General features: G+C 32.9%; 40 protein-coding genes and 1 pseudogene (1 of these 41 running past the window's edge). 22 read left to right on the top strand and 19 right to left on the bottom strand.

The annotated features are described in order from the left end of the window. The 6 genes from BUB80_RS10385 to BUB80_RS10360 all read left to right on the top strand — a co-directional run. A protein-coding gene (locus tag BUB80_RS10385; RefSeq protein WP_073292861.1) for a Ppx/GppA phosphatase family protein crosses the window boundary here: on the top strand, positions 1-485 show its 3' portion. It extends 403 nt beyond the left edge of the window; only the last 485 of its 888 coding nucleotides appear in the window; its start codon lies off the left edge, out of view; its stop codon occupies positions 483-485. 449 nt (positions 486-934) lie between these two features. Continuing rightward, positions 935-1594: an NAD-dependent epimerase/dehydratase family protein gene (locus tag BUB80_RS10380; RefSeq protein WP_073292860.1), complete on the top strand. Its 660-nt coding sequence runs from the start codon at positions 935-937 to the stop codon at positions 1592-1594. Between the two features lie 5 nt (positions 1595-1599). After that, on the top strand, positions 1600-2706 hold the full coding sequence (locus BUB80_RS10375) for an MBL fold metallo-hydrolase (protein WP_139262648.1): 1107 nt from the start codon (positions 1600-1602) through the stop codon (positions 2704-2706). A 162-nt stretch (positions 2707-2868) separates the two neighbouring features. Then, entirely contained in the window at positions 2869-3282 is a 414-nt protein-coding gene (locus tag BUB80_RS10370; protein ID WP_073292858.1) for an ester cyclase, read from the top strand. A 308-nt stretch (positions 3283-3590) separates the two neighbouring features. Continuing rightward, positions 3591-6629 (top strand): choice-of-anchor I family protein, encoded by a 3039-nt coding sequence (locus tag BUB80_RS10365; protein ID WP_073292857.1) that lies wholly within the window; start codon positions 3591-3593, stop codon positions 6627-6629. A 458-nt stretch (positions 6630-7087) separates the two neighbouring features. Beyond that, positions 7088-11533, top strand: coding sequence for a S8 family peptidase (locus BUB80_RS10360; protein WP_083547137.1), 4446 nt, complete (start codon positions 7088-7090; stop codon positions 11531-11533). Between the two features lie 418 nt (positions 11534-11951). Here the strand turns inward: BUB80_RS10360 and BUB80_RS10355 are convergent, their stop codons facing one another. Together BUB80_RS10355 and BUB80_RS10350 are read right to left on the bottom strand one after the other, a co-directional pair. Continuing rightward, entirely contained in the window at positions 11952-12716 is a 765-nt protein-coding gene (locus BUB80_RS10355; RefSeq protein ID WP_073292855.1) for a hypothetical protein, read from the bottom strand. Positions 12717-12925: 209 nt separating this feature from the next. Further along, positions 12926-13660, bottom strand: coding sequence for an HNH endonuclease (locus BUB80_RS10350; protein WP_175549597.1), 735 nt, complete (start codon positions 13658-13660; stop codon positions 12926-12928). A gap of 639 nt (positions 13661-14299) precedes the next feature. Here BUB80_RS10350 and BUB80_RS10345 point away from each other — a divergent pair. The 6 genes and pseudogenes from BUB80_RS10345 to BUB80_RS10325 all read left to right on the top strand — a co-directional run bounded on the left by BUB80_RS10345 (position 14300) and on the right by BUB80_RS10325 (position 20087). Beyond that, entirely contained in the window at positions 14300-15727 is a 1428-nt protein-coding gene (locus BUB80_RS10345; RefSeq protein WP_073292853.1) for a membrane dipeptidase, read from the top strand. Between the two features lie 49 nt (positions 15728-15776). Beyond that, the gene (locus BUB80_RS10340; RefSeq protein ID WP_073292852.1) at positions 15777-17093 is read left to right on the top strand and encodes an SGNH/GDSL hydrolase family protein; all 1317 of its coding nucleotides are present in this window, start codon (positions 15777-15779) and stop codon (positions 17091-17093) included. 274 nt (positions 17094-17367) lie between these two features. Beyond that, positions 17368-17712, top strand: a pseudogene (locus tag BUB80_RS23820) (thrombospondin type 3 repeat-containing protein); the annotation flags it as partial. 602 nt (positions 17713-18314) lie between these two features. After that, complete coding sequence (locus tag BUB80_RS10330; RefSeq protein ID WP_073292851.1) at positions 18315-18734, top strand: hypothetical protein; 420 nt, start codon at positions 18315-18317, stop codon at positions 18732-18734. A 513-nt stretch (positions 18735-19247) separates the two neighbouring features. Next, positions 19248-19406 (top strand): hypothetical protein, encoded by a 159-nt coding sequence (locus tag BUB80_RS23620; RefSeq protein WP_175549596.1) that lies wholly within the window; start codon positions 19248-19250, stop codon positions 19404-19406. Positions 19407-19469: 63 nt separating this feature from the next. Then, positions 19470-20087, top strand: a complete 618-nt coding sequence (locus tag BUB80_RS10325; RefSeq protein ID WP_073292850.1) for a hypothetical protein — start codon at positions 19470-19472, stop codon at positions 20085-20087. A 382-nt stretch (positions 20088-20469) separates the two neighbouring features. Here BUB80_RS10325 and BUB80_RS10320 read toward each other — a convergent pair whose 3' ends face one another. The 5 genes from BUB80_RS10320 to BUB80_RS10300 all read right to left on the bottom strand — a co-directional run bounded on the left by BUB80_RS10320 (position 20470) and on the right by BUB80_RS10300 (position 27292). Next, entirely contained in the window at positions 20470-21081 is a 612-nt protein-coding gene (locus BUB80_RS10320) for a recombinase family protein (protein WP_073292849.1), read from the bottom strand. Positions 21082-21335: 254 nt separating this feature from the next. Next, positions 21336-21950 (bottom strand): response regulator transcription factor, encoded by a 615-nt coding sequence (locus tag BUB80_RS10315; RefSeq protein WP_073292848.1) that lies wholly within the window; start codon positions 21948-21950, stop codon positions 21336-21338. A 10-nt stretch (positions 21951-21960) separates the two neighbouring features. Beyond that, entirely contained in the window at positions 21961-24933 is a 2973-nt protein-coding gene (locus BUB80_RS10310; protein ID WP_073292847.1) for a sensor histidine kinase, read from the bottom strand. A gap of 180 nt (positions 24934-25113) precedes the next feature. Next, positions 25114-26697, bottom strand: a complete 1584-nt coding sequence (locus BUB80_RS10305; protein WP_073292846.1) for a flotillin family protein — start codon at positions 26695-26697, stop codon at positions 25114-25116. 28 nt (positions 26698-26725) lie between these two features. Then, a complete protein-coding gene (locus BUB80_RS10300; protein WP_073292845.1) occupies positions 26726-27292 on the bottom strand; it encodes an NfeD family protein in 567 nt (188 codons plus the stop codon). Positions 27293-27908: 616 nt separating this feature from the next. Here BUB80_RS10300 and BUB80_RS10295 point away from each other — a divergent pair. Both BUB80_RS10295 and BUB80_RS10290 read left to right on the top strand, forming a co-directional pair. Further along, positions 27909-29528 carry a helix-turn-helix domain-containing protein gene (locus BUB80_RS10295; RefSeq protein WP_073292844.1) on the top strand — a complete coding sequence of 540 codons (1620 nt, stop codon included), beginning with the start codon at positions 27909-27911 and terminating at the stop codon, positions 29526-29528. 131 nt (positions 29529-29659) lie between these two features. After that, complete coding sequence (locus tag BUB80_RS10290) at positions 29660-30385, top strand: hypothetical protein (RefSeq protein ID WP_139262644.1); 726 nt, start codon at positions 29660-29662, stop codon at positions 30383-30385. Positions 30386-30533: 148 nt separating this feature from the next. Here BUB80_RS10290 and BUB80_RS10285 read toward each other — a convergent pair whose 3' ends face one another. From BUB80_RS10285 to BUB80_RS10275, 3 genes are all read right to left on the bottom strand, one after another. After that, positions 30534-30782, bottom strand: coding sequence for a NifU family protein (locus BUB80_RS10285; RefSeq protein ID WP_073292842.1), 249 nt, complete (start codon positions 30780-30782; stop codon positions 30534-30536). Positions 30783-30835: 53 nt separating this feature from the next. Then, positions 30836-31942 carry an Mrp/NBP35 family ATP-binding protein gene (locus tag BUB80_RS10280; RefSeq protein ID WP_073292841.1) on the bottom strand — a complete coding sequence of 369 codons (1107 nt, stop codon included), beginning with the start codon at positions 31940-31942 and terminating at the stop codon, positions 30836-30838. Between the two features lie 254 nt (positions 31943-32196). Next, positions 32197-34539 carry a TonB-dependent receptor domain-containing protein gene (locus BUB80_RS10275; RefSeq protein ID WP_073292840.1) on the bottom strand — a complete coding sequence of 781 codons (2343 nt, stop codon included), beginning with the start codon at positions 34537-34539 and terminating at the stop codon, positions 32197-32199. 92 nt (positions 34540-34631) lie between these two features. On the opposite strand from BUB80_RS10275, the gene BUB80_RS10270 reads away from it, so the two are divergent. Next, the gene (locus BUB80_RS10270) at positions 34632-37433 is read left to right on the top strand and encodes a GH92 family glycosyl hydrolase (RefSeq protein WP_073292839.1); all 2802 of its coding nucleotides are present in this window, start codon (positions 34632-34634) and stop codon (positions 37431-37433) included. A gap of 189 nt (positions 37434-37622) precedes the next feature. Here the strand turns inward: BUB80_RS10270 and BUB80_RS10265 are convergent, their stop codons facing one another. Together BUB80_RS10265 and BUB80_RS10260 are read right to left on the bottom strand one after the other, a co-directional pair. Next, a complete protein-coding gene (locus tag BUB80_RS10265; protein ID WP_073292838.1) occupies positions 37623-38336 on the bottom strand; it encodes a phytanoyl-CoA dioxygenase family protein in 714 nt (237 codons plus the stop codon). Positions 38337-38660: 324 nt separating this feature from the next. Further along, entirely contained in the window at positions 38661-39911 is a 1251-nt protein-coding gene (locus BUB80_RS10260) for a dicarboxylate/amino acid:cation symporter (RefSeq protein WP_073292837.1), read from the bottom strand. 218 nt (positions 39912-40129) lie between these two features. Here BUB80_RS10260 and BUB80_RS10255 point away from each other — a divergent pair, with 218 nt between their 5' ends. From BUB80_RS10255 to BUB80_RS10235, 5 genes are all read left to right on the top strand, one after another. Further along, positions 40130-40621: a BON domain-containing protein gene (locus BUB80_RS10255; protein ID WP_073292836.1), complete on the top strand. Its 492-nt coding sequence runs from the start codon at positions 40130-40132 to the stop codon at positions 40619-40621. A 6-nt stretch (positions 40622-40627) separates the two neighbouring features. Next, a complete protein-coding gene (locus tag BUB80_RS10250) occupies positions 40628-41047 on the top strand; it encodes an SH3 domain-containing protein (RefSeq protein ID WP_073292835.1) in 420 nt (139 codons plus the stop codon). Positions 41048-41128: 81 nt separating this feature from the next. Next, complete coding sequence (locus BUB80_RS10245) at positions 41129-43831, top strand: outer membrane beta-barrel protein (RefSeq protein ID WP_073292834.1); 2703 nt, start codon at positions 41129-41131, stop codon at positions 43829-43831. Positions 43832-44073: 242 nt separating this feature from the next. Next, positions 44074-46845, top strand: a complete 2772-nt coding sequence (locus BUB80_RS10240) for a TonB-dependent receptor (protein ID WP_073292833.1) — start codon at positions 44074-44076, stop codon at positions 46843-46845. A gap of 93 nt (positions 46846-46938) precedes the next feature. Further along, complete coding sequence (locus BUB80_RS10235) at positions 46939-48798, top strand: CocE/NonD family hydrolase (RefSeq protein ID WP_073292832.1); 1860 nt, start codon at positions 46939-46941, stop codon at positions 48796-48798. A 210-nt stretch (positions 48799-49008) separates the two neighbouring features. Here the strand turns inward: BUB80_RS10235 and BUB80_RS10230 are convergent, their stop codons facing one another. The 3 genes from BUB80_RS10230 to speB all read right to left on the bottom strand — a co-directional run bounded on the left by BUB80_RS10230 (position 49009) and on the right by speB (position 51588). Then, complete coding sequence (locus BUB80_RS10230; RefSeq protein ID WP_073292831.1) at positions 49009-49617, bottom strand: alpha-ketoglutarate-dependent dioxygenase AlkB family protein; 609 nt, start codon at positions 49615-49617, stop codon at positions 49009-49011. Between the two features lie 187 nt (positions 49618-49804). Next, positions 49805-50665, bottom strand: coding sequence for a bifunctional helix-turn-helix domain-containing protein/methylated-DNA--[protein]-cysteine S-methyltransferase (locus BUB80_RS10225; protein ID WP_073292830.1), 861 nt, complete (start codon positions 50663-50665; stop codon positions 49805-49807). 68 nt (positions 50666-50733) lie between these two features. Beyond that, positions 50734-51588: an agmatinase gene (gene speB / locus BUB80_RS10220; protein ID WP_073292829.1), complete on the bottom strand. Its 855-nt coding sequence runs from the start codon at positions 51586-51588 to the stop codon at positions 50734-50736. Between the two features lie 175 nt (positions 51589-51763). On the opposite strand from speB, the gene BUB80_RS10215 reads away from it, so the two are divergent. Next, positions 51764-52423: an HAD family hydrolase gene (locus BUB80_RS10215; RefSeq protein ID WP_073292907.1), complete on the top strand. Its 660-nt coding sequence runs from the start codon at positions 51764-51766 to the stop codon at positions 52421-52423. Between the two features lie 146 nt (positions 52424-52569). Here BUB80_RS10215 and BUB80_RS10210 read toward each other — a convergent pair whose 3' ends face one another. The 4 genes from BUB80_RS10210 to BUB80_RS10195 form a co-directional block, all read right to left on the bottom strand. Beyond that, positions 52570-53961, bottom strand: a complete 1392-nt coding sequence (locus tag BUB80_RS10210) for a type III PLP-dependent enzyme domain-containing protein (RefSeq protein WP_054510269.1) — start codon at positions 53959-53961, stop codon at positions 52570-52572. Positions 53962-54070: 109 nt separating this feature from the next. Next, entirely contained in the window at positions 54071-54946 is an 876-nt protein-coding gene (locus tag BUB80_RS10205; RefSeq protein ID WP_073292828.1) for a tyrosine-protein phosphatase, read from the bottom strand. After that, positions 54943-55590 carry a thiamine diphosphokinase gene (locus BUB80_RS10200; protein ID WP_073292906.1) on the bottom strand — a complete coding sequence of 216 codons (648 nt, stop codon included), beginning with the start codon at positions 55588-55590 and terminating at the stop codon, positions 54943-54945. Before BUB80_RS10200 ends, BUB80_RS10205 begins: the two co-directional genes overlap by 4 nt. Further along, positions 55580-56149 carry a cob(I)yrinic acid a,c-diamide adenosyltransferase gene (locus BUB80_RS10195; RefSeq protein WP_054510271.1) on the bottom strand — a complete coding sequence of 190 codons (570 nt, stop codon included), beginning with the start codon at positions 56147-56149 and terminating at the stop codon, positions 55580-55582. The genes BUB80_RS10200 and BUB80_RS10195 overlap by 11 nt, the downstream gene beginning before the upstream one ends. Before the next feature lie 728 nt (positions 56150-56877). On the opposite strand from BUB80_RS10195, the gene BUB80_RS10190 reads away from it, so the two are divergent. Further along, complete coding sequence (locus BUB80_RS10190; RefSeq protein ID WP_073292827.1) at positions 56878-57369, top strand: DinB family protein; 492 nt, start codon at positions 56878-56880, stop codon at positions 57367-57369. Positions 57370-57671 lie beyond the last annotated feature (302 nt).

The following is a 57671-nucleotide window of genomic DNA, read 5'->3' as shown; positions in this document are numbered from 1 at the left end:
TATACATTGACGTTGGCGGTGGTTCTACCGAGCTTACATTCTATGAGAATGGAAAAATGATTTATGAAAAATCATTCAATATCGGGACCATCCGTTTATTGAATAATTTGGTTACTGTTGACAACTGGAAAGAAATGAAAGAAGAAATCAGTAACAATATTTCCAGTAAAAAGCCTATTGTCGCCATTGGTTCCGGAGGAAACATCAACAAGGTATTCTCTATGAGCAAAACGAAAGACGGAAAAGCCATGACTCTTTCTCATTTGAAAAAAATGCATAAAGAATTCCATGATCTTACAGTAGATGAAAGAATGACAAAACATAATTTAAGAGAAGACAGAGCAGATGTTTTAGTGCATGCTTTAAAAATCTTTAATCATGTGATGACTTGGGCAGATATCAATAGAATATTTGTTCCTAAAATATCTGTCGCAGACGGACTCATTCACAATATATACAGTCAGTTACACGACAAAAAAGACTAATACATCTGAACTTCTCAGCAAAACATACGTACTGATTTTATACTGAAATTTGCAGTATAAAATCAGTAAAATGTAACATCAAAATACAACAATACTCGTAAAAGTCGGAACCTAATTTTTTGGTTCGCACTATATTCTTCAACTTTTACAACCATTCTATAAAGTAAAAACCATCATCAGAACGTCTAGTAAAAAAGATAAAGTTCTGGATATGCATAAAAACGGTGGAATTCAACATATTGTAAATCTTTCTTTTGTAGAAATTAATCTTACCCAGGACAGAAAACTGGTGAACAGCAGTAGAAAACTTCAACTATGTGCAGCATAAGCTGTAAAAAGTAGATCGCATTTTCAGAATATTTAACACCCTATTATTTAAATTCATATCACATAAAATCTTAACTTTAAGAAAGATCATTGACCCTCAATCTATATAATCCCTTTCAATAATGAATTCACAACCTATTAAAATAATACTTACAGGCGCTACAGGAATGGTAGGCGAAGGTGTTTTACTGGAATGCCTCGAAAATCCAAATATTTCCGAAGTATTAAGTGTAAGCAGAAAACCATCAGGAAAAAAACACGCCAAGCTAAAAGAATATCTTGTTTCAGACTTTTTAACAATCGATTTAAATGACGAAAATTTAAAAGGGTATGATGCCTGTTTTTTCTGCGCCGGAATCAGCAGTGTGGGAATGAGTGAAGAAGACTATACAAAAATCACTTATGACACAACTTTACATTTTGCAAAAGTGCTTTTAAACTTAAATCCAGAGATGGTTTTCAATTATGTTTCCGGAGCCAGTACCGATAAAACAGAAAGCGGAAAGGTTATGTGGGCAAGAGTAAAAGGAAAAACAGAAAATGATTTGAAAAAGCTCGGCTTTAAAGATGCATACAACTTCCGTCCCGGATTTATGAAACCTGTGGATGGACAAGTACATGTAAAATGGTTCTTTAAACCTTTAATATGGCTCTTCCCCATTGTATTGCCTTCAAAATCTCTAACGTTACATGAAGTAGGAAAAGCAATGATTAATGCGGTACAAAAAGGATATTCAACATCAGTTTTAGAAATTCAGGATATTAAAAATTTAGCAAAATGAAGCAGATGCTGAAAAGAATCTTTATTGTGATTTTTGTCTTGTTTATTTTGACATCAATTTCAGGATTCATGTATATACAGCCACAATTTGGTAAACTACCGACTGGAGAACGTTTAGAAAGAATAAAAAAGTCACCGCATTTCAAAAACGGAGAATTTCATAATTTTTCTGATACTCCAACCATTACAGATGGCCATAGTTTCTGGGGCGAAATATACGAGGCTTTATTCAATAAAAATCCAAATGCAGTACCTCATCATCTTATTCCAACCGTAAAAACAGATTTGAAGAATTTACCTAATGATCAGGATTATATCGTTTGGTTTGGACATTCTTCTACCCTGCTTCATCTTAATGGAAAAAATATTTTAACAGATCCTATTTTCAGTGATAATGCTTCACCAATTCCGTCGTCTGTTCCAGCTTTTAAAGGAACAACACTATACTCTGTGAATGATCTTCCTGAGATAGATTATATCATCATCTCCCATGATCATTATGATCATCTGGACTATAAAACAATTAAAGCTTTACAACCTAAAGTTAAAAAAGTAATCTGCGGATTGGGCGTTGGTGAAGATTTTGAATATTGGGGCTATCCGAAAGATAAAATTATTGAGTTGGATTGGTTTGAAAAATATCAGGATCCTAATGGTGAACTGATTTTCAATGCAGAACCTTCAAGACATCAATCAGGAAGAGGCTTAACCCAAAACCAAACGTTGTGGGCATCTTATGTCATTCAATCTAAAGATAAAAACTATTTTGTAAGCGGCGACGGAGGTTTTGACAAACATTTTGAACAAATCGGAAATAAATATAAAAAGATTGATTTAGCCATTATGGAAGACGGTCAATACGACAAAGCTTGGCATTTTGTACATAATTTACCTAACGAAATTATTCAGGCTTCTAAAGATCTACACGCCAAAAGAATCTTGCCATATCATAATTCAAAATTCAATCTGGCAAAACACGATTGGAATACGCCTTTAAATGAATTAACAACGCTTGCAAAAAAAGAAGGAATTCCCGTTTTAACTCCAAAAATTGGCGAAGTGGTATATCCAAATGATACCCTTCAACACTTTACAGAATGGTGGAAAAAGTAAATAATAAGTATTATAATGTAAGCTCTGTTCAATTTAAAAGTTTCATAAAATAGAGCAAAACTTATTTTTCTAATGAATAAAAATGAATTTTGAAACCTTTCTTCATCATTTGTCTAATTTAGCATGAATTCAAATATTTTATAACACAAAAAACATATCATAATGGATACTTTAGAAAACAACAAAGAAATTGTAAAATTATTCAACAAAAAAGTAATTCAGGAATGTGATTTAGACACGTTTAATTCCCTAATGGACAAAGATTTCATTAATCGAACGGCACCTGCTCACGCTAATGGTCCCGACGGAATGTGGAATACTTTTAATAACATTCTAAAGCCAGCTTTCGCAGATTTAACAGTGGAAATTTACGATCAAATTGCAGAAAACGATAAAGTAACAACAAGAAAAGCAATTATTGGAACCCATACCGGCGTATTGATGGGAATACAGCCCACCAACAAAAAAATTAAAATTGATGTCATTGATATTGTAAGACTTCAAAATGGCAAATATATTGAACATTGGGGCATCAATACCCTACAGACTGTTATGGCAGAGCTTCAACAAGCTTAGTTATTATGGCTAATCATTATTAAAAATAAAAGATAAAAATATTGTTTTTCATTCCGGAGAAATCTAAACTTAGCTTTAAAATATAATTGTTGAGATTTCTTCGGAATAGCAAAAGCAACGTATTATTTTCTCAAAACTTTGCATCTTTTGAATTTTTCCTCTCTTGGATTTATGATTTACAAAACAAATAAAACAGTTGCACTTTATTTTATATTGTTTCATTACGCAATGTTAATCATTTCTTAAGATTCTATTAAAACCTTTACAGACTATAAAGTTCATTTTTGTATAAATCTAATTAAGCAAAAATGGTCAACAACTACCTATTAAAAGGGTCTGTAATTGCCGCATTCTTTCTTCAGGGCGGGCTTTTTGGGCAGACACTTATTCATTACTGGAATTTCAACAACAATGCTTCAGCAGCTACAATCACTACTCCGACTTCTACATTACTAAACGGTTCTCTTACCGCAGTAACAAGTGGAACAACAGAAGTAGATTTCGCTGGAGGAACCGGGCAAAACTTCAATACGGATAATCTGAATGCCAGAAATGGCGATGTTTCAGGAACTCATTTAAGATACAATTTCCCAATTAACGGTAACTTACAATTCAATCTCCCAACTACAGGATACAATAATGTGGTGGTGAAATTCACAACCAGAAGATCCGGTTCGGGAGCAGGAACGCAAACATGGTCTTATTCAACCAACGGAACAACCTTTCAACCTTATCAGACCGTTTCTCCACAGGATGCCAATCCACAATTAATTACTTTCGATTTTTCTGCAATTTCAGGCGTTGCAAACAATCCGAATTTTAAATTAAAAGTAGAATTTTCAGCAGGTACAGGAGGAAGCGTTGGAAACAACCGTTTTGATAACTTCACCTTAGATGCAGCTGCAACAGGCGGCGCAGACACTACTCCTCCCACAGTAGCTTATCTTCCAACAAACAACACAAATAATGCTTCCACGACTGTAAATCCTACCATTTCGTTTAATGAAAATGTAAGATTAATAGACAATTCCGCGATCAACGATTCTAATGCACAAACTCTTGTAGATTTCCGTCTTGGAAATGCTACAGGCACACAAGTTCCCTTTACAACAACATTCAGCAACAACATAATCACAGTAATCCCAACTGCTGGTTTAGTTCCCAACCAAGTTTACTATTTGGCTTTAAAACCCAATATGGTAGAAGATACCAGCGATAATGCAGTTACCACTGTTACAGCTACGACTTTTACCACGGCATCAACTTCAATTTCTTTAGATAAAAACTTTATTAAAGTCAATGAAAATGCAGGAAGCTTAGCATTTAAAATTAATGTAAGCAATCCGTCTAATTCAACGGTTAACTTGGTTGTAAAGCCTGCGCCTTTCAGTACGGCAGACAGCAATGATTTTACGTTAACCAATCAAACCATCAATATTACTCCATCCACAACGAGCTATACCGTCAACATTCCTATTATTGATGATACGTTGGAAGAGCAAAGCGCTGAGTATTTTGTCGTAAGTCTTGAAAATCCGGTGGGTGCCACCATTTCAGGTGACAATTCTTCAACTGTTTACATCATTGATAATGATAAACCTGCTCCTGTTCCTTCTCATCAGATTCAATTAAACTATATCGGAAGTTTTGATCCTTCGGGAAACAGTACAAGTTCTACAGAAATTGTAGTTCATGATCCTACAACACAAAAATTATTCACGATCAGCTCATTAACCGATGTTTTTGATATTATTGATTTCAGTAATCCAACAACTCCAGTTGTTACTAAAACAGTGAACATGGCTTCTTATGGAGGAATTACAAGTATTGCCGTGAAAAACGGAATCATTGCTGTTTCTTCCCCTAACGCTAATCCTCAACTTAACGGCTCCGTAGTTTTCTTTGATATTAATGGAAACTTTATGAAGCAGGTTACCGTTGGTGCATTACCGGATATGATTACTTTCACTCCGGACGGAACTAAAGTTATTACTGCTAACGAAGGTGAACCTAATGATGCTTACACCATAGATCCGGAAGGAACCATTAGTATTATTGATATTTCTGGCGGAATAGGAAACCTTACCCAAAGTAATGTTACAACCCTAAATTTCAATGCCTTTGATTCTCAAGTAGCGGCTTTAGCGGCAACAGGATTAAGAAAAGTAAGAACGAATAATACGCTTTCTCAAGATCTGGAACCAGAATACGTTACGGTAAGTGCTGACAGTCAAAAAGCTTGGGTTACACTTCAGGAAAACAATGGAATTGCGGAGGTTAATTTAGCTACAAAAACCATAACAAGCATTTGGGGATTAGGCAAAAAAGATATGAGCCTACCCGGAAATGGTTTTGATGCTTCTGATAATAATGGTGAAATTTTAATTGCTAACTGGCCCGTAAAAACCTATTATACGCCTGATGCTGTACAAAACTTTAAAATCGGAAATACCAATTATATCGTAACGGCTAATGAGGGAGATGAAAAGGACTTATCTGGGTTCAGTGAAAGAACAACCGTTGGCGCCAATACCTATACACTAGATCCTGCTATTTTTCCGAACGCTTCCATTTTAAAAGCTTCTCATAATTTAGGAAGATTCAGAGTAACCAATGCAACAGGAAATACAGACGGAGATGCAGACTTTGAAGAGATTTCAGCATTGGGAGCACGTTCTTTCTCTATTTTCAATGCAGATACAAAGCAGATTGTTTATGACAGTGGCGATAAATTTGAAAGATATATTGCTGCCAATCATCCTTTGATCTTTAATGCTGATAACGAATCAAACGTAGTTAAGAGCAGAAGCCGCGCCAAAGGTCCTGAGCCAGAAGGTGTAGCGTTAGGAACGATCAACGGACAAACCTATGCTTTCATAACGTTGGAGAGAACAGGAGGTGTTATGGTTTACAATATTACAGATCCTAATAACCCAACGTTTACAGATTATAAACATTCACGATCTACCTCTGCTTACGGAGGTGATAACGGACCGGAAGGAATCGCTTACATCGCTCCTCAGAACACAACCACAGGAAAAGGCTACGTGATTATTGCCAATGAGATCAGTGGAACTTTATCAATGTATGAAGTGGCTAATTCTCCAACGTTGGGAACAGATGAAATAAAATCTGAAAATTCTACCTTCAATATATTCCCGAATCCTGTTGCAAAAGGAAATACACTGTACTTCAACAGAGCGCAAGGATATGAACTGTATGATATGTCCGGAAAATTACTCGGAAAAGAAAAAAATGCTTTAACAATAGATACTTCCAAACTTTCTACAGGAGTTTACTTGGTAAAAACTTCGGAAGGTCAAGTGAAAAGACTTATTGTAAAGTAGATTATATTATTTAGTTGATTGCAAAAAGGCTTCGGAATTATTTTCCGGAGCTTTTTTGTTGTTGGGAAATTGAAAAGCCGGATCTGGATATGCAAAGAGTATTATTGTAAGAAACCTAAAATTACTCATGTAATTTTAAGTTCAAACTAACCATCCATTTTCGGTTTGCATTGATCAAAATTAGTCGATTTCTATAAAATCCCTATATCATGTGGCAGCTTGATATGGACTTTAAAGCACGTTAAGGATAAAATTTCACTGTTTTTCACAAAGGTAATTGAAGAATAAAATAAAACAGTTGTATATATTTTTTTTAGTATTTTTATTCAGAAGGCTTAGAAAATGGTATCTCTTTTATAAAAAATTTTCAAGAAAGATAATTTTCAAAAAAGACTATTTTGATCAATCTAAACAACTGAATGTAAAGTACTTTATCACAAAAAACAAAAATAAAACATATGATGAGACCTCGAAATTTTAAAAACCTATTTTGCTTATTTCTTTTATTTTTTTTCTTGACTTTAGATGCTCAGGTAAAAAATACTAACTATCAAATAGGTATTACTACAGGAGCGTTTACGCCAGAGATTTCCTCCAAAAAAGAATTGGAAATAGTAAATGCAGATACTTTTGACAATAGATATTATAAAATACTACAATTTTATAGTATTCCTACCGAAACAATTAGAAAACAGTGGGAAAAACAAGGATTGAAGCTTATGGATTACTTACCAGGTAATGCCTATTTTGCTGCAATTGATACTACTTTTGATTTAAAGCAAATTGAATCAAGTATTAGATCAGTGATTAATGTAGATAATAGGTTTAAATTGGAAGAATCTGTTTTTTCTAAAGGAATTCCAACACATGCTATTAAAGAAGCCAGCGCCGAACTTATTATCAGCTATTATCAAGGGATTGATGGTAAAGATATTTCTTTGAAATTAAAAGAAAAAGGAATAAAGGTTATCTCTTTAAATGAATCTGTAAATCAAATCAATATAAGTATTAAACCCAATCGATTGAATGAACTTGTAGCTCTACCATTTGTACAATTTATCAATGCTGTAACCACTGATCCGGTTTTGGAGGGAGAAGATTACCGAAATACCACGGCTAGATCCAATTATTTAAATACAGGATATAATGGGCTCAATTATAATGGATCTGGGGTAACCTTAGCTGTAGGAGAAGGAGGTACTTTAATTGATGAAGTAGACGCTAAAGGCAGAATAGTGCTTGAGGAAAACAGTGGAGAACCTACACATCATAAAACCATTGTATTCAGATCAATGGCTGGTGCTGGGAATTGGGATGCTTCTAACCGTAACCAGGCTTGGGGAGCGAATATTGTAAGTACTGGTAGTAATGAAAATTATGGAAGCTTATTTAATTCTCATCAAGTCTTATATACTAATCATTCTTTTGGCTGGAGTGTTAGCGGAGGCTATAATTCACGTGCTCGTAATCATGATTTATTACTGGCAAATTATCCTCAACACTTAGTTTTGTACTCGGCAGGAAATAGCGGAACATCAACCGGATATGCTCCTTATAATATAAATAGCTGGGCCAATATTACCGGACCATCTAAGATGAACAAAAATATGGTGACTGTAGGTTCACTATTGGTTAATGATGCTAAAAGTACAGGCAGTAGTAATGGACCTATGTATGATGGACGTATTGCTCCTCAAATAGTTGTAGAAGGTAGCGAAGGGACATCACTAGCCGCCCCTAAAGCTACAGGTATTTTTGGGATGCTTGCTCAGGTATACAAAGATCAGCATTCAGCTGCTGTTCCAGCTTCCTCTTTACTTAGAGCTATTGTTTTTAATACGGCTGATGATATTGAAAATCAAGGACCAGATTTTAAAACGGGCTTTGGGCGTATTAATGCACGCAGGGCATATGATGCAATGACCAATAACCAATACCTATCTTCTAGCATTTCGAATCAACAGACTAATCAGCATGTTATCGTTGTTCCACCTAATACAACCCAAGTGAAGGCAATGATTGTATGGCCGGATGTTGCTGCTGCAATTAACGCAAACCCTGCTATTGTAAATGATTTAAATATTGTTTTAAAAGATCCTAATAATAATTCTTACAATCCCTGGGTACTAGATGCAAGCCTGCCGTCAAGTGATGGTAAGCTTAATGCTGTTGCAGTACGAGGTGTAGATCATATCAATACTATGGAACAGGTTACTGTAGACAATCCCGCCTCTGGAAATTGGACTCTAGAAGTTTCGGGATTTAATGTTCCATCTGGCCCCCAGTCCTATTTTATTGCCTATGAGTTTTTGAAAAATGAGGTAAAATTGATGTACCCTTTACAAGGGGATCGTATGAATAGTAAAGAGCAATATCAATTGAAATGGGATAGTGCTGGAAACGCTGAGACTTTCACCTTAGAATACCAATTAGATAATAGTGCTTGGGTTACGATTGCTACAGGATATGATGCATCGAGTCGCAATTATACATGGACAGCACCACTTGTAAGTGGGGTTCATACCATTAAATTTAGGATAAAAAAAGGAAATTTAATTTCTAAAAGCGGCACCAATTATATTGGACAATTAGTTGAAAATTTGAAAATTACTAAAGCTTGCAACGATGTGGTGACGCTTAAATGGAGTCCGCTTAATGATGTTACTTCTTATAAGATATACCGTTTAGGAGCAAAATACATGGAGGAAGTTACTTCTAATATTACTTTTAATGGAAGCTCTGCCGTGTTAACCGGACAAAGTACAACTGCTAAAGAATATTATACTGTTAGTCCTCTTACTGGAACCCTGGAAGGGCAAAAGAGCTTAACTATTACGAAAGAAATTGGTGATTTTAATTGTATTGGAATCAACTGGACAGGGAACGTTTCTACAGATTGGTTTGATGCGGGTAATTGGGATTTGGGTAGTGTACCGACAGAGAATAATTCTGTTGTTATTCCTGCATCTCCTACTAATCAACCCCTTATTGCTAATGCTGGAGCTGTTTGTCTTAATATAACGATTGATATAGGAGCAAGCCTTAGTATGGATAATAACTCGGCTTTTACATTATCTGTTGGAGGAGATTGGATCAATAATGGACAATTTAATAGCGGTATAGGAATTGTAGATTTTGCAAATACCAATTTTTATCAGGAAATATCAGGAAATTCAAAAACCGATTTTTACATCTTAAAGCTTACAAAAGGAAGTGTAGACAAAGTTTTAGAAGCGACTTCTCTGATTGAGCTTAAGGCCGCTAGCAATCCGCTCAATATTACCAGCGGAACATTTAAGTTATCAAGTGCATCTACGATTAAGCCTTTTACGTCGGCTGCAGGAGCTAATTTATCCGGTTTAAAAGGGCTTTGGAATAATGGAGGGATTATTAATTATGATAACATTAACTGGTTCTTAAATGCAGGTCTGCTTAGAATATCTGCAGGTATTATAAATATGGGAACCAACGCAAATGCTAATATTACCTATCTCAATAATGGAAGGCTAATCATAGAAAATGGAACATTAAATATGACGGGAAGGTTTTTACCTAATAGCCCAACCTCTTCCGGAATATACTCACAAAGCGGAGGAACATTAAATTTAAAAGCACAAGGGTCTGCTGCTTTTGACCTGAATACAAATACTTCTTTTACAATGAGCGGAGGCCTTATTACAATCGCAAAAAGATCTTCCCATTCTAATTATGATATGAAAATATCCTCTAATACAAGAAATGTATCAGGAGGAACAGTTCAAATAGGAGACGATACTACTCCGGTTAACCAAATTATTAGGATTAGCAGCTTGGCTCCAATATATAATTTGGTTGTTAACAGCAATAATAATCCAACAGCACAAATTGTTGATGATAACTTTACGGTTAATAATGTATATATTAATGGGGGAAGTCTTGACGCTAATGGATTCAATATGAATGTTGGTGGGAATTGGACAAACAACGCAAATTTTATTGCTGGCGGAGGAGCGGTTACGTTTGATGGAGTTTCAGCTCAAAACCTAGCAGGTAATGCTACCAGTGTTTTTAATAATTTAATTCTTAAAAACAATAATGGAATCAATTTAAGTGGAACTGTAAATGCAACTATCAATGGTGAACTCACCCTAGCATCTGGAGTTATCACCACTGGAAACAATACAATTATAATAGGAGCAAATGGTAGTATTTCTCGCACATCAGGACACATTTTTGGTAAACTTCAAAAGACCATACCTATTGGTTCACATGTAAAGGCTAATTTTGAAATAGGAGACGCTGTAATTACAAATTATGCCCCTGTAAATTTGGCATTCAACTCTGTTGTAACATCTGGTTCATTAACCGTAAATACAGTTGATGTGGATCATCCTTCCATTTCAAATTCAAATTTGAATACGGGTAAGTCAGTAAATAGATATTGGACATTAAATAATCTTGGAATTGTTTTTACAAATTATGATGCTACTTTTAGTTTCTTATCAAGTGATTTGGATCCTTCTACTAATTGGAATAATTTGATATGTGGTAAATTTAATGCTCCAGTTTGGAGCTATCCTACCATAGGAAATAAAACAGCCAGTAGTTTACAAATAGTAAATGCCAATTCTTTTAGTGATTTTCAACTTTCTGAAAACTCCAGTTTTTTAAATACTGATAATTTAAACAAAGAAAATAGAGATGTAACTATTTATCCAAATCCTGTTTTAGATAAATTATACCTTTCAACATCAAAGACTATAGAAAAAATAGAAATTTATAGTATATCTGGCGGCTTGGTTAAGACCTTTGATAAACCACAGAAAAGTATAGATGTAAAAGAATTATTAGAAGGAGTTTATTTGTTGAAAATTTACATTGGAAATAGAAAAGAAATTCTAATAAAAAAAGTAATAAAACAATAGTTTACTATTTAATAAACTTTCTTTAACTTTTATAATAATCAAGAGACTGTCTCAAAAGTTAGGCAGTCTCTTTTATGATTATCAAAAAGGAAAGTTTTGAGTTTTCATAATATTTACAAATTAATCAATTTGCCAGAATGGGATGGTCAATTTTTCAGGATTATACAGTTTAACGCAGGAATTCTTGCTGAACTTGCAACTATTTATATACCCTTCATTTTATGCTTACCATTTCCCATACTCTTAGATTCTAACAATAGTTTTGTAAAATCAAAATTATTATAGGCTATAATGAACTTTACAATCTCTATCGTTTTGTGAGATTTTTATTTTATCAGAATACTAAGTTCCATCCCAATCAGTCTGCGAAGTACCTAATCTAGCCTAGTGCAAATTTGCTATTAAGCTGCTATTCTTTTCATTCTATGCGCTTTATAACATTATCAAGGTTATCAACCACGAGATTAAAAACTATTTTGTTGTTAGGAAACAGACCCTGTAATTCAGTCCTTAACTGAACTAAAGGTTGTAATGCCTCAGCATTGCTAGTTACCGATTTGTCGCAAGAGATTGATATTTCAAAATCATCATTTACTTTTTTTGTATATACATATTTTGTAACAGCTTCGTCAAAGAATGTTGTCCTTGTAAGGCCGTCAGCAATTTTATTTACTTCGGATTCTGAAATATTATTTTTGTCAAATGCAATTTCGTGCTTCATTATACCATATTTTTTTATGTCAACATCAGCATTTGTTGTAGAATCTGCCAATAACGCAAAACCAAAAATTGGTATTATAGTAATTGAGAGTCCAATAATACCTACTGTAATTGTCCGCCACCAACTATGTAATTGCCCACCTGAACTTATATGTTTCGAAATGTTTTGCCCTTGAAAATGTTGAACCAGATAATAAGCAATTCCAGTATAAATTAATGGAATGATTTGATTAGGGATTTTAACATTGTCTGGGATCAGAAAAACACCACCAAATACAACAATTGTGGCAAAAATTGCATAAATCCATGTCTTTTTTACTTTGGTAGGATCATTAAATGCTTTGAAATTTTCAGCAATTAAATAACCAGCAGCTAATGGTCCCCCAAGAAATGTCCCGACCCAAATTGCTTTGTCTTTGTAAATTTTTTGAGTTGATGTTTGAATGTCTAATATTTGCTCCATTGTTGTTTGTGAAGATTTGATACAATATTTAAATTTATAAGAATGCAGTAAATAGCATTACATTTATATGGACTGATTAATTCAATCGTTTTTTGAGATTATTAGTATATAGAAAATCGACGTATTTTAATTATGCACTAGTTGAACTGAGGAACAAGTGCTGAACTTTACAGTTTCGCTCCACTATTGCAAACCTTTGTTATGTAAAGTTATTGATTTAATTGATTTTCAATTTTTTGTATTTTTGCTTTTAATATTTCATTAAATTCTATACCATCAAGCCCATGTGTCACTCTAGCATGACAGTTTGGACAGGTTGCAATCACATTTAATGGTGAATCACTCCCACCTTTTTTTAATTCAATTATATGATGTACTTCAAGATAGGGTTGTCCATTTCTTTTTAGAAAAGGTGCTTCACTTTCGCAGCCTTCGCACTTACCCCTAGCTCTAGATAGAGCATAAGTTTTAATCAAATCCGACCGTTTAATATTAGAAGTTAGACTTTCTGCTGTTTTTTCTGGAATTTCAATAGCATTTTTGTAAGCTCTTTCTCTAAAGTCCTCAAACTTTATCAAATTCGGTTCTTCTTTAAATTCTTTTTCAATGTAAGCGTAAGTTCTATCGCTAGCTGTATTCAACTTAATTGCTTGAATGATTTTTTTGGGAACAAAATCGTCGATTTTAATAATACTTCTATCGGTTGCGACAAGGTAAGGATTTCCAAAAGGTTGTCCATTTTTGGTCTTTTGAGATACTTTCACATCCGCTCTAAATCTTGTGCCAATTGGATTGTCCTCCCTTAAATGTCTTGGAAACTCAACTCTAATATCTTTATCGAAATATTCCAAAGGTCTAACACGAGGTCTTGTGGAACTTTGCCCTTTAATAGTTTCCAACAAAACTCCTTCAAATCTATCTCCAATTAAAAGTTTAGTTTCCATATTTAGTTCATTAATTATACATAACATTTTGCTTTACGCATTGAATCAATCCAAACTATATGATATTTGCAAAGCCATTTATACTACTAATATAAAATTTTATTTTGATGAATGATTATTAGTTTATATCGAACTTTTTTCTTTTGAATTAATTGTTGGATTTATAAACTTTTTATGATTCTATTGAATTACTCTCACTTAAATTACAAATTCATGTTGATTCTATTATTGATAGTATTCAAAGTTAAATTATCTTAATATTAACAATATTACCCTACTTTTAAGATGTTTTCAATAAATTAATATGCTTTTTAATTATTACATATTAATTATTTTTTTTAAATTTATATCACGAAAAAACGAATAACTATGAAAATTTATATCCATAAGTACTTTACAGTTACTTAGCATTCTGCTGTATTATTATATAGAACTTTTTACCAAAATATTGAAATCTCCCATTTTGATTATAAATCAAGTGCGGTGAAGGGCAACCAATCGAAATAAAGATGTCGATTGGATATTTTGATTGTAGTAAGTGTTAATGCCATCGTTCTTGGATATCCTAATTAGGAATTCGTCCTGAAGTATTATTGAATATGTTATTTCTGATGATTTATTAATATAAAAACTGTAATTATGAGACGTTTTGCCGACATTCATTGTCACCCATCATTCAAATCGTATGGAAAAAGTTTCCCGGATAAAATTAATGATATTAACCCTCGTTCCAAAAAATCAATCTGGTGTTATGATCCACAAAATATTTTAGAAAAGCTAATTAATTTAATTGGTGGTATTGTAAAGTACAGGCAAAGTAATCTCTCGGCGATGGGTTTTGGGAACACAGGAGTCGTTTTTGCATCCTTATATCCTATTGAGAGAGGTTTTTTTGATAATAAATTAGATTCAGAATTAATAAAGGATTTGATGTTAAACTTTGTTACTTCTTTAGGTAAAGAAAGAATCGATTACATTCAATCAATAACTGATTATTTTCCTGATTTAGAAGGTGAATATGATTTTATAAAACAGCTGGATAACAAAATCATTAAACTTGCAGACAACGCACAATACCGTTATTCTATAGCCAAAGATTCTACTGATTTAGATTTGATACTGAATCAGGATACCTCAGACAATTTAAAGGCAAATTCAATTGCGGTAATCATGACGATTGAGGGTGCCCATGTTTTTGGCACAGGCATCAATCCTCAAAATAAACCTGCAGACCATCAATATGTGTTAGGAAATGTTGACAAAGTTAAAAACTGGCAACATCGTCCGTTTTTTATCACATTTGCTCACCATTTTTATAATGAATTATGCGGACATGCTCAAAGTCTCACAGGAATAGTGAAAAAGGTAGCTGATCAAAGTTATGGAATGAACCAAGGGTTTACAAAACTGAGATTGGAGGTTTTAGACAAATTGTTAGATGATTCTGATAACAACAGAATTTTAATTGATATCAAACACATGAGCCGTAAATCACGTTTGGAATATTTCAACTTATTGGATACAAAATACAAAAATGAGAAGATTCCTATTATCATTAGTCATGGTGCTGTGATAGGCAGCGAAAAAAATAAGCATTTGTTTCTGCAGGATGATATCAACTTTTATGATGATGAAATACTGAAAGTTGCAGAAACTGATGGACTGTTTGGAATTCAACTCGATGAAAGACGAATTGTTGCAGCCGGAGATTATGAACTGAAAAAATCTCACGGTCTCAGTAGAAGAAAAGTGTTATTTCATTCGTCATTTTTAATTTGGCGACAAATTCAGCATATCGCAGAACTATTAGATTCTAATGGCTATTTCGCATGGGGCATTCAGACTATTGGAAGCGACTATGACGGAATGATTGATCCTCTGAATGGTTTTTGGACCGCAGAAGATTATCCGGTGCTTTCAGATTATCTATTGAAGCATGCTTTCAATTATATGCAGGATAGCAGTAGTCAAATTATGCAATCAATCAATAAGATAGATCCGGAAGAGATCGTAGACAGAATAATGGGCGATAATGCCTATCAATTTCTGAAAAAATATTATAAGTAATAAAATCTCATTAAAAAACTAATTCACCATTAATTTTAAAAAATACATTATGGAATCAACAGAAATACTTCAGGCAATTTTGTTAAACAAAGTAAAAAACTTTAAATGGAACTACTATTTGTTTGATTTTAGTGACAAGCCTAAAATTGAAGCCGACTTAAAAATAATTAAAGAAAATGATGATTTTGTAGTGGAAATCATGAGTAAAATTTCTAAAGAAAACGGAACTTATGTTTATAGCGGTGCTGCTTTAAATCCTAATGACGTATTTTCGTTTTTTGTGGCTTTTCTAGATCAAAATCCTAATTTATTAGAATCGGTTATGAAAAGAATTTTTGACCTTAACGAAATTCTTAATAATTCAGATTCAGATGAGGGCACTCTAGGTAAATTCAACAGAGAAGATACCGAAAGAAGAAATAGAATGTTTGACGAAAAGATAAGCGACGGATTTTCAAAAACAAAAGACGATTTTATTATTCTGGCTGAGGGAGATTCTTGGTTCTTATGGCCAAAATTGAGCTTTCTGTTTATTAAAAAAGATCCTGTGAAAGATATCATCGACTGGCTGAGCGAGAATGATCATTACGCAATATATAATCTGGCTGCAGGTGGCGACTGGCTGAGTAATATGTTTTATAAGGGCGGATATATTGAAGAACTTCCGAGATTATCACCCGATGTATTTTTAGTAAGTGGTGGTGGAAATGATCTGGTAGGTGATGGCAGACTTGGGAATATGGTGATTTCTCCTTTTTTGGAAAAAAAAAGAGACTTAAATGATAAATACTATAAAAATATTACTGAAAAAAGGAAAAACGACTTGAATTTTGATAGTGAAAAATTTAATCTTGGGGCACAGTTTGTTTCCGATGAGTTTATACAGTTTTTGAATATAGCTATGCTTCAGTATTTTAGTATGTTTTTTAACATTAATAAGAAACCCGCTTATCGTAATATGTTGATGATAACCCAAGGTTATGATTTTGCCATTCCTTCAAAAGAACGAAATGGGGCGTTTATTTCTTTACAGCGAACAATCAATTCAATACAGAATACCGGCAATTGGCTGTTTGCTCCTCTTAACCTTAAAGGAATTACAAATCCTGAAGAACAGCGCGCCATTATATATTTTATGATTTATGAATTCAATGAAATGCTGATTCCTTTAGCCAAATACTTTGATAATGTTTTTCATATAGACTGTCGAGGAACTGCTGACTCAAAAGACGATTGGTTTGATGAGTTACACTTGGAGTCTCATGCATTTAAAAAAGTGGCGAAGAAATACGAAGAATGCATTAAAGATAATGCAAGAAAGATAGGTAGCGCAACCAATAAAATATACAGAGTTGCAGATAATTAATTTACTCTGAGATGTGGCGAAACACTCAACGTAGATTTCGCTACATTTTTAGATTCTCAAGCTTATAGTATCAAATATATTTTTTCTTGTAATGCGGTTTTTAAGGATAAATTTATTCTTATAAAGTAAAAATACTTAGTATCTAAAAGCATACACAAAAAATGATATAAATCTAATCCACAGAACTAATAATCTTAACATGAAAAACTTTTACTTATTAATATTTACCTGCTTTATATTATTGATAGGTTGTGGGGTAAAGGAAATATTCGTCAGAGATAATGATAGAGATGGCATTTCTAATTCTGATGATCTTTGCCCAGAAGAAAACGGGTTGCCAGAATTCCGAGGTTGCCCAGACAAAGATGGAGATGGCATCCCCGATAAAGATGATAAATGTCCCGAAAGCCCAGGTCCCGCTGAAAATAATGGTTGCCCTTGGCCGGATACTGATGACGACGGCATAATTGATATAGATGATGCTTGTCCAGAAATTTTTGGTCCTGTTGAAAACAATGGATGCCCTTGGCCGGATACAGACGGTGACAATGTACTTGATAAAGACGATGCATGCCCTACCGTTCCAGGTTCTCCCGACTATAATGGCTGTCCGAAACCCAACGCCAACGTAGGAAATCCAGCTGAAGAGTATAATTTAAGGAAATTTCCCGAAAGCCCTCCAAATCCTTCAGGTTTTGAGGTATTAGCAACAAATATCTTTCAGAATGATAGGACATTTGAGGATGTAAATAAAAGACTTTTAAGAGCCTTACGAAACCAAAATTGCAATCGTACGAGTTATTACGATACTAATAATGGTTTTGTTTTAGTAACACAGCTAGAACAGATAAATGATGATGGAAAATATGTGTCGTGCTCAGCAGATATAATAAAAAATAAAAATTTCTCATTATCAGAATATTTTAAAGCACTATTAGCGCCAGAGATTGGTTACTATAGATTTTTTGTATTTATTATAAAAAATACTCCATTAAACTTCTCAGATACCGAGATTAATCTACCACTCACAGAAAAATTAATTAGGGAGGGAAGCACTTATCTACCAGAACAAATAGGGGACAAGCCTTTTACTTCCAATCATAAGGTTACTGTCTTAATTTACCAATTAAAAAAACCTGAACATTCTGAAGCTAAACTTTTAAAGCAGACCGTTCCAGCAGACCATTTAAAAATTTCCGGTATTAAAAAAAATCTTACACCATGAAAATATCATTTGAAAACGCAAAAAGAAAATTGTCTCAACCTTGGTTTTTTGCTGCAGCAATATTATTTATCATCATGTTTCTTCAAACTATTGGAGGAAAATTTGAAGATAAAACTGTTGAAGCTTGGGGCTGGCTTACCCAAAATTTACTCCCAACTCTATCACTCATCATTGCTGTATTTGTTACAGACTCGAGTGTTGAAAGTAAAGACAGAGAAATAGAGAAATTTTATTTTAATTTGGCTTTCGGAATTTCAATTTTTTATCTTCTAATAGTGCTTGGGGTTCTACTATCTGGGCCGTTTTCTTCCAAAGGTTTGATTGAATGGCTTCAATCTTCCAGTATCTATTTAGGGCCTTTTCAAGGATTAGTAGTCGCAACAATTGGCATTTTTTTTATTAAAAAGAGCAATTAGCTTAAGTAATTAATGACTTGAAATTTCCTTAAACATCAGAAAGAAACAGCAAAATTAATTTCTTTTTAATGGCATTGAATCATTTGTAAATAGTTTTTGTTACAATACAAACTTTGGAGAATATATTTTTTTAAACTAATGCTTTAACATTGTTGGATTGTAATCACAGAAGTATTTGAAATAAAAAGAGGCTGTCTAAAAAGGTAAACTAATGCTCTGAGAATACCCTATATACAAACAGGATTCCGAGGAAGGGAGCACTTTTGAGACAGCCTCTTAATTTAGATTATCATTCGAAACCATATTCTAGCAGATAACTATTTTTCAGTACATTATTTTATCTCTCATGAAAATTTTGAGGATAATTTTCAAAAACGTAGTCTAATAAATCTCGATATAGTTTAGAGTATTCTATTTTTTCAAAGTCCTTTTGTTGAAGACTTGATCTTGCATGTTTTTTATACCATGTCTTAAAATTATAAATAAAAATAACTTATAATAAACTGAATAATCATGACACTTTCACTTTTAGAAATTCAATGGGAGCAAACACAATCTGTAGCAGCATATGTCGCAGGAGTAGTATCAATAATTAGCTTAATTTGGACAAGTATTCAACAAAGAAAAATAGAAAATATAAGAAGTGATTTAGCTGAAAAAAAAGTCAAATAATGATGCTAGAAGAAATTATGAATATGAAGCAAAAAACGTTTATATCATGAATATGAACCTTTATTGTTTCAATTAATTGAAGCTTCGGATAACACACTTCATAGAATTCAGAGTCTAGCAAGGACATCTAGAAACGGTGATTTAGAAGAAGAAGGTTGGTTATCTGAATTTAACTATTATACAAAATCCACGATATATCAACTGTTGGTTCCAATTGCTATCTATCAAATCATGCAAAGAAAATTAACTCTTGTTGATGTAAGTATTGATAAGTCGATTGATCTTCACTATAAATTAGCTAAGCAAATATATATTTCTTACACTGATGATTTTGAGTTTGCAGAAATTACCTCTGAAAATTATTTTCCCAATGATAAGAATTGGAAAGTATTACTTAAAAATGATTCCAAAACTTATTGGAGACAAGGAGCACCCATGGGACTTTTAGATAAAGCCATTCAGTTTTTAATAATAAAGGAATATGAAAGTGAAAGAATTATTAGTTTTGAAGAGTTTGAAAAGAAAGTGGATACCGATTTAAGTAAAAGTGAACTTTCTGATATAAATTTAATTACTGATATTTTCCTTCTATTTCATCCTACAAACAGACCCCATCCTTTGGCGAATATTAATTACGCAAGCTTTAATATTTCGATGTATATTAGAGCTAAAGAAGTTTGATTCAAGTACAATTGATGAAAAAACTGTTCACTGTCTACTTTTTAACTTTACTCCTGAATTTATAAAAAAATTCAAATGGGATGATAGTACAATTGTGGATGATAAATTAAATGTTCCTTTTGAGATTGCAAAAAAAGATTTAGAAAAAAGATTTTCTAATTAAATAGCAATGGCGTAAATCTTAAATATTTTTGAAATATTAATATTTAAAATAAGAATGAGCGAAGCTAAATGTTCTCATTCTTGTTTAGATAAATGATGACCTAGATGTACTAAATTAGTATCCAGTTAAAGTTAAGCATAAAACCAATGGTGTAGTAGATAAAAAATACCATTACAGTAATAATTGTGTTTTCTGTAATGGTATTTTAATGAAAGTATATTATTTGTTAGTTCCCATTTTTTTAATTTCTTCGTCCGTATGATTGTCAAGAATTTTAGCGTATCTGTAAAATGTTGCCCTCGTCAATCCAAATGGTTTATAAATATCTTCAGGACGTTTAGTAACATCTTTATATATAGAACGTAGTAATAACAGTTTGGATATTGTTTCCGCAGTGTAACCTTTTGGCCTTCCTCCGGTTCTTCCTCTTGCCCTCGCAGATTGCAAACCGGCATTTGTTCTTTCTCTTATCAACTCCCTTTCATATTCAGCCAGAGAAGCCATAAGGTTTAAAAATAGACGACCATTGATTGTTGAAGTATCTACGCCATCTACAAGACCTTTTATTATAATTCCTTTGTCACTCAAACTTAAGACAAGATCAATGATGTTTTTTAAACTTCTTCCCAATCGATCCAATCGCCAAACATAAAGTTCATCACCTTCCCTAAACTGCTCGATCATTTTATCCAGCTCAGGACGATTTTTTGTTGTACCGGAAATTTTCTCCTGGTAAATTTTTTCGCAGCCTGCTTTTTCAAGAGCTTCAATTTGTAAATCTAAATCTAAATTTTGATCTTTGGTCGAAACCCTTGCATATCCTATTTTCATATTTTGTTACATTAAACTCATGCAATGTAAATTTATGAAACTTTGTTTTATGATATGAGATTTTGAGAAAATAAAAATAAAAAATATAGTGATTAGAGTCTGATCAGCTTAAAATCTCAAAATACTACGATTTTATAAGTATTATGATGAAAAGATTCATCAAAAATTCAGTTCTTTAAAGATTGCCCAATAAGTATATTTATATCTCTATTTGATACTATAAAAAACCAGTGAAGTAACTCACTGGTTGATTATTAATGCATTTCATCATAAATCCGTACAAGATCTACGACATTTTTTACTTTTAGTTTCTCGAAAATTTTCTTTTTGTAGGTGCTTATGGTAGACATCTTCAAATCCAGAATATTGGATATTTCAATATTTCCATTTCCTTCTGCCAACAGCTTAAATATCTGAAATTCCCTTTTAGAAAGGTTTTCTACGGTATTACTGTCTTTAGTATGTGACAATAGCCTACTCATCATTTTTGAAGGATAATAATAGCCCTCTTCAAATATTGAAACTACTGCTTTTAAGATCTCATGTTCTGATGCCCCTTTGTTGAGGTATCCCTCCGCTCCTTCTTCAATATACTGAATGCCTACATTTTCATCATAAATAGAAAACATCATGATCCTCAGACTTTTCTGATTCTTTTTAAGTTCCTTCACCATGGCTTTAAAAATGCTGTCGGGCATGTCTATATCCAGGATTACCAGATCATATTGTTTCTTTGAGATTTTATCCCTGGTTTCAGCATAATTTTCCGCAAAATCTATCATGCAAGGATATTGAAGTTTTGATTCCAACAGCAGTGCTGTACCCGCTCTCACGACATAGTGGTCATCTGCAATGAGTATATTTTTCATAGTATTAGTTTTAAATGGTTACTTCCACCAGAGTCCCTTTTGGGTCATTCTTTTGGAAAGTAATTCCGCCTCCGATTTTTCTTACGAAATGCAATACAACATGTAGGCCGAGACCGTATTTTTTCAAAGAAATTTCTTCATTATAGAGGTTTTCGACGATATTTCTGTAATAATCTATCTGTTCCTGAGAAATCCCGCGTCCAGAATCTGAAATTTTGATGATCACTGATTCATTTTCATATTCTGCATCAATAATTATCTTACCGTTTTGGGTGTTCTTTACTGCGTTATCAAGCAGATTGTGGACAATCACAGAAACAGCATTTTTGTTGACATTTATTTTTATACTGTGGTCAGCAATATTATATACTTTGGTATTATTTAGAAGAGCCATTTCGCGGAAAAGCTTTACTTTACTTTCAAACAATTCAAAAATATCATAGTATTCATCTTCAGATTTTATTTCATCTCTGTACAGATTAGAATATTCTCTTAATCCCAAGGTAAATTTATAAAGCTCTGCAGAAGACTTATAAATGCTGTCAAAATATTTTCTCTGTAAATCTATATCATCCGTTTCATACAGATTCTTGGATAAATTTGAAAGGTACTTTATCGGAGTCGCAATATCGTGGCTTATAGTTTCTATTATTTTCTTCTGATATTCGGTTTCGTTTTTAAGAATTTCTTTTGTTTTTTCAAGATTAATAGATGCTTCTTTCAGCTTATCATCTTTTGCGAATACAATTTTCTTTAATACATTGTTTTTCGATTTCAAAAGGCTTGTTCTTACATTGATGATCCATAAAATCAACAAAACAAATAAAATAATGATTGAAGCTCTAAATAAAAATGTTTGGTAAAACTTAGGTTCAATAATAAAACTGATTGTTTTATGAAAAAAATTACCATTCGGAGAAATCAATACTCTTACCTTAAGAGCATATTCACCGGGCTGTAGATCATTTATCACAAACTTACTGTTCTCTACCCTATTCCAGTCATTGCTATTATTACTGAGGTTGGTTTCTATATAAATGTTCTCACGATTGGCATAGTACGGGAAATCTATTAATATTTCTCCATTTTTAAACTCATTAGATATTTTGAGAGTATCTTTAAAAGGAATATCAATACCATTTACTTTGGCTCTTTCTACATATATTGTTTTGGGATCAGGGTAATAGGTTTTTACATTTTCCGGTTTAAAAAAAACCATTCCTTCAAGAGATGGAAATACAAAATATCCATTTTTTAGGATATTTCCGCAGGGTACACAGCTTCCGTTGAATTCATTGGTAATAAATCCGTCTTTCTTCGTGTAGCGATAATAATACACCTTATTTTTTTTGTTTTCGGCATACTGAATAAGCTGATTTTCCATTACTTTTATCACTCCATTATTGGTAGAAATCCACATTCCACCATTTTTATCTTCAAGAATACAATGGGCCGACAGCATAAATTTATTAGGATCTATAGGCATCCCGATCAACTGATTTCCTTTAAGTAAAAATAATCCTTTAGACATCGTTGTTATCCAGATACGGCCATCCGATGTTTTGGTCATCGTTTTAATTGGAATATTCTGGCTGCCCTTGATAATTTGTATTTTATCGTTTTCAAGAGAAATCATGAAAAGACCATTCTTATTTCCTACCAACAAATGGGTTTTATCATAATGAATAATATTGCTCAGGTTATTTTTAAACCTGAATAGCTTCTTGATCTTCTTAAAGTTTTCATCCTTAAAAATGGCAAGATAACTGTTGTTTTTATCTGCCATGCTCAACATATAAAGATCCTGACTTTTATAAACATCTTTTACCTCATATTTAAAATGGAAAGTTTCTGATGTTTTGTAGCCTGTATTTTTATATCTCCTGACTAATTTTCCATCATTATCAAATAAAATATTCCCTGCACTATCATAGATCATACTAGACCTTTTGTCTTTGTACCCTTCTTGAAAGTTATAATTCTGTGCCTCGGATTTCTGATTAAGAACATTTCCTTTTTCTGTAATTACTGTATTATTGTCAAAAGCAAGAGAAGCATAATAAATATTACTATCAAAGGCATCATTTTTCCTGGAAACCAGAAAACTATTGAGCTTTAAAACATTCAAACCTCTGCTGTAACTTCCCAAATATAAAGTGTTGTATTCTTTATCATAATACATTGAACAGAAAGAATAATGACCAAAATTCTTATAAGAAATAAGTTCTGAGGCTTTAAGCTGACCATTGTGATAATCGCTTTTATAGATTTTATCTTTATTAACAACAAACACCTGTTTATTAAGCATATTCCAATAGAATTTGCTTTCAGGGTCTGTATATAAAGGATGCGATTTTAAAGACTGTAAAATCCCTTTATTAAAAACTAAAACTTTTTTCTCTGAAGAATTAACAAGAAAAAGCACATCATCATGAACGAACATTTTCTTGAGATATTCAAGATCAAAATGTAAAGATATGCTGGTTACCTGCTTTGAACTATTTTCGTAAATAATAACATCTTTATGAAAATAATACGTTCCAGAAGACAATCTAATGAAATAGTTTTCATCCTTATTGAGCCTATGTTTTGAAAACAAATAGAAATTAGTATACTTTTTTCCTTTTCTATAGGTTGTGCTTTGGGTCTTTAGCGCATCATTTACTGTAAATTTTCTTTTGTTGATAAGCGTAGAATTATCATCCAGACTGTTGTAATTTAAGATGCTATCCTGCTGAATATTCCCAACGAAAATCCCAAAATAATAGTTCGTTAAATCGCGATTTTTAGCAATAACAAACTGATTGCCATCATACTTCACAATGCCATTATCTGTAGAAAGCCATATAAAGCCATATTTATCTTTTACAATATCCTTTATACTATTCTGTGGAAGTTCATTATCCGTATCAAACCATATCGAAGAATATTGTGCATCAGAATATGAAAATAAAAAGAATATTAGAAGTAAAGAAAACCTCATATAGTGGTGTAAGTAACTTTTTTACAAAAATAAGACTATTACGACTCATAGAAACATAGAATTATTTCTACTCTCCTGTCATACTATTTCTAGTAAGTTACTACATCTAAATCCAGTAAGAGTTATAAAAAAAAGACAGGCTTATAAAAACCTGTCTTGTAAATATCATTGTATTTTAATTTATGCTCTTGGGAGATCTCCTGTCGGAGTATCATTTCCCGTGGTCATATCATCAAAATTCTTCTTCTCTTTTTTCTCAATTGTTGTAATGATTTCTTTCTTCACTTCTTCAGGCTTTCCTTTAAGATACTCTGGTAAATTTAATCCTGCCATATTAAAAAGATCATTCAGAGGCGGTACAGATTTCATCATTCCTGAAACGAAATTTGAGGTAGAAGTTCCACCATCCTGTCCGTTTCCGCTATCCCAAACTGTAATTTTATCGATCTTAATATTTTTAACCGCTTCCACCTGAGTTTTAACCAATTCTGGAAGTTTTTCAATTAACAATAACTGGAAGGCACTGTTGGTATCACCACCAGCTGCCTGTATTATTTTATCGTAACCTTCAGCCTGCTTGGTCAGGATCTCGTAAAGACCCTTCGCTTCCGCTTCCATTTTAGCAAAAATAGCGTCTGCCTCTCCTTTTGCCTGAACTCTTATTTTCTCTGCTTCTGCCTGTGCATCAATAATTGCTTTTTGTTTTGCAATTTCAGCATGAACAACAATATTCGCCTGTTGTGTAGAACGTTCTCTTTCAGCTCTGGCTGTTTCCGCCTTCTGTTCAGCAAGATAAGATTCTTCCAATGATCTCGCTGCCTGCACTTTTTCTGCTGCTGTTGCAATTCTCAACGCTTCAGCTTCTTTTTCTCTTCTTTCAGCATCAGAGTTGGCAATCGTAATTTTAGCTTCATTCTCCCCTTTTACAGCGATTGAATTGGCTAATGAAGTTGCAATACGCGCTTCTTTCGCTGCTTCTGCTTTACCAATAGCCTCATCTTTACCTGCAGCTGCAATACTTACTTCTCTATCTTTTTGAGTAATCGCAATTTTAACATCTCTGTCTCTTTGTGTCTCAGCAATCTGAGTATCTTTTTCTCTGTCTGCAATTGCTTTTCCAGTTTCCCCAATTTTTGTTTGCTCAGCAACACTAATAATTGCTTCGTTGATTGCTTTTGCTGCCGCTTCTTTACCTAAAGCTTCAATATATCCGGATTCATCTCTGATATCCGTAACGTTTACGTTGATTAATTTTAAACCAATTTTCTTTAGCTCTGTATCAACATTTTTAGAAATATTATCTAAGAATTTATCTCTGTCTGAGTTGATCTCTTCAATCGTCATCGTTGCAATGACCAAACGAAGCTGCCCGAAAAGAATATCTTTAGAAAGCTCCTGAATTTGCTCCTGCGCCAATCCTAATAATCTTTCTGCTGCATTTCCCATAGAATCTGTTTCTGTAGAGATCGCAATGGTAAATCTACAAGGTACATCCACACGGATATTTTGTCTGGATAAAGCATTCGTAAGATTCGCTTCAATAGAAATTGGTTTTAAATCTAAATAAGCGTAATCCTGAATCACAGGCCATACAAAGGCACCACCACCGTGAATACATTTTGCAGAGCTTCCTCCTGTTTTACCATAAATTACTAAAATTTTATCCGAAGGACATCTTTTATACCGTGAAATAAGGGCTAAAAATGTAACGAATAGTACAAATACAATTACTACGATTAGAATAAGTGTTCCGGGTACTGCCATAAATGAAGAATATATAGGTTATTATAATTTAAATTTTTGCGACAACAAGGGTTTGGTCATAAATATAAATCACTCTTACAGAATGATTGGTCGGAATATTTTCTTCGGATTCCGTCATGGCCTGAAGCTCATGGCTAGTTCCGTTAGAAGAAATCAAAATCTTCCCTTTTCCACTCATAGTCGCTGGAATGGTAAGATAAACTTCCCCTACTTTTCCGATCAGGCTATCCATTTTAAAAGTATTGTCTTCCGTTAATTTTAATATTTGAATAATTAAAAAGAAAAATAAAACTACAAAACCAACTCCTATGAGTATTGAGATAATGATTAAAAGAGTTTTACTTCCTATAGAATCGTAAAACGCAACACCACCCCAACCGAAGCCCAACAGAAAATTGATGAGGTTTCTTAAAGAAAATAACTGAAAAGGGGTATCATGACTCACATCACCACTAATATCGGTACTAAAATCACCTCCATGACCACTCCCAATAAAAGTTAAAATAGTTTGAAGTAAAAAAAATAAACTAGCACCTAAGGCAATATACCAAAACCCCTGATGAAGAGAATCTAAATTTTGAAGAAATTCAAACATAAATTGTGTGTTTTCTCAAATATACTCAAAAAATATGAGATTTCCGAATGAAAACACTAAAAAACCCTTTAAACCAATATATGTTTATATTCATTGCTTCTCTATTATTTTATCATGCTCATAATTGAAAAATTAGCATCACTTTTTTTATTTGAAACTAACATTTTTCCCTACTGGTTTATTTATCTAAAGCTATACAAATTCAACTATATTATATTTCGTTTTTTGTTATACGATACAATAATTTATCAATAAGCGCATAATGGTAATATATAAAAACAATTGAAAATTTATTCACCAGTAGGAAGTTAATTTCTTTTGTTTCCTTTAATCCCATTACTTAAAATGGCAATAGATAATTACTTACCAACAACTTAACCTATTTAATGATATTAATTCATATAGGTTAAATTGATCTACTCTTTTTTTAACCTCAGAATATATAGAGAGACAAAAACAAATATGTTATTCTTTCTTAATATACAGACTTACTAAGTAACTCTCTAAAAACATATTTTTGCACCGTAAATTTTACTCACAAATCCCCACTATAACTAGATTATAAAAATAAATACATTTCTTATCACTGAAAATTAACTACAAAATAAACAACTCAATGAATAATTTTCTCATCTTTATATTTATTATTCTCACAAACTTTTTTTATTCTCAGGATCTTAATTCTTATAACTCTATTTATAATAAAACTTATACAGAAACCTCTGAGACAGATATGAAAAAAGCACTTCAAGTGGCTGATTCACTATATACTATTTCAGAAACACCTATTTTGAAAATTAGAAGTCTAATGCTTACCGCAGCTTTATATCAACACTCCGGAGACTTGAAAAATGCTATTGAATTTGCTTTAAAAGCCGAAAAAATTATTTCTAAAACAGATAATAATATCGGAAAAGCTAGAGTATATGGCTTTCTTGCCACTCAATACCGAATTTTAGGACTTTACGACGATTCTAAAATGTATCACCAAATAGCATATGAAGTGTCTGAAAAAATTGAAGATCAAAAGTTTGCCAATGAAATGAAAGGTCTTCTCATGCAGGAAATGGCTTATTATGAAGAGCATCAGAAAAATTATAATCAGTCTATTTCCTATATAAATAAAGCTCAATCATATTTTAATGCAATACAACAAAGTCCTGAAATTTCATCCACAAGATCAGGAAATAACGAACAATTGCTTGGCCTTAATTATTATAAACTTAAAAAGACTAATAAAGCAAAATTACATTACGAGAATGCATTGAAATTATTACATACAGTACCTACCAACTTTATTACCTGCCTTACATATAATGGTTTAGCTATGATATATATGGATTGGAATAATCTTTCCGAAGCAAAAAAATACATAAATCTCATGGAAGAGTTTTCAAAAAAATCAAAAGATCTTGAGCTAAAAAATGTGATGTACAGCACCTCTCAAAGATATTATGAATTTACCCAGAATATGAATAAAGTGAGTGATCTAGCACGAAAAAGAGATTCAATAAAAGACAATCTGGCGGACAAATCTAACGATATCATTAATGCTACTTATTCAAATCTAAAGAAAGAAAACATTATTATAAAAGAAAAAAGTAGTACCAATAAATTTCTCATCTTTTTGTGTAGCTCATTATTAATTGGTAGCTGCATCTATTTTATATTTTACAGAAGAAAGCAAAAAAGAATTATTGAACGTTTTAAGCAAATTCTAAAAAAATCGGATGAGAGAAAACGAGGCGTAATTAGCTACACAAATACAGCCTCATCACTTATTTCTAAAATTGAAAATACTCAACCAGCACAAACGTTACCTGAAAAAATTATTGATACTAAAATTTCTGATCACAAAGCAGTAATCATGACATCGGAGACAGAAGAGAAAATACTGTCTAAACTGAAAGAGTTTGAAGAGTCAACACTTTTTAATCTTAAAAATTTATCACTTCCTTATCTGGCAACCTATTGTAATACCAATAACCGATATCTTTCCTATGTTATCAATACTCATAAAGAGAAAGATTTTTATAATTATATCAACGAATTGAAAATTACCTATATTATTGATAAGCTTCAAAATAATCCTGAGTACAGAAAATTTAAAATTGCTTCCTTAGCTGAAGAATGTGGCTTTTCGTCCCCCAATAAATTCACTCTTGTCTTTAAAAAAGAAACAGAAATATTACCCTCAGCATTCATCAAACTTTTAAATCAAAAAGATAGATCATAGAATATTCTTTTTTATAAATTAAAGAATTACCAATAGTAGTATAATGGTAGATTAAACATTTCATTTAGATGGTTTTGATAAGTAGTTTTGGCCATGAAAAATTCTTGACAATAACTTATAAAATTAACATCATGACCAAAATTGTTTCCTCTTTATTATTCTTGGCAGCAGCTGCAACATCAAACGCTCAAGTGGGAATTAACACAGGAAATCCCCGAACAACATTCCATGTAGACGGAGGTAAAGATAATGCCTCAACAGGAGCTCCTTCTTCTACACAGGAAATTAATGATTTTACAGTAAATTCTTTAGGAAACGTAGGAGTTGGAACTATTTCACCTTCTGTGAAGTTGGATATAAAATCTGCAACCCCTGGTGCTGTTAAAATTGTGGATGGAACTCAGGGTGAAGGAAAAGTTTTAACATCAGACGAATTCGGCTTAGCTTCATGGAGTTTTACTCCCATTAAATATGCTTCTACATCATCTTACAGTCCTATAGTAATGACTAATAAAGCCAATATCTGGGTTAACAGCGGTATGTCCCTTACTGTTCCAGAAACAGGTTTGTATTATTTAAATTTCAATGCCCGAGCATTTATGGGAACCTATACTGATGGGCAGTACTGGAAATGCCAGTTAAGAGTTAACGAATCCGCAGTGATAGGTACTGTTTTTGGTATACATGCTTCAAGTGGGGGAAATAACGCTGACTCAACGAGTAGTTTTTCCAATGTAGTATCGTTAAATAAAAATGATACCCTAAGTTTATGGTATTTTGGGCAATCTAATAATTATTCTGCAGTAGGAAACGTTGATGGTGGATCGAGTATAACTATTTTCAGATTAGGTTCATAATATAGCTTCATCGAAAATTTTCATTAATCATTTTTAAGATTCTAAAGACACAACACAATCCCTCAAATCAATTACAACTTTTCTTTGGAAATCAAAAAAAAGACAGGCTTAAAAAACCTGTCTTTAAAAATATTTAATTTTTATTCTTTTACTCTACGTTAATTACTTTTTCAATTTCCGGAGCATGTTGTTTAATGGTAGTTTCAACACCTAATTTTAGGGTAGAAAAATTCAGAGAACATCCGGAACAATTTCCTAAAAGTTTTACATAAACAGAGTTGTCTTTCACATCAATAAGCTCAATATCTCCGCCGTCTTTATTCAAAAACGGACGAATACTATCTAAAGCCTCCATTACTCTTGTTACAGTATCTTCGTGTGTAATATTTGTTTCCATATTTTTTTCTTCGGTTCAATTCGGTTTTTCAAAAATTCTATTGAAAATTATTATTATTTTGCTTTTGGAGAACATCCAGCCATTGTGGATATTTTCACCGCTTCCGTTGGAGGAAGATGCTTATTTCTTTCTACTAGACTTTCTACCATTTTACGGGCAGTCTCTGTATAGATTTCTGCAATTTTAGAATTTTCCTGTAAAGCTGCCGGTCTACCAACATCTCCAGCTTCTCTGATGCTTTGAATCAAAGGAATCTCTCCTAACACAGGAATTCCAAGATCATCAGCTAAATATTGCGCTCCTTGGTTTCCAAAGATATAATATTTATTGTCAGGTAATTCTTCCGGTGTAAAATACGCCATATTTTCGACTAATCCAAGAACCGGAATGTTAATACTTTCCATATTAAACATTGCAATTCCTTTTCTTACATCTGCCAAAGCAACATGCTGAGGAGTACTTACAATCACTGCTCCTGTTACCGGAACTTCCTGAATGATTGATAAGTGAATATCACCTGTTCCAGGAGGAAGATCTATCAATAGAAAGTCTAATTCTCCCCAAGCTGCATCTCTTATCATTTGGTTTAATGCTTTTGAAGCCATCGGGCCTCTCCATACTACCGCTTGATTTGCTCCTGAGAAATATCCTATAGACAGCATTTTCACACCATAATTTTCGATAGGTTTCATTAAGCTTTTTCCATCTACATCTACAGAAATTGGCTTTTGACCTTCTGTATCAAACATGGTAGGAACAGATGGCCCATAAATATCGGCATCTAATAATCCTACTTTGAAACCCATTTTTGCCAACGTAACTGCAAGGTTTGCAGCCACCGTAGACTTACCAACACCTCCTTTTCCGGAAGCAATGGCGATAATATTTTGAATCCCAGGAATTTGTTTTCCTTTGATCTGACTTTGCTGAATTTCGCTAGGCTCTGGAGAAACAATTTTAAGTTTTAAGTTAATTTCTTCTCCAAATTCACTTGCAAAAGCTTGCTTCATTGCTGCTTCAAGCTTCTTTTTTTCGTGCATTGCAGGTGAGTGAGCTGTCATGTCGATATAGACATCATTACCCATCACTTGAAAATTAGTCACTAAGTCATCTACTTCTATCTCTTTAAGGAAATCCTGAACCTTTTCTTTCGTCAACATAAAATATTGCTATAAATTGTTCACAAATTTACGGATTTTTTCGTCAATTTAGAATCAATAAAATCTATAACACAAGGTGATAAATAAGATTACTAAGCTATTTTCTACTTTTTTCCTGAAAAGCATGACCAAAATCATGTACAACTATTCTCAGCTCATCTTTTAGCTTGATTTAACAACTAATGAATTTATCATTTGCTCAACGAAATTGATATCCTCTTTCAATAGTATCAAATTGATTTTAACTAGATTATTTAATTCGCTCTGTTCTTTTCATCAAATTTCACATTGCGGTCTGCTCCTTTTACTTTTTTATTTCCAAAGTTATACGTTAGAGAAACAGTAAGGTTTCTTCCGTCATAATAATTATCAAAATAATGAGTAGAATCCTGATAATAAATTTCACCATGACTTTTAGCCTGTCTAAAAATATCAGAAACATAAATGTTCATCTGAAGATCTTTATTCATCATGTTTAATTTTATGCCGGACGTAAAATTCCCCACGTAATAAGAATAGGTATTTCCTAAGCTTGAAGGCAAACGGAACCAATAGTTCATGAAAAACTGAATCGTTTTGTCTTTACGTAAAGAAAAATTATTCTGAATATTGAAACTGGCGCTGTTTCCTTTTCTGGAAGCGGCATCTGTCGCAAAAACCTGAGTTTTCATATAAGAAAAATCTGCAGAATAATTCGCTTCCCAAAATTTAAAGAACGTGTCCGAATAGCTCAAAGAAATTCCCGTACTGTTTTTATTGAAAAAATTATAGAAATTACTCGTCTTATCTTGTCCTTCTAAGGTAACAACCTGGCTGAAAGCATCCAATTCTCTTTGGAAATATGCTGAAGCTGAAAACTTGCCTTTATACAAATAAGATAATTCAAAATTATGATTGATAGAAGGACTTAAAGCCGGATTCCCTGAATAGTATGAATTGATGTTCGTATACCATCGGAATGGATTGATTGCACGGAATCCCGGTCTGTTTATCCTTTTCGAATAATTAAGATTAAAGGTATTATTTTCATTGGCTTTATACGTTAAATAGGCTGTAGGGAAAAACTTTCCGTAAGAGTTTTCTGTCCTTTGATCAGAAGAAACAGAGTTCCCGTTGATCATAGAATATTCATAGCGGAGCCCAGCTTTAACAGACCATTTCTCAGTCAATTGTTTTTCCATACTCACATAGGCTGCATAATTTTTCTCATTATACTTAAAGAGATTACTTCTCAGAGGATCTGTTATGTAATTTCCATCTGTAAGCCTCTCGTATTTGATGTCAGAATCATTATCGAAGTTGGTGAATTTAATACCCGCCTCTGTCTTAGCAAATGTATAAGGAAGCGTGAGATCTGCCTGACCAGAATAAATTTTGTAATTTAATTCAGAAGGCGTTTTGATGACAAAGGAACCTCCTAAATTATTTACCGTAGTAAAATCAATATTACTCTTCGGAGTATTAGAAAAATAGTTTCCTGTAATACTTAGTTTATTATTCAGTTTCCCAAATTTAATATCATAATAAGCACTTATTGTATTCTGCTTGTTTTTATTACGGTGCTCGGCATGGGTAGACAAAGTATTGGTGTAGTTTCCATTTTGAAAATAATCTGAAGTATTGGTAATATCCATTCCCGAATCTCCAAATCCATAATCATACACCAATCCTATACTCGATTTTTTATTGAGCTCATAATCTAAACTTAAATTAATACCTGCGCCATTCCAAAAGTCCCTTCTATCATCTGAACTTGCTAATCCGTCTGCGCCTACAATCTTGTAGTTTTCATAAGAATGTTTCTGACTGTCATACTGCCTCAGTTTCAGTGAAGACCTCAGCTTTTCATTTTGATAATTAATAGAAGCAGAATTAGAAAACCCAAAGTAAGTCGTCTGTAAAAGGCTGGTTGTTAAGCTCCCATTCCAACCCAAATTTTGATTTTTCTTTAAAACAATATTGATCAAACCACTATTTCCCTGCGCTTCATATTTGGCAGGAGGTGCTGTAATGACCTCTATTCTTTCAATATTTTCGGATCTTATACTTTTAAGATATTTAATCAATTCATCTCCTGAAAGGTTCAGCATCCTTTCGTTGATCATCACTGCTATTCCACTTTTGCCAACCATCGAAATTCCAGTATTTTCATCTACCTTTATCTGAGGAGTATTGCTCAATGCTTCTACCCCATCCATTCCCTGTGAGGCAATAGAATTGGAAATATTAAAGATTAATCGGTCTGCTTTTCTTTCAATCAATCTTTTTTTAGCGGTAACAGTTACTCCTTCAATCTGTTGTTCCTGTTTTTTATCGATGAAAAAATTTTGTTTTATATCACCATTTACCAATACATCAACAGTTGATATTTCGGCTCCGTCCTGTACCAATTTTATATTATAGTTTCCATTCTCAAGAAGTTTCAACGTATAATTTCCTTTTTCATCCGAAATGGTAGTCTGTTTGGATTTATCTTTAACAGCAATAACTTCCACATAAGAAAGAGCATCTCCATTCTGATTAATTTTTCCGGTAATGCGTTGCGAAAAAGCAAAAGTTGGTAACAGCACAATGATCGAAAATACTGTTTTCTTCATATTAATAGTTTTTAATAGGACAACCCTCACCCATTTTTTATTACATCCTGTTCTATCGTTTTTTAATATATTCGCTGAGATAAAATCATCCTATGAAAAGAATCCTAATCCTAGCCTCCCTATTTATTACGCATACCTTATTTTCACAAAACTATTCGCAATATGTAAATCCTTTTATCGGAACGGGAGGACACGGACACACCTTTCCGGGAGCCATCGCCCCTTTTGGAATGGTGCAGCTTTCACCCGATACAAGAATCGATGGAAGTTGGGATGGTTGTAGTGGTTATCATTATTCGGATTCTGTGATCTATGGCTTTTCGCACACCCATCTTAACGGAACCGGAGTGTCGGATTACGGAGATATTATGCTGATGCCTACCATGGGAAATCCAAGCGTTGACAGCAAAGATTATTCTTCAAAATTCTCCCATAATAATGAAAAAGCTTCGGCAGGATTTTATGCTGTTAAGCTAGACAAAAACAATATTGATGTTCGTTTAACAACTACGAAAAGAGTTGGCTATCATGAATACACTTTCAATAATGCAGGAAACGCCAACATTATTTTAGATTTAAATCACCGAGATAAATTATTGGAAGGTGAGGTTAAAATAATTGATGATAAAACCATTGAAGTTTTCCGAAGAAGTGAAGCTTGGGCAACCAACCAATATATTTATGCAAGAATTGAATTTTCAAAACCGTTGAAAATTTCAAAAAAAGAAGTGAATGGAAAACAAGAAAATAACCTTTTTACAGGAACTAAATTAGCCTTAGCATTTTCAACCCAAGTTAAAAAAGGAGAAAAAATCAGTGTAAAAGTGGCCATCTCTCCAACAGGCTATGAAGGCGCAGGAAAAAATATGTTAGCTGAAGGTCAATCTAATGATTTTGAATTGATCAAAAAACAGGCTGTTGCAGATTGGGACAAAGAGTTATCAAAAATTGAAGTTAAATCTTCTGATAAAGATAAACTCTCTATTTTCTACACCGCATTATATCATGTTTTCACACAGCCGAATATCAATATGGATGTTGACGGAAAATACAGAGGTCGCGACAACAAATTTTACACCGCAAAAGACTTCAATTATTACTCCGTTTTTTCGCTTTGGGATACCTTCAGAGGAGCACATCCTTTGATGACTTTAATTGATAGAAAAAGGACTTCCGATTTCATCAATACCTTCATTAAACAATACGAGCAGGGTGGAAAATTACCCGTTTGGGAACTCGCTTCCAATGAAACGGAATGTATGATCGGCTACCATTCGGTTTCTGTAATTGTAGATGCAATGGCTAAAGGAATTACAGGTTTTGATTACGAAAAAGCATTTCAGGCTTCTAAACATTCGGCAATGTTGGATATTTTTGGATTAAATGCCTACAAACAAAATAATTATATTGCAATTGATGACGAACATGAAAGCGTTTCTAAAACAGTTGAATATGCCTATGATGACTGGTGCATCGCTCAGATGGCTAAAATTTTAGGTAAAAAAGAAGATTACCAATATTTCATGAAGCGTTCTCAAAATTGGAAAAATTTATACAATCCCAATAACGGATTTATGCAGCCCAGAAAAAACGGAAATTGGTATGAACCTTTTGAGCCAAGAGAAGTAAACAACAATTATACAGAAGGAAACTCGTGGCACTATTCCTATTCTGTTCAGCAAGATATTCCCGGATTGATCTCAGCACATGGAGGAAAAGAAAAATTTGAACAATTTATTGATGCTATTTTCTCTGCACCTAATACAACCACCGGAAGAGAACAGGTGGATATCACAGGTTTAATGGGACAATATGCGCAAGGAAACGAACCGAGCCATCATATTGCTTATTTATACAATTATGTTGATAAGCCGGAAAAAACCGATGCAAAAATCAAATATATTCTTGATCATTTTTATAAAAATACCCCAGACGGTCTCATTGGGAATGAAGATTGCGGACAGATGAGTGCTTGGTATATTCTAAGCGCAATAGGTATTTATTCTGTAACGCCAGGATTACCTGAATGGCAGACCACCACGCCTTATTTTGATGAGGTTAAAATTCATTTAGAAGACGGAACAACAAAAACAATTACCAAAAATACCAACAAAGAAGAGCTTAAAAAATTGGGATTTGAAAACGCAAAATCATTCAAAGATTTTAAATATGAAGAACTGACTGCTTCTCCGGTTATTAAAGCAGACCGAATTTTCGATTTCTCTACCAAAGTTGAGATTACTGCACTGAACCCTAATGACAAATTATATTTCATGACAATGGATGCAGGTGATGCAAATGTGAGAAAGACTTTTAAAGTATACAAAGAGCCATTTACCATCGCTAAAACAACCCAAGTTTCTGCTTATGCTGAAAGAAAAGGGGAGAAAAGTTCAGTCGTAACAGCCAATTTCAACAGAAGACCGAATAATTGGGATATCACCGTCAATTCCACTCCCACTCCACAATATACCGCAAGCGGAAAGTTATCATTAATTGATGGTATTAACGGAGACATCAATTGGAGAAAAGGAGAATGGCTAGGCTATCAAGGGCAAACTTTCGAAGCGATTATTGATATGAAGTCACCTCAGCAAATCTCAAAATTATCTTCAACTTACCTTCAAGACAGCAGAGCATGGATTATGATGCCTAAAAAAGTAGAATATTATGCTTCCATGAATGGTAAAGATTTCATTTTATTAAAAACGATTGACAATACAATTGATCCCAAAGATGAAACCATTCAGACCAAAGAATTCGGGGCAGATATTCTTCCGACTGAAGCCCGCTATGTCAAAGTAAAGGCTTATCATTTCGGGGCTCTTCCGGAGTGGCATCAGGGAGCTGGCGGACAATCGTATATCTTTATTGATGAGATTTCTGTGAAATAATTTTAACTTTCTTGATTTAAATAATAAACCTCTTTCGGCTTGAAAGAGGTTTTGTTTTTATTTTAATTCTCACAGATTTAGCAAATTGCGCAGATTTTTTAACGCAAACAGCTGCTAAATCTGTGCAATCTGCGAGAGAAAAATAGATTCTTCACTACACTTCGTTTCATTCAGAATGACATTCTGGGTTTAATTCATCCTTTCAGACCAATTCAACTCTTCCGGAAGTTCTCTATCAGAAAATTCAATGTGAATCACTCTTCTTTTTTTACCATTAGTTGTTCTATTGGAACCATGAAGAAGCAAAGGTTTCATAATCATAATTCCTCCTTTTTCTACATTACAGATCTTCTCGGTTTCTACGTTCCAGTCTATTGTTTCTGGTCTGTAAATTCCTTTAGCATGTGATTGTGGAACTACTTTTAGCGCTCCATTATTTTCATCAGTATCATCTAAATGAATCCTGATGGTAAAAATATTTTCAAGAATATCTAAAGGCGGCTGAACTGCAAACTGATTCTGCTTGGTTGTCCAGGGTCCAAAATTGGGCAATTCAAGTTTCTTATCCACAGAAATCGTTAGATCCTGATGATAGGCAACATACCAATTTGATTTTTCAGGCTTATCGAAATAAATACTTTTTACAGCAACATATTTGTCCCCAAAAATATCTTTGATTATTATTTTAATATTCTCATTAAATATCAATTCATTAACCTCAGGAATTTCTTTCAGGAACTGTCTTATTGCAAACAGATCTTCAGATTTTCTGAAAGTTTCTTTGGAGGTATCTATATTTTCGAGAACGTGAATTATCTTATCAATTTCTTCATCAGAAAAGATCGTATTGATCACTGTGAAGCCGCTTTCAGAAATTGAATTTTTATGATGTTGTAAGTTCATTAATAATTTGATTTTTTATTGAATCTATTTTAAACACAAAGATCGCAAAGATTTTCTTTACAATTATTGAGAATATTTTTTGTTCACAAAGGGGTACTTCATTCAGCAATTTTGGTATCATTGCGAGGACCAAAGCGAGCCTGTGCTTAGGCTGTCGAAGTAAAGTAATCTGATTATTATAAATGAGATTGCTTCACCTTCGGTTCGCAATGACAAATTTTAAAAGCGTGAATAGCTTCAAATAAAAAATAAATGGTCAATAATAAATCCTAAAAATTCACTATTGACCATTCTTTAGCCTTCGCTATATTGAAAATTTATTATTTACACTTCAACACCGGGATTTTCCAACTGTCCTTCCCATTTCGAAACAGCAGAAGTGGCCAACGCATTTCCTAAAACGTTTGTCATACTTCTTCCCATATCACAGAAATGGTCAATTGGTAAAATTAAAGCAATCCCTTCTGGTGGAATACCGAACATTGAACACGTTGCTACAATAATTACCAAAGAAGCTCTTGGAACTCCTGCAATCCCTTTTGAGGTAAGCATTAGCACTAAAAGCATGGTAATTTGTTGTCCGATTGTCATTTCAATTCCGTAAATCTGAGCAATGAAAATTGATGCAAACGTCATATACATCATACTTCCATCTAAGTTGAATGAATATCCTAATGGTAAAATGAAAGATACTACTCTGCTATTACATCCGAATTGTTCTAACTCTTCTACCAATTTAGGGAATACAGCTTCTGAACTTGTGGTAGAAAAAGCAATTAATAAAGGTGCTTTTATTCTTTTTAATAATTCGAAAAGACGGTTTCCTAAGATCAGATAACCTACCAATAATAAAACCAGCCAAAGAACACCTAATGCAAAGAAAAAGTCTCTTAGATAAATGGCATATACTTTAAAAATTTCGAAACCATTGACGGCAACTACGGCTGCAATAGCTCCTAAAACTCCAAGCGGTGCAAACCACATGATATAGGCTACCATTTTAAGGATTGCATGGGCTACAATATCAAATAATTTGATAACCGGTTGAGCATATTCCTCTCCCATATTAGCCAAAGCCACTCCAAACATAATGGAGAATACTACAATCTGTAATACTTCATTGGTGGCAAAAGCTTCAAATATACTCTTAGGAACAACATGTTTCACAAAATCTTCCATAGAAAATCCTTTGCTGCTTTTTAATAATTCATCAGCAGAAGAAACGTCCTGAATAGGAAGCTTAGTTACATGTCCCGGTTCAAGCCAATTTACAAGGATCAAACCAATAAAAAGAGACATCAGAGAGGCAGAAATAAACCATAGCATGGCTTTTGTTCCTACTCTTCCGATCATTTTAATATCGCTCATTTTAGCAATTCCCACAACCAACGTTGTGAAAACCAAAGGGGCAATAATCATTTGTACCAATCTAATGAAAACGGTTCCCAAAAGTTTGATATTCTTGGAAAAAGGTTCGGCGCTTTCCGGATACTGCATATGCACCACACCCCCAATTCCTACACCAATAATAAGTGCAATGATAATTGCTATAAAAAGTTTATTTTGTCCTTTCATATAAATTCAAGTTTCGCAAATATAATAGTTTTTAAGTTGGCACAAGATTTATTAAAACTGTAATAAATTTATATTAAGTTTATATTACATTAAAATTAATAGTCTGATTTATAAAATATTGAAAAAAAAACAAGAAACATTTCTTTAATTTTAATCCTTTTGGTATAAATTTTATTATTACATTTGATTGTATTAACAACATTAAATAAATATACAATATGAAAAAAACTATCGCAATGGCTGCATTAGCTATAGCAGTATCTTTCGGATCAATTTCTTGTAAAAAGAAAATTTCTGATGCCGATCTTCAGACTCAGGCTACAACAATCGTAACCTCTAATCCTGGTGCTTCTGTTGAAGTAAAAGAAGGACAAGCTCATTTAAGCGGAACTTTTGCTGATCAGACTTCTAAAGATGCTATGATTGCTCAACTTAAAGCAATCAAAGGTATCAAAGGAGTGCATGATATGGCAACAATTGAGGCAGCTCCTGTAGCTGCAGCTCCTGTTGAAACTACTTCTGCATTAGATCCTGCTGTTCAAAAGAAAGTAAAAGATGCTCTTAAAGATTTCCCTTCTGTAAAAGTAGAAGCCGTAAATGGAACTTTAACACTTACAGGAAATGTTTCTGCTCTACAGGCAAGAAAAATCAAAGAATCTGTAGATGCTTTGAAAGTTGGAAAATATAATAATAACTTAGTTGTAAAATAATTAGAAATGAGCACATTACAAGATAAATATTCAAGCGTAGTTTCTGCTGCTCAGTCAGCTGGGATTGCAGACCTTCAGGTTCAGGAACAAGATGGAATTCTTTATGTTTCAGGAAGTGCTTCAAACACTGCTTCAAAAGATGCTGTTTGGAATGCTTTAGGAGCAATTGATTCTACTTACTCTGCAACAGATATTAATATTGACGTACAGGTTTCAGGTCTTTCTGCAGGAGCATCTCTTACAGTTGCTACAGAAGATTCTAACCTAAACATAAGACAAGAGCCTTCTACAGAAGCTGCTGTTGTTGGTAAAGCGGCAAAAGGTTCTGCAGTTACTTTAATTGAGCAAACTTCTGACGATTGGTGGAAAGTGAAAAACGCTGACGGACAAGAAGGTTATGCCTATTCAAGATATTTGAAAGCTTAATATTTTAAAAATATTAATTTTAAACACCTCTACTTTGGAGGTGTTTTTTTATTTTTACGCCCTAGAAATGCACACATTATAATGAAAAAGGCTCTATTGCTGTGGATTATTGTATTCAACATGGGTATTTTAGCTGCTCAAAAATTAAGCATCAACGGTAAAATTTTAAATTTTGAAAAGAAACCTATCGAAAATGCTACCGTGTATCTCCTAAAACAAAAAGATTCTTCAATCATCAACTATACCGCATCCAACAAAGAAGGTAAATTTTCTTTGAAAACGGATGAATTGAATATCCCCACCATTTTAAAGATCGATTTTGATAAACTGAGTTCTTTTTCCAAAAACTTTGAGGCAATAGACCAATCTATTTCTTTAGGAGAAATTGAGCTCGAAAAAAATGCTGTTTTTTCCATTGAAGAAGTTAAAATTAAGGTCTCTCCGATTAAAATAAAAAAAGACACCATAGAGTTTAATGCCTCTTCATTAAAAGTACGCCCCGACAGTAAAATTGAAGAACTTTTAAAACAGATTCCCGGTGTGGAAATCAGTAATGATAAAAAAATCACCGTAAATGGTAAAGAAGTAGATCAAATCATGATCAATGGGAAACCTTTCTTCAATAAAGACGGTAAGATTGCTTTACAGAATCTTCCAGCCGATATTATCAAAAACATTCAGTTTACAACCACTAAAACCAAAGAGGAAGAATTAAGCGGAAAAACGCCAAAATCAAAAAACACTACCATTAATTTTACCATTGATGATAAGAAAAATAAAGGGCTTATTTCCAGACTTACTCTTGGCTATGGCTCCGATAAAAGATATGAAGGCAATGCATTTTTAAGCTATTTTAAAAATGATACCAGAATAAGTGTAGTCGCTTCTTCCAATAACATCAATTCTGAAGGCTATTCCAGTGACCAAGTTTTTGACAGTATGAGAAATAATGGAGGTACTCAAACAAAACAAGGGCTCCAAAAATCCTCAACAATAGGACTTAATTACAATGATAAATTCGGAAAAGATTTTGATTTGGATAATTTTGGTCTGCTACAATCTAAAAATAATCTGGAAACCCAATCAAAGGTTTCACGAACGACACTGCTTCCTGACTTTACGTTAAAAACAAATTCAGAATCAAAAGGTAAAAGCGAAACCGAACAATATAATTTTAATTTTTCAACAAGAATAAAACTGGATTCTCTAACTGATATTTATTTTTCACCTTCTTTCTCTAAAAGCAAAAATTTCAGTTTTAATAATTCTACCTCAACCACTTTAAAAGATAATATCCTTCTTAATGAAAGTGATTCTTATTCCAATTCCAATTCAGAAAACAATTCCTTTAGTCCTAATATCTATATTTCTAAAAGATTCAAAAAAGAAGGAAGAACAGCCAATATAGGCATCAACACTTCTATTTCGGAAGTTAAAAATAATGATCTCAGCAAGTCCAAAACTATATTCTATCAAAGTAATAACCCGAACGATAATAGAGATCAACTCGCTAAAAATAAAAGTCAAAATAACGATTATGGTTTCACCGCAGGCTATACCGAACCTATTTCTGATTCTGTGAGCTTAACAGCTAATTTAAGATACCAGTCAAAATTAAGCAGTGATTTTAAAGAGGTCAACGATTTTGATGTGAATACAGGGAAATATTCAAAATATAATTCGGTTTTATCCAACAGCCTGAATCAGAAGATCAATCAGATTTCTCCAGAATTAACGTTATCGGTCAACAAAAAGAAATTCAATATTTGGTTCTCTCTAAGCCTGGATATTTCTGATATGAAAACGAGTTCCATTTTTAATCAGCAACAATATGATTTACAAAAAAGTTTTTTTCTGCCTAACTACAATGCAGTTTTCCAATATGCATTCTCCGAAACTAAGAGATTAACATTAACTAATTATTCAGGTTTTACAACACCTTCTGCCAGCCAATTAATTCCCTATTTAAATCTTTCTGACCCACTCGTTAGCTATCAGGGAAACCCTGATCTAAAAAGTACATGGACGAATAAATCCTCTATTTTTTTTAGTAATTTCAATCTTATTAAAAATCTTACTTATTATGTAAATGTAGATTTTGGTTACATCAACAATGACATCACCAATTTTTCTTATTATGACGCTTCCGGAAAGCAGTTTATAACGTATGCCAATGTTAGCGGGAATAAAACCGTTGCCTTAGGAGGAAACATTGCCAAAACATATAAATGGGAGAAAAGTAAATTCACCATTAATCCTACATTTAATATGACCTACGATTATAAAAGAGGTTTTATTAATGATGAAAAATTTACGAGTAATTCATATAGTATAAACCCTGGAATTAATCTGACCTACGAGATCCCCGATAAATTCACAATAAAACCATCCTATTCTATCGGGTATAACTCTTCAAGCTATACGAATTATAGTATTGACCAAGTACAAACTACCAACCAATCATTAAAAGTAGAAGTTACAAATTACATACTGAAAAGTAATCTTGTATTTGGAAATGATTTCGTTTACAGTACGAGTTCAAACTTTGCCCCTGGCCTCAAAAGAGATTATTATTTCTGGAATACGAGTCTTGGCTATTCTTTCTTTGACAAACAATTGATTGCAAAAGTTAAAATTTATGATGTTTTAAACCAAAATCAAAGTGTAAAAAGAACGATTACCAACTCTTATTTTGAAGATCGTGAAGACCTTATTTTAAAACGGTACATCATGTTTTCTTTAACAATGAAGCTGAATAAATTTGCAGGAAAAAAAGCAGAGTAATTACATAAACACGAGATACTAAACTTTACATATAAAACTATTAATCAACAATAACATGAAATGATTTCAATGATCCCTTATTTACAAAAAAATAAAAAACAGGAAAGTAACTATTCCAACTATCCTTTATTACAACAACATCCTTAAAAACAATAATATAGATTATTGTTTAATAAAAAAAATCACATCACTTATTATTTTTTTTAATGTTTTTTTACTTTACAAACCACACACATATTAAGATGAAAAAAGCTTTATTATTGTTGATTCTTGTATTCAACATCAGTATTTTAACCGGTCAAAAACTGAGTATCGATGGAAAAGTTTCAAATTTTGAAAAAAAACCAATTGAAAATGCTACCGTCTATCTTCTTAAACAAAAAGACTCTTCCATCATCAATTATACGGCAACCAATAGAGAAGGTAAATTCTCATTAAAAACTGACGAATTACGCGAACCAGCCTTATTAAAAATTGATGCAAAAAAATTAATTTCATTTACCAAAACTTTAGAAAAACTAGAAAACTCATTGTCTTTGGGAGAGATTGAACTTGATAAAAACTCGATCACAAACATTGATGAGGTAAAAATTACGGTATCACCCGTAAAAATTAAAAAAGACACAATAGAATTTAATGCTTCAGCGATTAAAGTTCGTCCCGACAGTAAAATTGAAGAACTTTTAAAACAAATTCCAGGGGTCGAAATTAGTAATGAAGGGAAAATAACTGTGAATGGTAAAGACGTAGATCAAGTCATGATTAATGGAAAACCGTTCTTTGATAAAGATGGTAAAATTGCCTTGCAAAATCTTCCGGCAGATATTATTAAAAATATTCAGTTCACAACTACCAAAACCAAAGAGGAAGAATTGAATGGAAAAACAGCAAAGTCGAACAATGCCACAATTAATTTTAATATTGATGAAAAGAAAAATAAAGGATTAATTTCCCGACTTACCCTTGGATACGGAACTGATAAAAGATACGAAGGAAGCGGTCTTTTAAGTTATTTTAAAAAAGACACTAAAATCAGCATTTTGGCCTCCTCAAATAATATTAACTCACAAGGTTTTTCCAATGATGAGGTATTTGACAGCATGGGACACGGCAGAAACTCTTGGCTGATGCAAGGCGGAAGTATAAATACCGTGGGAGGTAATACCTATTATATGCAAGGTGGAAGCAATAATAAAGGAATTCAAAAATCCACCACAATAGGAATAAGCTACAGCGATAAGTTTGGAAAAGATGCAGACCTTGAAACTTTTAGCTTAATGCATTCTAACAACAATATTGAAACACGTTCTAAAGTTTCAAGAACAACTTTACTTCCGGACTACACTTTGAAAACAAACTCAGAAAGTAATGGTGAAAATGAATCTAAACAATACAATTTTGATACTTCAGCCAAAATAAAACTAGATTCCCTTACAAGTATCTATATTTCACCCACATTTTCAAGATCTGAGGGCTTTAACTTTAATACTTTACAATCAAATACATCAAAAGACAATATACTTCTTAATCAGAGTGATGCTTATACGAGTACAAAATCTGAAAGCAACAGTTTTACTCCTAACATTTATTTTTCAAAGAAGTTTAAAAAGAAAGAAAGGGTTGTTTATGCGAATATAAACACTAATATTTCAGAGTCAAAAAATGATAATCTAAACAAATCACAAACGATATTTTATCAAAGCACAGACCCAAACGATATCAGAAATCAACTTGCTAAGAATAAAAAGCAAATCAATGAATATAATTTCAGTGCAGGATATACAGAACCTATTTCTGATTCTGCAACAGTAAGTCTTGAAATGAAATACAGTTCAAAACTCAATCGTAATCTAAGAAATGTTAGTGATTTCAATGAAAGTACAGGAGAATATTCAGATTACAATATACCTTTATCCAACAGTATGAATCAAAAGATCAATCAAATTTCTCCTGAATTATCCGTGGCTGTCAATAAAAACAAAGTCAATATGTGGGGCTCCATTGCCGTTGATATTTCTGATATGAAAGTGAATTCTCTTTATAATGGTGAGCAATACAATCTTCAAAAAAACTTTACTCTTCCCAACTATAATATAGGTGTTAATTATGAATTTTCAAAAAGCAAAAGATTAAGTATTTATCATTCTTCGGATTACACAATCCCAACTGCAGAACAACTTACTCCTTATCAAGATTATTCTAATCCGTTAATTATCTATCAAGGAAATCCTGAGCTGAAAAATACATGGTCAAACAGAACTTATCTTTATTTTAATAATTCTAATTTAGTTAAAAACATCAGTTATTACATGAATGCTGGTTTCACCTATAGCAATAATGATATGATTAATTATTCTTATTATGATGAATCAGGAAAACAGTTTGTGACATATGCCAATGTAAGTGGAAGTAAAAGTTTCAATCTTGGCGGTGGATTTAGTAAAACTTTTAAATGGAATGAAAATAAGCTTACCATCAACCCAAGATTTAACATGAATCTAAGTTACGGGAGAGGATTTATTAATAGTCAACAATTTACAAGTAATAACTATAACATCAATCCGGGGCTAAACCTTACTTATGAAATAAAAGATAAGATCACCATCAAGCCATCATATAAAGTGAGCTATAGTCTCTCAAATTATACCAACTACAGTATTGATAAGGTAGAAGCTTCCAATCAAACCTTAAAACTTGAATTAACAAACTATATTTTTAAAAGTAATCTTGTTTTTGGAAATGATTTTGAATATAACACCAACTCGAATATTGCTCCAGGGTTCAAAAAAGATTTCTATTTCTGGAATACAAGTTTAGGATATGCTTTCTTCAACAAACAACTTACTGCCAAAGTGAAAGTTTATGATGTTTTAAACCAAAATCAAAGTGTAAAAAGAACAATTTCAAATGCCTATTTTGAAGATCGTGAAGACCTTATTTTAAAGCGGTACATTATGTTTTCTTTAACAATGAAGCTGAATAAATTTGCTGGAAAAAAAATGACAGGTAAATAAATCATTACTATTAAATGGGTGGAAGTTTTTCCATCCATTTTTTTAATTTCAGTTAAAGTTTTTTTATTTTTAAATTAGCAGCAAATTAAATTCATGAAGATCCCTATTTCAATTGTATGTATTCTTTTTTTCATTATTGGTAAATCTCAAAATACACCACCCACTGATTCGTTTGTGAAAGATAATTTCATCAAAAAGGAAATGTATATTCCTATGCGTGACGGAACAAAGCTTTTTACCGCAATATATATTCCTAAAGACATTTCGAATAAGAACAAGTATCCGTTTTTGATGCAAAGGACTTGCTACAGCATTGCTCCCTACGGTGAAAATGAATATAAAACCAAGATTGGGCCGAATCAATATCTGATGAACGACAAATATATTTTTGTATTTCAGGATGTTCGTGGACGATATATGAGCGAAGGAACTTTCACCAATATGACGCCGCAAGTGGATCATAAAACGAAAAAAGACGTGGATGAAAGTACCGATACATACGATACCATTGATTGGTTAATAAAAAATATTAAAGACAACAACGGAAAAGTAGGTCAATACGGAACCTCTTATCCCGGTTTTTATACTGCTGTAGGAATCTTGGCAGAGCATCCAGCGCTAGTTGCATCTTCTCCACAAGCTCCGATTTCCGATTTCTGGAATGATGATTTTCTTCACAACGGAAGATTTATGTTAGGTTATTTTAAAACATTCCCTGTATTTGGAGTTCAGAAAACAAAGGCAGAAAACAAAGCTTGGTATTCAGATTCAATGATTAAACCAACATCTGAAGATGGTTTGAAATTTTACAGAGATATGGGAACCTTGAAAGATGGTTACGAGAAATATTACAAAGATAATTTCTTCATGACAGAAATAATGAACCATCCCAACTATGATGAATTTTGGCAAAAAAGAGGCCTTCTTCCTCATCTTAAAAACGTGAATCATGCTGTAATGACTGTTGGTGGTTGGTTTGATGCTGAAGATCTTTCAGGACCTTTAAATATTTATAAAACCATTGAAAAAACAAGTCCGAAAGCTAAGAACACCATTGTAATGGGACCTTTTTCTCATGGTGGCTGGGGACGTGAAGAAGGAAAACACTTCCACAATCAAATTTATTTTGGAGACAGTATTGCAACGTATTATCAAAAAAATATTGAGACTAAGTTTTTCAATCATTATCTAAAAGGAAATACAAAACAGGATGCAGGACTTCCGGAAGCTTTGATGTATGATACTGGAGCAAAACAATGGAGAGAATTTACAACGTATCCTCCTAAAGAAGGACAAAAAGTTAATTTCTATTTAGCGAATGGAACATTGAAAAAATCTGCCGGTCAAGGTTCATCAGAATATTACAGTGATCCTAACAATCCTGTGTTAAGTTCAGATAATCTGAAAGATTTTAATGGATTTACGCCTAGAAATTACATGTCTGAAGATCAAAGATTTGCAGAAGGAAGACCTGATGTATTGACTTTCACAACCGATGTATTAACGGATGATATGACTTTCGCAGGAGAAATTATGGCAAAATTAAATATTGCTTCCACTTCTACAGACGCAGATTTCGCTGTGAAATTAATTGATGTTTATCCTGAAGATTTCAAACCTGTAGAAAAGAAAGAAGGTGTGATCTACGGAAATTATCATCAAATGGTAAGAAGTGAAATTATGCCTGCCAAATTTAGAAACTCTCGAGAAAAAGCAGAAGCTTTAGTTCCGAATCAGAAAACGGATGTGAATTTTAGATTACAGGATGTTGTTCATACTTTCAAAAAAGGACATAAAATCCAGATACAAATAAGCTCCACTTGGTTTCCTCTATTTGCAATTAATGCACAGAAATTTATGGATAATCCGAATTTCGCAACGAAGGAAGATTATACAAAAGCGTTTATCAAGGTTTTTGATGATAGTGCAATTGAAGTTGAAGTGTTGAAATAAGAAATACTAATTTTACAATATTGATGGTGACTGAGATTCTCGAAGTCACCATTTTTTGTTTCTACCTCTCGCTGATTTTGCTGATGACGCAGATTTTTTTTGAATACAATCATCTGCGGAAATTGCTTAATCTGCGAGAGAAAAATTATACATAAATTTTGTCATTCCGATTTCTATGACCAACTGAGTGGCTAATCTTAATGTTTAAAATCAGTCTTCAATTGTTCTAAATGTCAGATTCACTCTTGGTGTTTTCACTTTTGTAGTCGGTGGAAGTCGGTGAAGCCAATTATCCTGTGTTGCTCCTTTCATTATTAATAAGCTTCCGTTTTCCAAGAATATCTCCACCTTTTCTTTGGATGTTTTATGTTTAAATAGAAACTTTCTTTCCGCTCCGAAGGTTAGAGATGCAATGGCTCCGTGCTTTTTCAAATCCTTTTCACCATCACTATGATACGCCATTCCTTCACTTCCATCGTGGTAGAAATTCAATAAACAAGAGTTGTAGGTTTCTCCTGAGACTTCTTCGCATTTTTTCTTTAGTTCCAATAATTCCAGAGTCCAGGGTTTTGCTAATTTTGTTCGTTTTGAATACGTGTATTCAAATGGCTTTTCTCCAAACCAACCCACTTTTCTTTTCGTTAAAATTAATTTTCCAAAAATCACAGCTTCATCATTTTCCCATGGAATTTGATTAAATAAATAATCATAATAAAAATCCGATTCTTCTTTGGAGAAAACTTTACCGTAATAGTTGACGGTTCCATCGTTGGGAAGGATATTTAATGGATAATCTGATATATCTTCGAATAGGCTCATCATTTCAATAATTTTTAAAACTATATTTTAAACACAAATTACACGAATATTTTCACAAATAAACACAAAACGTTACATCAATAGGAACGGACTTTAGTCCGTTTTTAAATACACAAAATATCAATTGGCTTTAGCCAAAACTTAAAATCAAACACAAAAATTTATATAAATCTATGGGAGAAAAAAATTAAAGTACAATAGAATTTCCAGCATAAACATGGGAACTTTCCCAGCCAATAATCATTTGCTTTCTTTCACTTCCCCACATATAGCCTCCAAGATTTCCCGAAGATTGAATGACGCGGTGACAAGGAATCAGAAAAGCCACAGGATTACTCCCGATTGCTGTTCCGACCGCTCGTGAAGCATTGGGATTTCCAATTTTTTCGGCTAAATTTCCGTATGTTGATAGTTTTCCCATTGGGATTGTAAGAAGACTTTCCCAGACTTTCAATTGAAAATCGGTACCCTTTAAATGGAGTTTGATGGTATTGAGTTTCGTCCAGTCCTGATTGAAAATGGATAATGCGTTTTTCTGAAATCCGTCCTGTTTTTCAAAAAAAGAAGCATTAGGAAATTTATGTTTCAAATTCCCTAATGCTGTTTCTTTATCGTTTTCAAAAGCCATATAACAGATTCCTTTTTCTGTGGAAGCTGTAATTATTTCTCCAAAAGGACTTTCGGAAAAACTATAATTGATGGTAAGGCTTTTTCCTCCGTTTTTATATTCTGCCGGAGACATTCCTTCAATCTTCACAAACAAATCGTGTAATCTGCTTGTGCTTGAAAAACCTGTCTCGTAGGCGGTATCAAATAAGCTCGCTTGTTCTTCCTTCAACAAATTTTTAGCATGTTCAAGACTGATGAACTGCAAAAATTTCTTCGGACTTGTTCCTGCCCAATCCGTAAATATTTTCTGGAAATGAGCCGGACTCAAGTGAATTTTCTCTGCCACTTCATCCAAATTCGGTTGAAGTTTAAAATTACTCTGGATATACGCTATCGCTTTGGCAATTCTTTCGTAATCTATTTGATTTTGTGTGGACATATCATTTTATTTTACCTCACAAATTTCCAAATAATTCTTTGCAGAAAAAATCCGAATCTTGCGGAATTTTAGTCTTGGTTGATGTGATAATAAGCAAGCATTTTGTAATATAACTTAGCTGCCAAGAATGCGCTTGGTTTTGCGTAAGGAGAATCCATTAATTCTACAATATCAAATGCTACAACGTTACATTTTTCAAAAACACCTCTTAATAATTCTAGTGTTGGATACCATTGTAAACCACCTGGCTCAGGAGTTCCTGTTGATGGAGCAATAGATGGATCAAAAGCATCCAAATCAATTGTGATATAAACGTTTCCTGAAACTTTTTCTAATACGTCATTTACCCAATTTTCATTGTTAGCAATTTCGTGAGCGAAAAACACTCTTCCTTCAGGTAAATATTCAACTTCTTCAACATCCATAGAACGAATTCCCACTTGTACTAAGTTATGCTTCTGATTAGCTTCAAAAACCGCACAAGCATGATTAGAAGTAGAACCGTGGAATTCTGGACGTAGATCTGTATGAGCGTCTAACTGAAGTACAGTAAGGTTTTCATACTTTTCACCCACCGCACGGATTGAACCGATAGAAACAGAATGCTCACCTCCAAAAAGGGTAAATAATTTATCGTCATTCTGTAAAAGCTCTTTTGTTTTTTGATAAACAGCTTCTGTCATTGCTTCAGGTGAAGATTTTTCTGTAATTTCTCCTGCTAAATAAACACCTTCCAAATAAGGCTCAGTTCCTGTTTCAATATCATAAAGCTCCATATTCTCAGAAGCATCAAGGAATAATTCAGGACCTTTGTCAGCTCCTTTTCCCCAAGTTGAAGTTCCGTCATAAGGAACCGTTACCAATACTACTTTTGAACTTTCTAACGATGCGTTTTCTTCAGGAATTCCTGCGTATGTTTTCATGTCTTATTTAAAAATTAAATGATTCCTGCAAAGATACAAAGAAGTTGGAAGATGGAGGATTGAAGATGTAAGTTTCTTGAGCATCTATTATAAATTCTACGTTACAATTTTAACTTCTATCACCCAACTTCAAGCTTCCAACCAAAATCATTATCTTTATAAAAAAATCAAAAATATGCCTTTAAAAGCTGTTCTTTTCGATATGGATGGGGTGATTGTAGATACAGAACCATTGCACAGAAAAGCTTATTTCAAAACATTCAACGACCTTGGAATTGATGTTTCAGAAGATCTATACACTTCTTTTACCGGAGCTTCAACGAAAAGGGTTTGTGAAATACTAATCAATCAATTTAATTTAAGTCAGACTTACGAAGAAATCGCAAAAACAAAAAGAGATTACTTCAAAGAGTATTTTTATAACGATGAAGAATTCGATTTAATCCCAGGCGTAAAACAATTGATCGAACATTATTACGAAAATGGGATTACCTTAATTCTGGCTTCATCTGCAACGATGAACACCATTAATATGGTATTTGAAAAATTCGAATTGGATAAATATTTCAGTGGAAAAATAAGTGGTGCTGATTTAAAGGAATCAAAACCTCATCCTGAAGTTTTCCTTTTAGCTGCAGAAATGGCTCCTGAATCTGTTGAAAACTGTATGGTTATTGAAGATTCAACCAATGGAATTTTAGCTTCTCACAGAGCAAATATTTTCTGTGCAGCGTACAGAAGTCCACATTCTAAAAATCAGGATTATACCTTGGCAAATATTGTGGTTGCAGATTATGTGGAACTGGAATTAGATAAAATATCAAAATATTTTTAAAGAAAAACAGCCATCAAATTGATGGCTGTTCTATATATTTTAAAACGTTTTGGCTAAAGCCAAATGATTGTTTTTCATTTACAAACGGATAAAACCCGTTCCTATTATGAGATTGCTTCGTCGCTTCGCTTCTCGCAATGACTTTATTAGTATCCTAACAATTTTAAAACATCTTCCGGTTCCTGTTTCTCACGGAAAATTTCATATTGGAAATCTCCGTTTTCATCTTTCTGGATCAAAATATGTCTTGGCTGAGGCATCAAACAGTGGTGAACACCACCATAACCACCAATTGTTTCCTGATATGCTCCGGTATGGAAGAAGCCAATATACAAAGGTTTTGTATCACTGAAAACAGGTAAGTAAATCGCATTGGTATGTTGTTCAGAATTGTAATAATCATCTGAGTCACAAGTCAATCCACCTAAAAACACTCTTTCATAGGTATCATCCCAACGGTTTAACGGAAGCATGATAAAGTGTCTTGAAATTGCCCAAGTATCAGGAAGAGTGGTCATGAAAGATGAATCAATCATATTCCATTTTTCTCTGTCATTCTGACGTTTTTGAGAAATAATTTTATAAATATTCGCTCCACTTTCTCCAACGGTAAAGCTTCCGAATTCAGTATAGATATTAGGCTCTTCTACTCCTTCTTCTTCACAGAATTTTTTGATCTGAGATACGATTTCTTCAACCATATATTGGTAATCGTAATCAAACTGTAATGAAGTTTTGATGGGGAAACCTCCACCAATATTTAAAGAGTTTACTTCAGGAGCAATTTTCTTCAAACGTGCATATACACGAAGACATTTATACAATTCATTCCAATAATACGCCGTGTCTTTGATCCCCGTATTAATGAAGAAGTGAAGCATTTTCAATCTTGCATTCGGGTGTTCAGCGATTTTTTGGCTGTAATAAGGAATAATATCTTTGTATCCGATTCCTAATCGTGAAGTATAAAATTCAAACTTAGGCTCTTCCTCAGAAGCAATTCTGATTCCGATATCGAAAGTTGTATCGATGCTCTCAGTAAGCTTATCCAGCTCACGGTAATTATCCAAAATCGGCGTGATATTTTCAAAACCGCTGTTAATCATATCTGAAATTTTCGCCAGATAATCATCAGTTTTAAAACCGTTACAGATTACTTCAATATTTTTATCTACCTTTCCTTTTTTATAAAGAGCTTTTACGATATCCATGTCATACGCAGAAGAAGTTTCCATAGAAATATCATTCTTCAACGCCTCTTCAATCACAAAATTGAAATGACTGGATTTTGTACAGTAGCAATATCTGTAGTTTTTCTTATATTCGGTTTTCTCAAAGGCTTCTTTGAACCAGCTTTTTGCTTTCTGAATATTTTGAGAAATCTTCGGGAGGTAACTTACCTTTAAAGGCGTTCCAAACTTTTCAACAACTTCCATTAAAGGAATATCGTGAAACAACAAATTGTTCTCAGATACATTAAATTCTTCCGTAGGAAAATACAATGTCTGATCAATAAGTTCCGAGTATTTTATTTTCATTTTTTGACAAGTGAATTAAGAATGCAAAATTGCTAAAAAAGTTTGATTTTTATATGTTAAAATTATTATAAATTTCAAGCAATTTTCAATCGAAATCTGAATATGATTATCAATACATAAACTTACTAATATATTCTTCTCTTTTATTCTCAGAAATACCTAACACTTGTTGAATATAAGTATCCGTTGAACCATATTTTTTATTAATTTCATCAAAGGCAGCATCCAGATAATTACTTTCAATCCAGCTCAGTTTTTCCAACACTTTCAAATCCATTTTAGGATAAATAAAATGTAAGGTATTAGCAAGCTTAAGCCTCTTCTCAACCAATTGTTTTCTGTAATTATTAGACAGCAGATAATTGTTATAAATGGTTTCTTTATCAAACTTTAAAACACTCATAATAAGCGCCGTAATAATTCCTGTACGGTCTTTCCCAGCAGTGCAGTGGTATAAAACAGGCTGATTAGATTCTAAAATTTCAGTAATTATTTTTTTTATAGTTTCAGGATTTTCTGTTACATAATCGCGGTAAAAATCTACCATTCTTTTATCTGCATCGGCAGCATTTACCTTTCCTTTTAAAACCAATTTTTTAGCCTGAGATAATTGATCACCTTGGTCTTCAAAAGCAGAATACTTTTTATAGATGATATTTTCAGGAAGATGATCCGGCTTTTTGGAGATTTCTTTCTCATTTCTGAGATCAATAATTTCTTTAATCCCTAATTTTTCAAGTTCTTTAAATGAACTGTTTTTAAGGTGATAAAGATCTCCGCTTCGGTAAAACTTTCCTTCTTTTAATGTTTTCCCTTCAATATTTTTTAGGCTCCCTAATGTTCGAAAGTTATTTACTTTCTTTATTTTAATATCATTTCCAATATTCGCTTTGCCATATTCGGGCGCAGGAAAGTTTTGTGTTTTACAGGAAAAAACACAAGAAATGATAACAACTAAAAATGATATTTTTATTAATTTTCTCAATATATTTTTGGATATTCTATTTCATTTATACCAACAAAAAATAGCAGGTCTCCAGATTCATATTGAATAGAAACCTCATCTTCCACTGCAAAATTACGGGTCCCTATTCTCGATATTATACTTAAACTTCCATTGGTTAATGGCCAATTCAATCCTTTTGTTGTAATATTTTCAACCGAAGGAAACGGATAAAGAGAAATCATTTTATTTTTAACATTGTTCAACGTGAAATTTTTCGGAACAAAATAATATTCAGAAAAAGCATCATAAAATTTGATGTTCAACTGATCTTTAAAATGATACGCCACCGTAATATTTCCTAAAAAATGATCTTGCTCTCCTCCACTTCCTCCTAAAACATCCACATCGTGAAAGCCTTTTTCCAGAATAATTTCTAACGCTTTACGAAAATCTGTTTTATCCTGATCTAGCGTAAGAATAAATTTATCCTGATAAACATTTTCGTCTGACCCAATATGTGAATCAAAATCACCTGAAATAAAATCCAGTTGATCTAAAGGAAAACCTTGTCTTTTCAAATAATGAAAAGCCCCATCTGTACAGGCAATTAAACCATATTCATCTAAACCCGGAAAAGACTCGGGCGCATCTCCATTGATAAAAAGCAGTACTTTATCTTTCATTCGGGTTCCAGTATTCTTCCGGTTCATTATTCAGTTTTGAAACATATCTTGCCAATACAAAAAGATAATCTGAAAGTCTGTTGAGGTATTTAATCAGCTCAGGACGCACTTCTTCAGATTCATTTAAGAATACCAGAGAACGTTCTGCTCTTCTGCAAATTGTTCTTGCTGCATGTAAAAATGTAGCCGATTTTCCGCCACCTGGAAGTATAAAATATTGTAGAGGCTCTAGTTCTTCGCCAAAAGCATCCATCCAATGTTCTAATTCTTCAATTTCAGTGTCAGAAATAATTAATGGTAGACGAGATTTCCCATTCGCCAGCATCAATTTATCCACCGGCGTTGCTGCTTCTGAACCTACCGTAAACAAGTCAAACTGAATTTTTTTCAATTGCTTCAACACTTCTTCATCTTCAATATGACTTTTCGTAATCCCTATAAATGAGTTCAATTCATCAATATTTCCATAGCTGTCAACTCTTGCACTTGCTTTTGAAACTCTCGTTCCGCCATACAAGGCAGTTTGCCCTTTATCTCCTGTTTTCGTGTAAATTTTCATAGGACTAAAATACTTCATTTTGCACAATGTAAAAAGGAAAATGTCCTTAAATACACAAATCCCGAAACTCTTTTTTAGTAGCTATTTAACTCCATCGAACACCCACTTTTTATTTTAAGCCTGTTAAAACTAAGTGAAAAATTAAACCGCAAAAGAAACAAAAGCTATTATTGAATTATTTAAAATTTAATTATTTTGAAAACAAAGCTCGCAAAAGAATAAAAATCAAAGATTTTTAAAAACTTATGTGGTCTTATTTTGCGTTTTAATGATAAACTTAAAATACTAATGTGTTAATCTTTTGTCACCTTTTGACTCCGTCGAATCTTCGATTTGTGGTTAAAATAATTAAAGTTTAAACAAATTCAATATTATTTGAAGCTGTTTCCCGCTTTCCATTGCAATCTTTTTTTTCAAAAAAGGATTTTCATTATAATCGGGGCTAGGGTATTTGTCAAAGTTGATAAGTTTGTCTTTAAAATTCATTTTTAGCTTGAAACAAAAAAATGACCGATTAAAAAAATCGGTCATCTACAAATTATTTATCTACCTCTACACATTGTAACATTCTTGATCCCGTGATGTATCGGCTATACACTGAACGATAAATTTTGAATGATATTTTATGGGTAAGAAAATAAATTTTTAATTTCAATTTACTACTGACAAACTGTTGTCATTACCCGGTCATACCTTTGTATCAACAATAACAAACAAAATTAAAAATTATGTCAACTACAGCAACACTTACTAAACAATTCATGTCTTCAGAACAATTATTAGAACATTGGCAAGGGCACAGAAATCTTACAAGAAGAGTTATTGAAGCTTTCCCTGAAAAAGATTTATTCGAGTTTTCAATTGGAGGAATGAGACCTTTTGCAAAATTGGCAGCTGAGTTAATTAGTATTGCAGGACCTGCTTTAAAAGGAATCGTTAATAAAAATATGGGAGCCTATACCGAAGACGGTTTCAACCCACAAACCAAAGAAGATATTTTGAAAAAATGGGATGAAGAAACGGAAGTAATCAACCATTATTTTTCTCAAATTACTGAAGAGCGTTTTCAGGAAACATTTAATTTATTCGGACAATATGAATTTCCTGTTTATCAGAATATTTTATATTTCGTTGATAATGAAGTTCACCACAGAGGTCAGGGATATACTTATTTAAGAGCATTAGGAATTGAGCCCCCTTTTTTTTGGGAGAGATTTTAGGATCATTAATGCCCTTATTGAAACTAAAAATGCTGATTCAGTATAATCAAAAAAATTCAATCATTTCCAAACAAAAAAGCTTTCAGGATTTCTGAAAGCTTTTCGTTTTTTATGATTAACCATAATTTAATCTACTTATCCTTGAATCTTTACCATTAAGATCTTATTTAGAAGTGAAGAGTATTAAGTTTAGCACTGATTAAACCACAAAAGGTACTGTGCTAATTTCCAAATATTTTTAGATATTTGTATAAACTATTTAAGGAGAATATTTATTCATCCTGTGTAGGCAGGTGCAATCC

The organism is Chryseobacterium polytrichastri, assembly GCF_900142445.1.
GTDB lineage: Bacteria > Bacteroidota > Bacteroidia > Flavobacteriales > Weeksellaceae > Chryseobacterium > Chryseobacterium polytrichastri.
Note: the sequence above shows the minus strand (reverse complement) of the source record. Positions and strands in the feature narration are given on the sequence as shown.

Bases quoted from the DNA above. Each gene is read 5' to 3' on its own strand.
- BUB80_RS10380 (WP_073292860.1), top strand. From the start codon at position 935: ATGAATTCACAACCTATTAAAATAATACTTACAGGCGCTACAGGAATG.
- BUB80_RS10375 (WP_139262648.1), top strand. From the start codon at position 1,600: ATGCTGAAAAGAATCTTTATTGTGATTTTTGTCTTGTTTATTTTGACA.
- BUB80_RS10370 (WP_073292858.1), top strand. From the start codon at position 2,869: ATGGATACTTTAGAAAACAACAAAGAAATTGTAAAATTATTCAACAAA.
- BUB80_RS10365 (WP_073292857.1), top strand. From the start codon at position 3,591: ATGGTCAACAACTACCTATTAAAAGGGTCTGTAATTGCCGCATTCTTT.
- BUB80_RS10360 (WP_083547137.1), top strand. From the start codon at position 7,088: ATGATGAGACCTCGAAATTTTAAAAACCTATTTTGCTTATTTCTTTTA.
- BUB80_RS10355 (WP_073292855.1), bottom strand. From the start codon at position 12,716: ATGGAGCAAATATTAGACATTCAAACATCAACTCAAAAAATTTACAAA.
- BUB80_RS10350 (WP_175549597.1), bottom strand. From the start codon at position 13,660: ATGGAAACTAAACTTTTAATTGGAGATAGATTTGAAGGAGTTTTGTTG.
- BUB80_RS10345 (WP_073292853.1), top strand. From the start codon at position 14,300: ATGAGACGTTTTGCCGACATTCATTGTCACCCATCATTCAAATCGTAT.
- BUB80_RS10340 (WP_073292852.1), top strand. From the start codon at position 15,777: ATGGAATCAACAGAAATACTTCAGGCAATTTTGTTAAACAAAGTAAAA.
- BUB80_RS10330 (WP_073292851.1), top strand. From the start codon at position 18,315: ATGAAAATATCATTTGAAAACGCAAAAAGAAAATTGTCTCAACCTTGG.
- BUB80_RS23620 (WP_175549596.1), top strand. From the start codon at position 19,248: ATGACACTTTCACTTTTAGAAATTCAATGGGAGCAAACACAATCTGTA.
- BUB80_RS10320 (WP_073292849.1), bottom strand. From the start codon at position 21,081: ATGAAAATAGGATATGCAAGGGTTTCGACCAAAGATCAAAATTTAGAT.
- BUB80_RS10315 (WP_073292848.1), bottom strand. From the start codon at position 21,950: ATGAAAAATATACTCATTGCAGATGACCACTATGTCGTGAGAGCGGGT.
- BUB80_RS10310 (WP_073292847.1), bottom strand. From the start codon at position 24,933: ATGAGGTTTTCTTTACTTCTAATATTCTTTTTATTTTCATATTCTGAT.
- BUB80_RS10305 (WP_073292846.1), bottom strand. From the start codon at position 26,697: ATGGCAGTACCCGGAACACTTATTCTAATCGTAGTAATTGTATTTGTA.
- BUB80_RS10300 (WP_073292845.1), bottom strand. From the start codon at position 27,292: ATGTTTGAATTTCTTCAAAATTTAGATTCTCTTCATCAGGGGTTTTGG.
- BUB80_RS10295 (WP_073292844.1), top strand. From the start codon at position 27,909: ATGAATAATTTTCTCATCTTTATATTTATTATTCTCACAAACTTTTTT.
- BUB80_RS10290 (WP_139262644.1), top strand. From the start codon at position 29,660: ATGACCAAAATTGTTTCCTCTTTATTATTCTTGGCAGCAGCTGCAACA.
- BUB80_RS10285 (WP_073292842.1), bottom strand. From the start codon at position 30,782: ATGGAAACAAATATTACACACGAAGATACTGTAACAAGAGTAATGGAG.
- BUB80_RS10280 (WP_073292841.1), bottom strand. From the start codon at position 31,942: ATGTTGACGAAAGAAAAGGTTCAGGATTTCCTTAAAGAGATAGAAGTA.
- BUB80_RS10275 (WP_073292840.1), bottom strand. From the start codon at position 34,539: ATGAAGAAAACAGTATTTTCGATCATTGTGCTGTTACCAACTTTTGCT.
- BUB80_RS10270 (WP_073292839.1), top strand. From the start codon at position 34,632: ATGAAAAGAATCCTAATCCTAGCCTCCCTATTTATTACGCATACCTTA.
- BUB80_RS10265 (WP_073292838.1), bottom strand. From the start codon at position 38,336: ATGAACTTACAACATCATAAAAATTCAATTTCTGAAAGCGGCTTCACA.
- BUB80_RS10260 (WP_073292837.1), bottom strand. From the start codon at position 39,911: ATGAAAGGACAAAATAAACTTTTTATAGCAATTATCATTGCACTTATT.
- BUB80_RS10255 (WP_073292836.1), top strand. From the start codon at position 40,130: ATGAAAAAAACTATCGCAATGGCTGCATTAGCTATAGCAGTATCTTTC.
- BUB80_RS10250 (WP_073292835.1), top strand. From the start codon at position 40,628: ATGAGCACATTACAAGATAAATATTCAAGCGTAGTTTCTGCTGCTCAG.
- BUB80_RS10245 (WP_073292834.1), top strand. From the start codon at position 41,129: ATGAAAAAGGCTCTATTGCTGTGGATTATTGTATTCAACATGGGTATT.
- BUB80_RS10240 (WP_073292833.1), top strand. From the start codon at position 44,074: ATGAAAAAAGCTTTATTATTGTTGATTCTTGTATTCAACATCAGTATT.
- BUB80_RS10235 (WP_073292832.1), top strand. From the start codon at position 46,939: ATGAAGATCCCTATTTCAATTGTATGTATTCTTTTTTTCATTATTGGT.
- BUB80_RS10230 (WP_073292831.1), bottom strand. From the start codon at position 49,617: ATGAGCCTATTCGAAGATATATCAGATTATCCATTAAATATCCTTCCC.
- BUB80_RS10225 (WP_073292830.1), bottom strand. From the start codon at position 50,665: ATGTCCACACAAAATCAAATAGATTACGAAAGAATTGCCAAAGCGATA.
- speB (WP_073292829.1), bottom strand. From the start codon at position 51,588: ATGAAAACATACGCAGGAATTCCTGAAGAAAACGCATCGTTAGAAAGT.
- BUB80_RS10215 (WP_073292907.1), top strand. From the start codon at position 51,764: ATGCCTTTAAAAGCTGTTCTTTTCGATATGGATGGGGTGATTGTAGAT.
- BUB80_RS10210 (WP_054510269.1), bottom strand. From the start codon at position 53,961: ATGAAAATAAAATACTCGGAACTTATTGATCAGACATTGTATTTTCCT.
- BUB80_RS10200 (WP_073292906.1), bottom strand. From the start codon at position 55,590: ATGAAAGATAAAGTACTGCTTTTTATCAATGGAGATGCGCCCGAGTCT.
- BUB80_RS10195 (WP_054510271.1), bottom strand. From the start codon at position 56,149: ATGAAAATTTACACGAAAACAGGAGATAAAGGGCAAACTGCCTTGTAT.
- BUB80_RS10190 (WP_073292827.1), top strand. From the start codon at position 56,878: ATGTCAACTACAGCAACACTTACTAAACAATTCATGTCTTCAGAACAA.